At 71.7% G+C, this 57,671-nt stretch carries 45 protein-coding genes, 3 tRNA genes and 1 pseudogene (2 of these 49 only partly in view); 16 read left to right on the top strand and 33 right to left on the bottom strand.

The window, feature by feature from the left end:
* Positions 1–728, top strand: the 3' portion of a protein-coding gene (locus tag EF879_RS28020) for a hypothetical protein (RefSeq protein ID WP_233604297.1). It extends 16 nt beyond the left edge of the window; the window shows 728 of its 744 coding nt (coding positions 17–744); its start codon lies beyond the left edge, outside the window; the stop codon is at positions 726–728.
* A 268-nt stretch (positions 729–996) separates the two neighbouring features.
* Here EF879_RS28020 and EF879_RS07545 read toward each other — a convergent pair whose 3' ends face one another.
* From EF879_RS07545 to EF879_RS07535, 3 genes are read right to left on the bottom strand one after another with little or no spacing between them, the layout of a single operon-like run.
* Positions 997–3,264 carry a cation-translocating P-type ATPase gene (locus EF879_RS07545; protein WP_123556171.1) on the bottom strand — a complete coding sequence of 756 codons (2,268 nt, stop codon included), beginning with the start codon at positions 3,262–3,264 and terminating at the stop codon, positions 997–999.
* 26 nt (positions 3,265–3,290) lie between these two features.
* Complete coding sequence (locus EF879_RS07540) at positions 3,291–4,262, bottom strand: hypothetical protein (protein WP_123556168.1); 972 nt, start codon at positions 4,260–4,262, stop codon at positions 3,291–3,293.
* 28 nt (positions 4,263–4,290) lie between these two features.
* Positions 4,291–4,494, bottom strand: coding sequence for a heavy-metal-associated domain-containing protein (locus EF879_RS07535; RefSeq protein WP_123556164.1), 204 nt, complete (start codon positions 4,492–4,494; stop codon positions 4,291–4,293).
* Between the two features lie 201 nt (positions 4,495–4,695).
* On the opposite strand from EF879_RS07535, the gene EF879_RS07530 reads away from it, so the two are divergent.
* The gene (locus EF879_RS07530; protein ID WP_123556163.1) at positions 4,696–4,998 is read left to right on the top strand and encodes a metal-sensitive transcriptional regulator; all 303 of its coding nucleotides are present in this window, start codon (positions 4,696–4,698) and stop codon (positions 4,996–4,998) included.
* 51 nt (positions 4,999–5,049) lie between these two features.
* Positions 5,050–5,865 carry an enoyl-CoA-hydratase DpgD gene (dpgD, locus tag EF879_RS07525; RefSeq protein ID WP_123556883.1) on the top strand — a complete coding sequence of 272 codons (816 nt, stop codon included), beginning with the start codon at positions 5,050–5,052 and terminating at the stop codon, positions 5,863–5,865.
* 7 nt (positions 5,866–5,872) lie between these two features.
* Here dpgD and EF879_RS07520 read toward each other — a convergent pair whose 3' ends face one another.
* From EF879_RS07520 to panD, 11 genes are read right to left on the bottom strand one after another with little or no spacing between them, the layout of a single operon-like run.
* Positions 5,873–8,983: an amidohydrolase family protein gene (locus tag EF879_RS07520; RefSeq protein ID WP_148086377.1), complete on the bottom strand. Its 3,111-nt coding sequence runs from the start codon at positions 8,981–8,983 to the stop codon at positions 5,873–5,875.
* Between the two features lie 52 nt (positions 8,984–9,035).
* A complete protein-coding gene (locus tag EF879_RS07515; protein WP_233604296.1) occupies positions 9,036–10,313 on the bottom strand; it encodes a PLP-dependent aminotransferase family protein in 1,278 nt (425 codons plus the stop codon).
* Positions 10,313–11,623, bottom strand: coding sequence for a (3,5-dihydroxyphenyl)acetyl-CoA 1,2-dioxygenase DpgC (gene dpgC, locus EF879_RS07510; protein WP_199736205.1), 1,311 nt, complete (start codon positions 11,621–11,623; stop codon positions 10,313–10,315). Before dpgC ends, EF879_RS07515 begins: the two co-directional genes overlap by 1 nt.
* The gene (gene dpgB / locus EF879_RS07505; RefSeq protein ID WP_158624125.1) at positions 11,620–12,288 is read right to left on the bottom strand and encodes an enoyl-CoA-hydratase DpgB; all 669 of its coding nucleotides are present in this window, start codon (positions 12,286–12,288) and stop codon (positions 11,620–11,622) included. Before dpgB ends, dpgC begins: the two co-directional genes overlap by 4 nt.
* A 54-nt stretch (positions 12,289–12,342) precedes the next feature.
* Positions 12,343–13,425 carry a 3,5-dihydroxyphenylacetyl-CoA synthase DpgA gene (gene dpgA / locus EF879_RS07500; RefSeq protein WP_199736203.1) on the bottom strand — a complete coding sequence of 361 codons (1,083 nt, stop codon included), beginning with the start codon at positions 13,423–13,425 and terminating at the stop codon, positions 12,343–12,345.
* Positions 13,426–13,428: 3 nt separating this feature from the next.
* Entirely contained in the window at positions 13,429–14,658 is a 1,230-nt protein-coding gene (locus EF879_RS07495; RefSeq protein WP_123556155.1) for an MFS transporter, read from the bottom strand.
* Positions 14,658–15,680: a methyltransferase gene (locus EF879_RS07490; RefSeq protein ID WP_123556153.1), complete on the bottom strand. Its 1,023-nt coding sequence runs from the start codon at positions 15,678–15,680 to the stop codon at positions 14,658–14,660. Before EF879_RS07490 ends, EF879_RS07495 begins: the two co-directional genes overlap by 1 nt.
* The gene (locus EF879_RS07485) at positions 15,677–16,648 is read right to left on the bottom strand and encodes a RimK family alpha-L-glutamate ligase (RefSeq protein WP_123556151.1); all 972 of its coding nucleotides are present in this window, start codon (positions 16,646–16,648) and stop codon (positions 15,677–15,679) included. Before EF879_RS07485 ends, EF879_RS07490 begins: the two co-directional genes overlap by 4 nt.
* Positions 16,645–17,892, bottom strand: coding sequence for an aminotransferase class I/II-fold pyridoxal phosphate-dependent enzyme (locus EF879_RS07480; RefSeq protein WP_199736201.1), 1,248 nt, complete (start codon positions 17,890–17,892; stop codon positions 16,645–16,647). The genes EF879_RS07485 and EF879_RS07480 overlap by 4 nt, the downstream gene beginning before the upstream one ends.
* Positions 17,889–19,277 (bottom strand): phenylacetate--CoA ligase family protein, encoded by a 1,389-nt coding sequence (locus tag EF879_RS07475; protein ID WP_123556150.1) that lies wholly within the window; start codon positions 19,275–19,277, stop codon positions 17,889–17,891. The genes EF879_RS07480 and EF879_RS07475 overlap by 4 nt, the downstream gene beginning before the upstream one ends.
* Positions 19,274–19,681, bottom strand: a complete 408-nt coding sequence (panD, locus tag EF879_RS07470; RefSeq protein ID WP_123556148.1) for an aspartate 1-decarboxylase — start codon at positions 19,679–19,681, stop codon at positions 19,274–19,276. The genes EF879_RS07475 and panD overlap by 4 nt, the downstream gene beginning before the upstream one ends.
* Positions 19,682–19,851: 170 nt before the next feature.
* Between panD and EF879_RS07465 the strand changes: the two genes are divergently transcribed.
* Positions 19,852–22,593 carry a BTAD domain-containing putative transcriptional regulator gene (locus EF879_RS07465; RefSeq protein WP_233604343.1) on the top strand — a complete coding sequence of 914 codons (2,742 nt, stop codon included), beginning with the start codon at positions 19,852–19,854 and terminating at the stop codon, positions 22,591–22,593.
* Positions 22,594–22,900: 307 nt separating this feature from the next.
* Here EF879_RS07465 and EF879_RS07460 read toward each other — a convergent pair whose 3' ends face one another.
* From EF879_RS07460 to EF879_RS07445, 4 genes are all read right to left on the bottom strand, one after another.
* The gene (locus EF879_RS07460; protein WP_123556144.1) at positions 22,901–23,314 is read right to left on the bottom strand and encodes a DUF6188 family protein; all 414 of its coding nucleotides are present in this window, start codon (positions 23,312–23,314) and stop codon (positions 22,901–22,903) included.
* A gap of 12 nt (positions 23,315–23,326) precedes the next feature.
* The gene (locus tag EF879_RS07455) at positions 23,327–29,638 is read right to left on the bottom strand and encodes an RHS repeat-associated core domain-containing protein (RefSeq protein ID WP_148086376.1); all 6,312 of its coding nucleotides are present in this window, start codon (positions 29,636–29,638) and stop codon (positions 23,327–23,329) included.
* Between the two features lie 83 nt (positions 29,639–29,721).
* Positions 29,722–33,069, bottom strand: coding sequence for a LamG domain-containing protein (locus EF879_RS07450; RefSeq protein ID WP_123556140.1), 3,348 nt, complete (start codon positions 33,067–33,069; stop codon positions 29,722–29,724).
* Positions 33,070–33,484: 415 nt separating this feature from the next.
* Complete coding sequence (locus EF879_RS07445; protein ID WP_233604295.1) at positions 33,485–34,318, bottom strand: MBL fold metallo-hydrolase; 834 nt, start codon at positions 34,316–34,318, stop codon at positions 33,485–33,487.
* Positions 34,319–34,718: 400 nt separating this feature from the next.
* On the opposite strand from EF879_RS07445, the gene EF879_RS07440 reads away from it, so the two are divergent.
* Complete coding sequence (locus tag EF879_RS07440) at positions 34,719–35,699, top strand: helix-turn-helix domain-containing protein (RefSeq protein WP_123556136.1); 981 nt, start codon at positions 34,719–34,721, stop codon at positions 35,697–35,699.
* 138 nt (positions 35,700–35,837) lie between these two features.
* Here the strand turns inward: EF879_RS07440 and EF879_RS07435 are convergent, their stop codons facing one another.
* Positions 35,838–36,320 carry a MarR family winged helix-turn-helix transcriptional regulator gene (locus EF879_RS07435; RefSeq protein ID WP_123556875.1) on the bottom strand — a complete coding sequence of 161 codons (483 nt, stop codon included), beginning with the start codon at positions 36,318–36,320 and terminating at the stop codon, positions 35,838–35,840.
* A 141-nt stretch (positions 36,321–36,461) separates the two neighbouring features.
* On the opposite strand from EF879_RS07435, the gene EF879_RS07430 reads away from it, so the two are divergent.
* On the top strand, positions 36,462–36,818 hold the full coding sequence (locus tag EF879_RS07430) for an antibiotic biosynthesis monooxygenase (RefSeq protein WP_123556134.1): 357 nt from the start codon (positions 36,462–36,464) through the stop codon (positions 36,816–36,818).
* Complete coding sequence (locus EF879_RS07425; RefSeq protein WP_123556132.1) at positions 36,815–37,471, top strand: DsbA family oxidoreductase; 657 nt, start codon at positions 36,815–36,817, stop codon at positions 37,469–37,471. The genes EF879_RS07430 and EF879_RS07425 overlap by 4 nt, the downstream gene beginning before the upstream one ends.
* Positions 37,472–37,473: 2 nt before the next feature.
* On the opposite strand, the gene EF879_RS07420 is transcribed toward EF879_RS07425, so the two are convergent.
* Both EF879_RS07420 and EF879_RS07415 read right to left on the bottom strand, forming a co-directional pair.
* Positions 37,474–38,619: an RNA polymerase sigma factor gene (locus EF879_RS07420; RefSeq protein ID WP_123556130.1), complete on the bottom strand. Its 1,146-nt coding sequence runs from the start codon at positions 38,617–38,619 to the stop codon at positions 37,474–37,476.
* Entirely contained in the window at positions 38,616–39,020 is a 405-nt protein-coding gene (locus EF879_RS07415; RefSeq protein ID WP_123556128.1) for a YciI family protein, read from the bottom strand. The genes EF879_RS07420 and EF879_RS07415 overlap by 4 nt, the downstream gene beginning before the upstream one ends.
* Before the next feature lie 748 nt (positions 39,021–39,768).
* Here EF879_RS07415 and EF879_RS07410 point away from each other — a divergent pair.
* On the top strand, positions 39,769–40,368 hold the full coding sequence (locus EF879_RS07410; protein ID WP_123556126.1) for a hypothetical protein: 600 nt from the start codon (positions 39,769–39,771) through the stop codon (positions 40,366–40,368).
* Between the two features lie 114 nt (positions 40,369–40,482).
* Here EF879_RS07410 and EF879_RS07405 read toward each other — a convergent pair whose 3' ends face one another.
* The 6 genes from EF879_RS07405 to EF879_RS07380 form a co-directional block, all read right to left on the bottom strand.
* The gene (locus EF879_RS07405) at positions 40,483–41,022 is read right to left on the bottom strand and encodes an SUKH-4 family immunity protein (protein ID WP_123556124.1); all 540 of its coding nucleotides are present in this window, start codon (positions 41,020–41,022) and stop codon (positions 40,483–40,485) included.
* A gap of 3 nt (positions 41,023–41,025) precedes the next feature.
* On the bottom strand, positions 41,026–41,538 hold the full coding sequence (locus EF879_RS07400) for a hypothetical protein (protein ID WP_123556123.1): 513 nt from the start codon (positions 41,536–41,538) through the stop codon (positions 41,026–41,028).
* Positions 41,531–41,941 carry an endonuclease gene (locus tag EF879_RS07395; RefSeq protein WP_123556121.1) on the bottom strand — a complete coding sequence of 137 codons (411 nt, stop codon included), beginning with the start codon at positions 41,939–41,941 and terminating at the stop codon, positions 41,531–41,533. Before EF879_RS07395 ends, EF879_RS07400 begins: the two co-directional genes overlap by 8 nt.
* A 177-nt stretch (positions 41,942–42,118) precedes the next feature.
* Positions 42,119–42,820: a WXG100 family type VII secretion target gene (locus EF879_RS07390; RefSeq protein ID WP_123556119.1), complete on the bottom strand. Its 702-nt coding sequence runs from the start codon at positions 42,818–42,820 to the stop codon at positions 42,119–42,121.
* 21 nt (positions 42,821–42,841) lie between these two features.
* Complete coding sequence (locus tag EF879_RS07385) at positions 42,842–43,156, bottom strand: type VII secretion target (RefSeq protein ID WP_123556117.1); 315 nt, start codon at positions 43,154–43,156, stop codon at positions 42,842–42,844.
* Between the two features lie 6 nt (positions 43,157–43,162).
* The gene (locus EF879_RS07380) at positions 43,163–43,576 is read right to left on the bottom strand and encodes a YbaB/EbfC family nucleoid-associated protein (RefSeq protein WP_233604294.1); all 414 of its coding nucleotides are present in this window, start codon (positions 43,574–43,576) and stop codon (positions 43,163–43,165) included.
* A gap of 48 nt (positions 43,577–43,624) precedes the next feature.
* Between EF879_RS07380 and EF879_RS28745 the strand changes: the two are divergent.
* A pseudogene (locus tag EF879_RS28745) lies at positions 43,625–44,521 on the top strand (replication-relaxation family protein).
* Between the two features lie 24 nt (positions 44,522–44,545).
* Here the strand turns inward: EF879_RS28745 and EF879_RS07365 are convergent.
* From EF879_RS07365 to EF879_RS07345, 5 genes are all read right to left on the bottom strand, one after another.
* Positions 44,546–44,620: transfer RNA gene (locus tag EF879_RS07365), tRNA-Val, on the bottom strand.
* Between the two features lie 13 nt (positions 44,621–44,633).
* Positions 44,634–44,704 (bottom strand) — tRNA-Cys (locus EF879_RS07360).
* A 32-nt stretch (positions 44,705–44,736) separates the two neighbouring features.
* A tRNA-Gly gene (locus EF879_RS07355) sits at positions 44,737–44,809 on the bottom strand.
* 308 nt (positions 44,810–45,117) lie between these two features.
* Positions 45,118–46,134 carry a TAXI family TRAP transporter solute-binding subunit gene (locus EF879_RS07350; protein WP_123556111.1) on the bottom strand — a complete coding sequence of 339 codons (1,017 nt, stop codon included), beginning with the start codon at positions 46,132–46,134 and terminating at the stop codon, positions 45,118–45,120.
* A gap of 27 nt (positions 46,135–46,161) precedes the next feature.
* Positions 46,162–48,702 (bottom strand): TRAP transporter fused permease subunit, encoded by a 2,541-nt coding sequence (locus EF879_RS07345; RefSeq protein ID WP_233604293.1) that lies wholly within the window; start codon positions 48,700–48,702, stop codon positions 46,162–46,164.
* 262 nt (positions 48,703–48,964) lie between these two features.
* Between EF879_RS07345 and EF879_RS07340 the strand changes: the two genes are divergently transcribed.
* The 3 genes from EF879_RS07340 (at position 48,965) to EF879_RS07330 (ending at position 51,586) form a co-directional block, all read left to right on the top strand.
* Positions 48,965–49,567, top strand: a complete 603-nt coding sequence (locus EF879_RS07340) for a TetR/AcrR family transcriptional regulator (protein ID WP_123556871.1) — start codon at positions 48,965–48,967, stop codon at positions 49,565–49,567.
* Positions 49,568–49,754: 187 nt separating this feature from the next.
* Positions 49,755–50,717 carry a carbohydrate ABC transporter permease gene (locus EF879_RS07335; protein ID WP_123556109.1) on the top strand — a complete coding sequence of 321 codons (963 nt, stop codon included), beginning with the start codon at positions 49,755–49,757 and terminating at the stop codon, positions 50,715–50,717.
* Entirely contained in the window at positions 50,714–51,586 is an 873-nt protein-coding gene (locus EF879_RS07330; RefSeq protein WP_370375455.1) for a carbohydrate ABC transporter permease, read from the top strand. Before EF879_RS07335 ends, EF879_RS07330 begins: the two co-directional genes overlap by 4 nt.
* Positions 51,587–51,650: 64 nt before the next feature.
* On the opposite strand, the gene EF879_RS07325 is transcribed toward EF879_RS07330, so the two are convergent.
* Positions 51,651–52,577 (bottom strand): PmoA family protein, encoded by a 927-nt coding sequence (locus EF879_RS07325; RefSeq protein ID WP_123556869.1) that lies wholly within the window; start codon positions 52,575–52,577, stop codon positions 51,651–51,653.
* A 386-nt stretch (positions 52,578–52,963) separates the two neighbouring features.
* On the opposite strand from EF879_RS07325, the gene EF879_RS07320 reads away from it, so the two are divergent.
* The 4 genes from EF879_RS07320 to EF879_RS07305 all read left to right on the top strand — a co-directional run.
* The gene (locus tag EF879_RS07320; RefSeq protein WP_233604292.1) at positions 52,964–53,998 is read left to right on the top strand and encodes a LacI family DNA-binding transcriptional regulator; all 1,035 of its coding nucleotides are present in this window, start codon (positions 52,964–52,966) and stop codon (positions 53,996–53,998) included.
* Between the two features lie 78 nt (positions 53,999–54,076).
* On the top strand, positions 54,077–54,430 hold the full coding sequence (locus EF879_RS07315) for an L-rhamnose mutarotase (RefSeq protein ID WP_123556865.1): 354 nt from the start codon (positions 54,077–54,079) through the stop codon (positions 54,428–54,430).
* Between the two features lie 129 nt (positions 54,431–54,559).
* Complete coding sequence (gene rhaI / locus EF879_RS07310) at positions 54,560–55,726, top strand: L-rhamnose isomerase (protein ID WP_123556105.1); 1,167 nt, start codon at positions 54,560–54,562, stop codon at positions 55,724–55,726.
* A 3-nt stretch (positions 55,727–55,729) separates the two neighbouring features.
* Positions 55,730–57,671: the 5' portion of a bifunctional aldolase/short-chain dehydrogenase gene (locus EF879_RS07305; RefSeq protein ID WP_123556103.1), read on the top strand. 119 nt of this gene lie beyond the right edge of the window; the window shows 1,942 of its 2,061 coding nt (coding positions 1–1,942); the start codon lies at positions 55,730–55,732; the stop codon falls past the right edge of the window.

Below are 57,671 nucleotides of genomic sequence, written 5' to 3'. Positions count from 1 at the left end.
GTGCGCGGAAACAACCGACCGGCGGGAGACCGGCATCCGACGCCACCAGTCACCGGTCCGGCCACCGGCTGGTCGCCGCCGCCGCGCTCCTCGCGATCACGTTGGTCGCCGCGATCGTCGTACTCGTCCACGACCCTGAGCGACCGACGCCGCAGGCCCTCGAACCGCCCGCCGCCCCACCCTGGCCCACCGGCAACGCCACCCCACTCCCCTCCGCCACGACGACGTCCAGCCCGACCGCCGCCTCCGGACCCACGGTCACGCCGTCACCGTCGCGCGGGCGCTCCGGCCCACCGACCGGTACGACCGCCCGTCCCGTTGGCACCTCCCGGAACACCACGAGTGGCGGCACCAGCGGCAGCATCCGCAGACCGGCTGCCACCCCGTCGAGAACCACCCGGCCGCCGACCGGGTCGACGTCCACCCCGTCACTGACCGTCAGCGCCTCGCCGAGCTGCTACGGCGGCGGCTACTGGGGCGTCACCCTCCAGGCGCGGGTGCACAACGGCGTCGGCACCTTTGGCCTGGCCTCGATTCCGATCGACCCGGACGTGGGCATGTCAGAGTGGAACCAGGAGATGTGGGGCGAGGGCACGAGCCGGCTGACCCAGACCGTACCGCCGGAGGGCAGCGAATTCCTCAGCCGTCCATCCGCGACCTGGACCGTCGAGGTGGTGGTCGGGAGCCGGCGGCTGACCGAGCGCGGCACCGCCACCAACCCCTGCTGACCGCGCCCCGACCCCACCGCCGTGGCGCCCCGCGGCGGACGCGACCCCTCGGCCTGGCCCCGCAGGTCGGCGCTGCCGGCTACCGGCATCCGCCGTCTGCTCACCATTCGGGACGGTCGGAGGAATGGCGCGGTCAGGGGACGGCGTCTGCCCGCGTCGCGAGGTCGGGTGTCTCGCCCCCGGGTCCGAGCCGACCGACCGGCCGCTGCGTCGGGGTTCGGCGGGTGGACCACGGGTCGCCGCGGGTCCGACGGCCCATCCGATGCTGCTACGGCTGACGTACCGGGGTGAAGCCCCGCAACCGCAGGCTGTTGGCCACGACGAAGACCGACGAGAACGCCATCGCCGCGCCGGCGATCATCGGGTTGAGCATGCCGGCGGCGGCCAGCGGCAGCGCCGCGACGTTGTAGGCGAAGGCCCAGAACAGGTTGCCCTTGATCGTGGCCAGGGTGCGCCGGGAGAGTCGGATCGCGTCGACGGCGGCCATCAGGTCACCCCGGACCAGGGTGAGGTCGGAGGCCTCGATCGCGACGTCGGTGCCGGTGCCCATGGCCAGGCCGAGGTCGGCCTGGGCGAGCGCGGCGGCGTCGTTGACACCGTCGCCGACCATGGCCACGACCTTCCCCTCGGCCTGGAGCCGCCGGACGACGTCGACCTTGTCGGCCGGCAACACCTCCGCGACGACCTCGTCGATGCCGACCTCCGCCGCCACGGCGCGGGCCACGGTGGTGTTGTCGCCGGTGAGCAGGATCGGGGTCAGGCCGAGGCGCCGTAGCGCCGCGACCGCCTGCCGGCTGGTCGGTTTGACCGTGTCGGCGACCACGAGCACCGCCCGTACCTGTCCGGCCCAGCCGGCGAGGACCGCCGTACGTCCCTTCGCCTCGGCGTCGGCGAGCGCCTGGCGTAGCTCCTCGGGCAGGTCCAGCCCGTGTTCACGCATCAGCCGCTCACGTCCGACGACGATCTGCCGGCCGTCGACGGTGCCGGTGACGCCGAGCCCCTCGGCGTTGGCGAATCCGGTCACCCGCGGCAGCGGTCCGACCCGGTCGGTGGCACCGGCGACGATGGCCTGGGCGATCGGGTGCTCGGAACCGGCCTCGACCACGCCGGCCAGCCGAAGCGCCTCGTCGGCGTCCTGTCCGTCGGCCGTGACGACGTCGAGCAGGCCCATCCGGCCGGTGGTGACGGTGCCGGTCTTGTCCAGTACGACGGTGTCGACGGTCCGGGTGGACTCGAGCACCTCGGGGCCCTTGATGAGGATGCCGAGCTGGGCGCCACGGCCGGTGCCGACCAGCAGCGCGGTCGGGGTGGCCAGGCCGAGGGCACAGGGGCAGGCGATGATCAGGACCGCGACCGCGGCGGTGAAGGCCGCCGTGAGGCCGTTGCCGGTGCCGATCCAGTAGCCCAGGGTGGCGACGGCGAGGGCGATGACGACCGGTACGAAGACCCCGGAGATCCGGTCGGCGAGGCGCTGCACGGCGGCCTTGCCGGTCTGCGCCTGCTCCACCAGCTTCGCCATCTGGGCAAGCTGGGTGTCGGCGCCGACCCGGGTCGCCCGTACCACGAGCCGGCCGCCGACGTTGACCGTCGCACCGACGACCGCGTCCCCCTGGGTGACCTCCACCGGGACCGACTCGCCGGTGAGCATGCTGGCGTCGACCGCCGAGACACCGTCCTCGATCACGCCGTCGGTGGCGATCTTCTCCCCGGGGCGGACGACGAACCGGTCCCCGACCGTGAGCTGGTCGACCGGGATCCGGACCTCGGCGCCGTCGCGCAGCACCGCGACGTCCTTGGCGCCCAGCTGCAGCAGGGCGCGCAGCGCCGCGCCAGCCCGACGCTTGGCGCGGGCCTCGAAGTAGCGGCCGGCGAGGATGAACAGGGTGACCCCGGCGGCGGCCTCCAGGTAGATGGTGCCGGCGCCGTCGCTGCCGCCGATGTCGAGGCTGAACGGGTGGGTCATCCCGGGTTCGCCGGCGGTGCCGAAGAACAGCGCCCACAGCGACCAGCCGAACGCGGCGAGGGTGCCGAGCGACACCAGGGTGTCCATGGTCGCGGCGCCGTGGCGCAGGTTGACCCAGGCCGCCCGGTGGAACGGCAGCCCGCCGTAGACGACGACGGGGGCGGCGAGGGTGAGCGAGAGCCACTGCCAGTTGGTGAACTGCCAGGCCGGCACCATGGCCAGGACGATCACCGGAATCGTCAGCACCAGCGACACCCACAGCCGGGTACGCAGGGAGGACAGCTCGTCGACGGGTTCGTCCGGCTCGTCGCGGGCGTCGGCGGCCGGTGGCGGCGTGGGCAGTTCCGCGGTGTACCCGGTCTGCTCCACCGTCGCGATCAGGTCCTGCACGGTGACCGCGGGGTCGTCGACGGTGATGGTGGCCTTCTCGGTGGCGTAGTTGACCGTGGCGGTCACCCCGTCGAGCCGGTTGAGCTTCTTCTCGATCCGAGCCGCGCAGGAGGCGCAGGTCATACCACCGATCGCCAGCTCGATCTGGTTGACGGCCGTGGGCAGTGGTCGGCCGGACGTCATCTGTCTACTCCTCGTGCGGGTCTTGCTCAGCCGTGGGTGTGACCGGTGTCGTGCCCGGCGGACGGGCTGGGTGTCGACCGAGGGGACGTGGGTGGACGGGTGGTGGCCACGTCGCCGGCGTAGGCGGTGAACTCCGCGGTGCGGACGGTCCCGGCGTGCTGGAAGTCCAGGAACAGCCGGTAGGCACCGGCCGAGGGCACCTGCACGTGGAAGGTGATGTCCGGTCCGGCCGGGGTACGCCCGTCGCCCGGGGCTCCCTCGGGATGGACGTGCAGGTAGGCCAGGTCGCCGTCGCGCAGCGCCACCAGGTGCCCGTACGCGGCGAGGTGGGGCTGGAGGTCGGTGACCGGTCGGCCGTCCCTGGACACGGTGAGCGTGAGCGTCGAGCCCGTCCCGGGAACCAGGTCACCGGCGAGGGTGACGGTGTAGCCGTCCACCACCGCGGTACGCGCGGGGGCGGGCAACGGCCGGGGCTCGTACCCGCCGGGCGCGGGCACGTCGACGCCGAGGGTCAGCGCCTCGGCGCGGGCGGCCGGCTGGAAGTCGGCGATGAGCCGGTACTGTCCGGCCGCCTCGACCGCGAGCGGTGTCGTCCAGGTGCCGTCGTCGGCCATCGCCGGGTGCAGGTGCTGGAACCCGGACAGGTCACGGCGCACTGCGATCAGGTGCAGGTTCTTGTCGTGGGTCGGGGTGTAGTCGGTGACCGGACGACCGTCCGGGCCGATCAGCCGGAACGCGAAGGCGGATGTGCCGCCGGGGGTCAGGCTGGTGGTGACCGGCGCGAGCCGGTACCCGTCCTGGGCCACCTGGAGCCCGCCGGGCGTCGTGCCGGCGCCGGCCACCGCGTCGGCCTCCCGGCGGTCACCGGCGTGTCCGGCGTTGTGACCGCCGGGGGCGGGCCGGCTGCCAGAGCCGACCGCCCCACCGACGCCCAGGGCCGCGACGAAGATCGCCGCCAGCCCCGCCACGTAGCCACCCATCTTGATCGACGTTCTCATGCCACCTGCTCTGTTCCGGTCCTCGATGTCAGCTGACGAGTTCGTAGCCCGCCTCTTCCACGGCGGCGCGGACCGCCGCCTCGTCCAGCGGGCCCTCGCTGGTGACGGTGACGGCGCCGCTCGTCAGGTCGACCCGCACGTCCGTCACACCGGACAGCTTGCTTACCTCGGCCTGGACCGAGTTGACGCAGTGGCCGCAGGTCATACCGGACACGGTGTAGGTCGTCTGCATCGATTTCTCCTCTGGTCTCGTCCCACCACGGCGGCACCCGCCGTGGTGGGGGTGGCGGAGCGCCACCCCGACGCCCACCGAGCACCATACCCCTACCCCCAGGGGGTATCAAGGTGATCCCGGACATGGCGGGGGTGGCAGACGAGACGGGATGACACAATACCCCCGGGGGGGTTCCCGGGGTTGGCTATAGTTGCCGGCATGACAGCACCTGCCGCCCATCCGACCCGCGGCTACACCGCCAGCAAGGACCAGCTGCTCGCCCGGCTACGACGCATCGAGGGCCAGGTCCGCGGGATCGAGAAGATGGTCGAGGACGACCGGTACTGCATCGATGTCCTCACCCAGATCTCGGCGATTCAGGCGGCGCTGGACAAGGTCGCCCTCGGGCTGCTCGACGGGCACGCGCGGCACTGCATGCGCGAGGGTGCCGCCGAGGGCCGGGCCGACGAGATGGCCACGGAGATGATGGCCGCGGTCGGCCGCCTCATGAAGCGTGGCTGAGCCCACGACCGCGGGCCCGCCGGAAGCGCCTCCCGAGGGCATACTGTGACCATGGTCGAACCGTGGGACGGAGACGGGCCCGTACGCTACGAGCGACGCGGACACGTCGCCTACGTGACCCTGAACCGCCCGGCGGTGCTCAACGCGCTGGACCTGCGCACTCACGAGCTGCTCGGCAGGGTGTGGGACGAGATCGACGCCGATGACGACATCTGGCTGACCGTGCTGACCGGCGCCGGCGACCGGGCCTTCTCGGTGGGCCAGGATCTGAAGGAGCTCGCCGGCCGGGTACGCGCGGGCACGGCCGGGGCGTCGTCGTTCGGTAGCAACGGGGGCGCCGGTTGGCCGCGCTTCACCGAGCGGTTCGACTGGACGAAGCCGACCATCGCCCGGGTCTGCGGCTACGCGCTCGGCGGCGGCTTCGAACTGGCGCTGGCCTGCGACATCATCGTCGCCGCCGACAACGCGGTGTTCGGCCTGCCGGAGGCGCGGCTGGGACTGATCCCCGGCGCGGGCGGGGTGTTCCGGCTGACCCGGCAGATGCCGTACCGGGTGGCCATGGGTTATCTGCTCACCGGACGACGGATGAACGCGGCCCAGGCCTACCGATACGGCCTGGTCAACGACGTCGTGCCGGTCGACCGCCTGGACGAGGCGGTCGACGAGTGGGTACGCGACATCCTCGAGTGTGCGCCGCTGTCGGTACGGGCGATCAAGGAGGCGGTGGGAAGGTCGGCGCACCTGAGCCTGCCGGAGGCGTTCGCCGGCCACTATCCGTGGGAGGAACGCCGCCGGCACAGCCGGGACGCCCGGGAGGGGCCCACCGCGTTCGCCGAGAAACGGAGACCGCGGTGGACCGGAACCTAGCGGTCGGTCAGCAGCCGCACGGGTCGGCGACGCCGTGCGCGTGCCACCAGTGCTCGTCGTCGCCGGGCGCCGTCAGCGCGGGCAGCGTCGTCACGGAGACCGCCGACGGGGTGGCCGTCAGGAAGGGCCGGAGCAGCTCCTCCCGGGTGTACAGCCGGCCGGCCACCATCACCTGACGGACCGCGGCGGCGGCGGTGATGTCGGTCAACGGGTCGCCCTCGACCAGGGCCAGGTCGGCGCGGCGGCCAGGCCGCAGGGTGCCGAGCTCGGCGCCGCGACCCAGGGCGGTGGCGGCGTTGGCGGTGGCGGCGCGCAGTGCCTCGTACGGCGTGAAGCCGTGCTCCACCATCGCCCGCAGGTTCTGGTGCATGCCCAGGGCGACCGTGTCGATCGGCGAGTCCGTCCCCACCACCACGAGCCCTCCGCGCCGCTGGATCCGCAGCAGCGCGTCGACCGCACCGGCCAGGAACGACCGCAGCATCGTCGCCCGTGGCTCCGCGGTGGAGGTGGCGATCAGCTCCTGCAGGATGTGGTACTCCGAGGCGGGCATCAGCACGCGGGTGCGCTCGTCGGTCAGCAGCGCGGTGTCGTGCGCGTAGCGGACGGCGGCGAACAGCAGTGTCGAGGTGATCCAGCCGCCGCTGGCCGCCAGGAGCGCCACGGTGTCGTCGTACACCCGCCCGATCCGGCTCGCGATCTGGGTGTACCCGAGCCGGTTGCCCCCACCGACGTGTTCCAGACCGTCGAGGCCGTAGCTCGGCGACGGGTACGCGTAGTGCGAGGTGGCCGGTATCCCGGCCCGGTGCGACGCCTCAACCGCCAGCGCCTCGAACTCCGACGGCAGCCGGATGTAGGTCTTGACCAGGTCGTAGCCGAGGGCCCGGGCTCGGCGCAGTTCGCGGGCGATCTGCGCGGGGGCGGTGATGGGCCGCATCGCGGCGTAGTACACCCGGCCGCCGTCGAGTGCCTCGCCGGTGCCGAAGAACCGGGGTGCGGCGCGGGTGCCGGCCTCCTGGGATTCGCGGGTCTCCAGCATGTCGTACGCCGGGTCGGCGACCCCGCGTACCGAGGTCACACCGTAGGAGAGCAGGAGCCGACCCTGCCGGTCGCCCCACTGCCGGCCCCGGTTGTGCCAGTGCACGTGCATGTCGATCAGGCCGGGGATCGCGGTCAGCGTGGACGCGTCGACGATCCGGACGCCGGTCTCGGTGGTCGGGGACACCATCCGGGCGATCCGGCCGTCCCGGACGACGATGTCGGTGCGGGACCGCAGGCTCCGGGCGGAGCCGTCCCAGACCGCGCCGGCCCGGATGATCAGCGGCTCGCTGACGGCGACCCGGAAGGTCAGCGGGCACGCCACGGTGGTCGGTCTGGCCGCACCCGGCCGCAGCAGGCGCAGGCGGCCCTCGGAGAGGTAGAGCACGCTGCCGTCGTCCGCGACCGACAGTTCGTCGGCGCTCTCGTCCGTGAGCCTGCGTGGCTCGCCGGCGCCGTCGACCGGGATCGACCAGGGCACACCGTCGACGACGGCCAGCAGCGCGCTGCCGTCGGGCGTCCACACCGGACCGTCGTTGCCACGGTTGCTGATCGACCGGTGCGGCATCACCTCGGTGTAGCGCAGTTCGCCGGTGGCCAGGGTGACGGTGAGGATCTGGTTGTAGCCGGCCAGGTTTCGCCGGCCGTACGGCCGGACCGCCGCCAGGGCCAGCATCGAGCCGTCGGGCGACCAGGTCGCCCGGCCGGGCCCGAACAGTGCCGGGGTGACCTGGCGGGTGGTGCGGGCGGCGAGGTCCATGACCCAGGTGGCGCCGGCGGCGTCCTGGTACGCGACCCGGGTGCCGTCCGGGGAGAGCCGGGGCCGCAGGTAGCCGCCCTCGCCGTCGGTGAGCTGTGTGGACGTACCGTCGGCGAGCGTGGTGCGCCACAGCTGGGTGCTGCCGGTGCGGTCGCTGGAGTAGATCAGTGCGCGGCCGTCCGGATAGAAGTCCGGGTCGGCGGCGAAGTAGCCGTCGCCGACCACCCGCCGGGGCGTGCCGCCGATCGGCAGGACCCAGATCGCGTTCAGCGCCTGGAAGGCCACGGCGCGGCCGTCGCGGGAGAGGACCGGGCTCGCCAGGCCACGTACGGGCCGGGCGACGGTGGGGTCGAGGTCGCGCGGCGTACGCCGGTAGGCGGGACGGGCCACGGTGAGCGCGGCGGTGAACGGGATCGTGGTCACCGTGCCGTCGGAGATCCTCCGGCGCCGGATCCGCCCGTCCGCGGTGTAGAGCAGTTCGTCGTCGCTCCACCAGACCGGTGCGAAGCCGAAGACGTCCTCGGTGTCGCTGATCACGGTGTCGTCGACCAGCAGCGCGGCGTCGGTACCGGTGGTGCGCACGTACGCCAGTCGGGTGCCGTCGGGAGAGAACGACGGTCCCTGCAGGGTGGCGCCGGCCGGCGCGGTGACGGCACGGGTACGGGCGCCGGTGGCGACGTCGATGATGTCGATCGCGGTGTTGTCGACGACCGTGGCGATCCGGCGACCATCCGGCGACCAGGTCGGCATCGCCTCCAGGCTGGTGGAGGTGGTGAGCCGGCGAACGCTGCCGTCGTCGAGGGAGAGCAGCCACAGGTTGTTTGCGCCGGCCCGGTCGGAGGCGAAGACGACCGTACGGCCGTCCGGGGAGAGCCGCGGCTCCTGGTCGTCGTCCGGGCCGGCGGTCCACTGCCGCAGCTCACTGCCGTCCGTGCGCATGGTCCAGATGCCGTAGGTGCCGGTCCGAAAGGACTGGAAGACCAGCCGGTCGCGGTACGGCCCGAAGTCGGGGCGGGTGGCGTCCTGCACGGTCGAGGTGATCGGCGTCGCCGTACCGCCACCGGCGGGCAGCAGCCACAGCACCGTGCCGAGGTCGATGGCGAGGGTCGTACGGTCGGCCGAGAGACTGACACTGATGTTGGTGCCCTGGTCGACCACGACCGTACCGTCGACCGCCGTCGAGCCCCGGGCCTCGGCCGGTGCGGCGACGGCAGCGTCGGACCAGGTCAGCGGGGCCAGGCCGGCGGCCGGGACGGCCATGGCCTGGCGCAGGACGGTGCGCCGGGTGAGGCCCCGGCCACCCCCGTCGGTTGTCTCAGTCACGTGGCTCCTCACAAGGTTCCGGGTAGGGGTAGGGGCTGGGCGTGGCCGGTGGTCAGACGACGGCGGACAGGAGGGCGGCCAGCCGCCGGACGCCCTCGACGATCTCGGCGGGCTCCAGGTAGCTGCAGGAGAGGCGGATCTCGTGGTCGCCGGAATCGTCCAGGTGGAAGCTCGCCATCGGTGTCCACAGCACGCCGTACTTCGTCGCCGACAGCTCCAGCAACGCGTCGTCGGCCCGTACCGGCAGCCGCAGCCGTACGAAGAAGCCGCCGCCGGGCCGGTTGTAGGACACCCCCGCCAGGCCCGCGACCTGCTGGTCCAGCTCGTCGAGGAGCAGGTGGAGGTTCCGCCGGTAGAGCCGGGCGCGCTCGCGCCCGAGGCCGGTGAGGGAGCCGCCGTGGGCGAGCAGCATGCCGCCCACGAGTGCCTGCCCGAGCGGGGACGTGTTGACGGTAACCATGGTCTTCAGCGCCGCCAGGTGCCGGGCCAGCGGCTCGCTCGTGCCCTCCGGGCCGGTGACCGGCTGGTCGGCGACGACGAACCCGACCCGGGCGCCGGGCAGGCAGAGCTTGGCGAACGTTCCGAGCATGATCACCTGGCCGCTGTCGCCGTCAAGCCGCTTCAGCGGGGGCAGCATCCCCTCGTCACTCGCGGTGAAGCCGTAGGCGATGTCCTCCAGCAGCACGATGTCCTCCTGCCGGGCCAGGGCCAGCAGCTCGTGCCGGGTGGCGAGGCTCATCAGGGTGCCGGACGGGTTGGCGAAGTCGGGCGCCACGTAGAGCGCCCGCAGCCGGCGGCCCTCCGCACGCAGCCGCGCACACTCCCGGCGCAGCGCGGCCAGGTCGGCGCCGGTGCCGCCGTCGCCGATGCCGACGGTCGGGACGTCGAGTACCCGGGCCGCGCCGAGCATGCCGACGAAGGCAGGGGTGACGAGCCCGAGCACATCCTCCGGCCCCGCGCACAGCGCCCGGGCGGCCAGCAGCATCGCCTCCTGACAGCCAGCCGTGATGACGAGGTCGTCGGGTGCGACGCGCAGGCCGTAGTCGGTGTGCAGGGCGGCGGCGACCAGGTCGTTGATGATGCCGCGGCTGGGCCCGTACTCGCGCAGCAGCCGCCCGGCCTGCTCCGGGCGCAGGCCACGCTCCCGCACCAGATAGGCGGTGAAGAGCTCCAGGTGGGCGGCGATGTCGACGTCGTCGACGAAGGACACGTGCGGCGCGCCGGGCGCAAACGAGATCGCGTCCGGGAAGCGGCCCATCACCTCGTTGAGGAAGCCGAGGGCGGCCAGCGTCGGATCGGTCAGGCTGGGGTGCAGGGTGTCGAGTCGCACTAGGCCCCCTTCGCGGCGAATCGGGAGACCTTGGCCAACACGTCCGGGGCGTACATCCGCTGGGCCTGCCGGACGGCGAACTCGGCGAAGTACTGCTGGGTGGCCCAGGGCGGCTCCTCGGCGAGGTTGAGGAGCTCCCGGTTGGCGCGTACGGCGGGCAGGGTCAGTCCGGCGGCGTGCCGCCCGATCTCCTCACCGAGCCGGTCGGGCTCGACGACCTCGTCACAGATCCACGCGGCCAGGGGTTCGTCGGCGCGAATCCGTCGGCCGGAGAGGATGACCTGGCGGGCGGCACGGTTGCCGGCCAGCCGGGGCAGCCGCAGGTTGCCGGCGCCCGGCACGATGCCCTCCGCGGCGGCGGGGAGCGAGAAGTAGGCGTCCCGGGCGGCCAGCACCCGGTCGAAGACGAAGAGCAGCTGCATGCCGCCGCCGATCGCGAACGTGTCCACCGCCGCGATCCACGGCTTGGCGCGCGGCGGTTCCAGCAGGTCGTCGTCGCCGATCCGCAGCCCGCGCCAGATCTTCGCGATCGGGGCGAGCTCGCGGCGCACCAGGAAGTCGACGAAGGAGATCCGACCGTGGTGCAGGTCGACCAGGTCGATCCCCGCGCAGAAGACGCGGCGCCCGACGTACCGCGGATGGGTCATCACCCCGCCGCGCAGCACCCCGACCACGCTCAGGTCGTCGGCCAGCACCAGGTCGACAGCGGTGTCCAGGGCCGCGACCAGGGCGTTGTCCTCGGCGTTGAGCCGCTCCGGTCGGGTGATGGTCAGCTCGGCGACGCCGTCGCGGCGACGCAGGTCGATCCGGCCGAGGTCGACGTGGCCGGTCTCCCGGTAGTGCGGCAGCAGCGCGAGCGCCTCGGGGGTCGGCTGGAGCATGCTCTCGAGCAGGTGGGCGCCGGCCCGCTCCGCGCGCAGCACCCCGGCCAGGAAGATCGCCTGGTCGATCTCGTGGCCGTCCTTCTCGGCCTGCGTCAGGCCGGCCTCGGCGGCAAGCCGCTCGCGGGTGGGCACCAGCCCGGGGAAGCGCTCGGCGGCGGCGAACACCAGCTCGGCCAGCGTCGGTCGGGCCGTACCCCCGTCGGTGAGTTCGTCGTAGACGCGCTGGCCGTGGCGGGCCATCAGGGCCGCGCGGGCACGCCGGGCGGCGCGGACGAGTTCGTCGAGCGCCCGCTGCCGCTCCGGGCCGCGCTCGCGGCGGGCGGGCGCGGCGTCCAGGGCCCGGTCGGCCTCCTCGGCGGCGGCCGTGACCGCCCGCCGGGCGGCGTCGAGGTCCGCGTCGCGGGCGGTCAGGGTCGGGGCGTTCACGCGGCGTCCCGGGTGGCGGCGCGGCCGGCGCGCAGCGTCCGGTCGCAGGCGGCGAGGTGGGTCCCGATCGCCACCTCGTACGACGTCTGCCCCGCGCTGAGCAACAGCGATCGGCGCATCGACACGTCCCTGCGCCCGCCGGTACGCAGCAGCTCGGCCACGCGCGCGTCGAGCCCGTCGGTGATCTCGTCCAGCAGCCCGTGGTCCCGGGCGTCGGTGGCCGTGAAGGTGGCGGGTGCGGTGGCCAGCAGCAGCCGCCGGGCGGCCGACGAACCGAGCCGCTGGGCGAGCCGGTACATGCCCATGCCGGGCCAGGCACCCGCCGCCCCGGTGTCGAGGCGGAGGGTGGCGTCGGTCAGACCGACCCGTACGTCCGCGGCCAGCAGGATCTCCACCGCCGCGGGCCCGCACGCGCCGGCCGCGACCGCGACGGTGAGCACGTCGAGACGCTCCAGCCGGCGGACCGCCCGCTCCCACCTGTTCACGTCGTGTACCCCGACCGGGCCGGGCCACTCGCCGTCGCCGGTCAGCCGCAGCACCAGGAGCGCCGGCCGCTCCTCCTCGACCCGCCGGCAGAGCGGCTGCAGCTCGGCGGTCAGCGCGGCCAGTCCGGCCGCGGTGTCGACCGACGCGTCCAGGACCTCGTCGCGCGGTACGTCCGTCACCGTGATGCTTCCTTTCCGTTCGGGTGTCCACTCGGGGCGCCGGTCGGGCGACCGTTACCAACGGGTCAGCAGCGCCTCGATGCTCGAGCCGGGTCCCATCGCCATCAGCACGCCGTAGTCCCCCGGCACCGCGATCTCCTCGGCCAGCAGGCGTTCGTAGGAGAACAGGAACGAGCCGCTGGAGAGGTTGCCCAGGTCGCGCAGGACGCCGAGGGTGTGCCGCAGGTCGTGCCGGGTCAGGCCCAGGTTGACCTGCACCGCGTCGATGACCTTGCGACCGCCGGAGTGGACGATCCAGTGCGCGACGTCGCCGCGACGCAGCCCGGCCGGGGCCAGCAGTCGGTCGACGGTCTCCTCCACGTGGGCGCCGACGACGTAGGGCACGTCCCGGTCCAGGAAGAAGCTGAACCGGCCCTGTGTCTCGTCCCAGTCGAAGCGCATCGCCCCGATCGCCTCCGGGATGATCGTGCTGGCCGCACCGATGACCCGCGGCAGCGGCGCGGAGGCGGGCGCGGGTGACTCCCCGGGATCGGGGGTCCGGACCACCAGCGCCGCGCTGCCGTCGCCGAAGAGGCTGTTGACCACCGCGGTACGCATGGTGTCGTCGATGACGTACGCGGCGGAGCAGACCTCGATACAGACCAGGAGCGCCACCCGCCCCGGGTGCGCGGCCGCCCACGCCGCCGTGCTCTGCAGCGCGTTCGCCCCGGCGTTGCAGCCCATGCCGACGACGTCCAGTCGGCTGGTCGCGTGCGCGAATCCCATCTGCTTGATCAGCAGAGCGCTGAAGCCGGGGGTGAGGAAGCCGGTGGAGGTCACGCAGCACAGGTGTGCCACGTCGGCCGGTGCCACCCCGGCCCGCTTGAGGGCGATGGTGATCGCCTGCTCGGCCATCTCCAGCCCGACCGTGCGGTGCTTGGTCAGCAGGTCGCCCTGTGACTCCGGCCTCGGCCGGCCCGTGACCGGATCGCGGACCACGGCCAGGTGACGCCGGTCGATGCCGCTGTTGGCGAAGACCGATCGGACCCGCGGGTCGCTGATGCCGTAGAGGTCGAGCACCTCCTCCTGGGTGTAGGAGTCCGGCGAGACCGCGGTGCCCACGGACACCAGGTACGGGGCCTCAGGGGGTACCGACACCGTTCATGCCTCCCTCGGGCGGTTCGTTCCCAGGCGGATCAGGGCCACCCCGGCGGCCAGCAGCAGGACCGTCATGAGGGCGCCGGTGGCCATCCCGGCCGTACCGGGGTCCAGGGCCCGGTCGGCGGGTTGCTGCACGGTCAGGCCGGCGGCCAGGTTGCCGAGGATCTCGCCCACCGCCGTGGCGACGGCGACCAGGGTGAAGACGGCCGCCTGCTGTCCGGGCGGGGCCGCCTCGCCGGCCTCGACCTGGATCTTTGGCATGGCCAGCGACTCGGCGAAGGCGAACAGCACCAGCCCGGTGAAGACCAGCCAGAGCGAGGTGCCGAAGGCCAGCGCCATGCCCGGCCCCAGGGTGAGCCCGGCGAGCAGGTAGAGCGCACGCCGGCCGAACCGGCTGAACAGCGGCACCAGCGCGAGCTGGATGCCGACCAGGGCCAGTGGCTCGAAGCTCAGGAAGAGCGCCCGGTACTCCGCCAGTTCCGGGGTCACGCTGTCGTAGAGCAGGAACATCGTCACCACGAAGCCCATGGAGAAGTAGCAGATGAGCGTGTAGGCGATGGTGACCAGCACGTGGGGGCGCAGCAGCAGGCCCCAGCGGGCCCGCCAGGTCAGCCCGGCGGGTACGGACGCGTCCGTCGCCACGGCACGAGCGGTGGTGGTGTAGACCAGGCCGCTTCCGGCGATCTCCACCACCGTCACCACGGCCAACGTGGCCAGCGCGTGGCCCCGCCCGGCCTCGGCCAGGATCGGGGCCAGCACGAACGCGCCGTTGAGGATCAGAAAGAAGATCTGGAAGACCCGGGCCCGACCCCCGTCCCCGGCGGCGTGGTTGAGCAGCAGCCGGATCGCCGGCCGGGAGACGCCCAGGCCAACGCCGGTGAGCAGGGCGAAGGCGTACAGTGCGGGCGTGGCGGCGCTGAGGATCAGCGTCCCGTAGCCGGCGGCGCGCAGCAGCGAGGAGAGCACCAGTACCTGCCCCGGCCGGGCCCGGGCCAGCAGCAGCGGCGCGGCCATGGAGGCGAGGAGGCCCGCCGCGACGTGCAGTGAGAGCAGGTAGGAGAAGACGGCCGGCTGGACGCGGTCACCGTGCAGCACCGCCACCGGCACCATGGTCAGCACCAGCTGCAGGAGCGTGTTGGAGTAGGCGGTGAAGGCGAAACCGCCGGTGAGCGCCCGCCGGTCGACGACGGACGTGCCCGGGTGGGCCCGGGTCAGCTTGACGGTGCTCATCAGACCGCCTCGGCCAGCGGCACGGCGGTCAGCACCGAGAGCAGCCCGTCGGTGCGCGGCTCACCGACCAACCGCAGGCCGGCCGCGGCGAAGAGGTCCCGGAACTCGGCCAGCGTCCGCTCCCGGCCGCCGAGCAGCACCATCATCAGCACGTCCAGCGACCGGCCCTTGCCCGAGTCGTCCGTCTTGATCAGATCCAGCACCACGATCCGGCCACCGGGCCGCAGCGCGGCCGCGCAGGCGCGGAGGATCTCGATCGCCTTCTCGTCGGGCCAGTCGTGCAGGATCCGCTTCAGGATGAGGACATCACCCGGCGGTACGGCCGTGAAGAACGACCCGTGCTGCACCTGGCACCGCGACTCGGCCAGATACGGCCGCAGTTCCGGCGCGGTCGCGTCGAAGTCCCGCTCCAGCTCGAACAGGATTCCGTGTGCCTGCGGCTGCGCCGCCAGCACCGCGGCCAGGAAGGTGCCGTCTCCCCCGCCCACGTCGATCGCGAGCTCACCCGGTCGCACGTCCACCTCGGCCGCCAGCGGCACGGCCACGTGGTGCGAGCCGTCGCGCATCGCCGCGTCGAAGAGCGCGCTGATCTCCTGCGAGCCGGCCAGCCAGCTGAAGAACGGCTGCCCGTGCACGGTGTCGAAGGCGGTCCGCCCGGTACGGAGCTGGTCGAGCAGGCCGTCCCAGCTGCGCCAGTAGCCGTCCTGCAGCTCGCACAGCACCCAGTTGGCGATGTTGCCGGGCTCGCCCCGGGCCAGGCAGGCCGACATCCTCGTCGCGCGGTACGCGCCGTCCGGGCCGATCTCGAACACCCCCTCGGCCGCGAGGTGGGACATGACGCGGTCGAGCAGGTCGGCACGGGTGCCGGTCAGGCGCGCCAGCTTCTCGACGGTCGCGGGGCCCTGCTGCAGCAGCGCCGGGATGTCCAGGGCCGTGACCGCGTACAGACACTTGCTGGTGCGGTACGCGACGACCCTGTTCACCAGCTCGGCCGCCGGGTCGAGGGGACGGGTCACGTTCATGCGGGCTGGGACCTCTCGCGGTGCAGGACGTCGTCGGCCCAGGCGAAGAACGCCTTGGCCAGGTCGGATCGGGACGGCTCGGGGAACGGCGAGAACTCGGCCATCGCGGTCCCCCACTCCCCGAGGACCGGGCCGTCGGGGGTCAGCAGCCAGTCGACGCAGAGGTACTCGGCCCGGAGGTCGCGAGCGATGCGCAGGCTGTCGTCCAGCACCGGGGCATGGTCCGGGCGGGCCGTGCTGGTGCCGCCCTGCGCGATGTTGGACAGGTAGGCCCCCTCGGACGGCCGGCGCAGCATGCTGGTGACGACCCGGCCCTGCACGATGGCCACCCGCAGGTCACCCTCGTTGGGCAGGTACGGCTGGACGACGAAGCTCTGCCCGCCGGCCGCGATCATGTCGGCGGTGGACCGCAGTTGCTCGTACGTGTCCACCTTGAGCACGCCGTATCCGACCCCGGACTCGCGGGGCTTGACGATGTAGGGGCCGTCGCCGAGCTGGTCGCGGATCGCCGCCAGGCCGGTACGGGCGTACCGGCCGAAGGGTATGACCAGCGTCGGCGGCACCCGGATGCCCAGCGTCGCCGCCCGGGAGAGGATCGCCAGCTTGTCCCGCTCCAGGCACTCCGGCCCGACCAGCGCCCGGTTGAGCAGCACGGAGTCGCTGGCGTCGATGACCCGGTAGATGCCGCGCAGGAACTGGGCGGCCTGTGCGTTGGGGCTGACGTCGTCGACGATGTAGCAGCGCCGGCGCCGCAGCAGGTCCTCGCCGTGGTGCCAGAGCACGGGACGGCCGGCCACACAGCCGGGCACCAGCTGGTTGGCGTGGATGAAGCGGAAGACGAAGCCGGCCTCGGCGGCGGGACCGGCCCACCGCTCGGCCATCTGTGCCTCGATCCTCCCGACGTAGCCGGGGTCGAGGTCGTCGGGGTGGCAGATCCAGGTGATGACCCGCTCGGTGCGCCCGCTCATGCCGTCTCCCCCGGGAGCGTGCCGGCCAACGCGTGGGCGGCCCGCTCGATCTCGGCGGCCGAGTGCAGGGCCGAGACCGCGAAGCGGACCAGGCCGTGGCCACGCTCGACCGTGGGGTAGAAGGCGGGGGTGACCAGCACGTCCCTCGCCTGCAGGCGGCGGGCGGCGGCCAGCGCCTCCTCCTCGGTGGGGAACATCGCCCCCCGGACCGGCGAGGTGACCCCGGCGTTGACCAGGCGGTGGCCGGTGCGCTCGTCGAAGAGCCGGACGTTGGCCCACAGCTGCTCCTGGAGCTTGGCCACCGTGCCGTCCAGGTGCAGCTCTGACGAGGCCCGGTTCGCGCTGATCATCGGCAGCATGAGCGGGCCGCCGAAGATCAGCGGGTTGGCGAAGCGGCGCAGCAGGCGGGTGTCGGCGTCGGTGCGGAGCACACAGAAGCCGCCCTGGCCGCCGAAGCCCTTCGACAGCGAGCCGGCCAGGATCACGTGGTCGGGCAGTGTCCCGCCGAGCGCCTCGTAGGCGTAGCCGGCGCCATACCGCCCGAGCGTGGAGACGCCGTGCGCGTCGTCGACGTAGATGTAGCCGCCGGCCGCCTCGACGGTGGCGCTCAGTGAGACGACGTCGACCAGGCCACCCATCGAGCCGACGCCGTCGACCAGCACGACGGGGGTGCGGCCGCTCCCGTTTTCCCGGAGCAGGCCGGGGAGACTCTCCGGGTCGGTCGAGTCGAAACGGCGTACCGGGCCGAGCTGCTCCAGCACACCGCGCAGCACCTGAATGGAGGCGTGCGCCGTGCGGTCGACGTAGAACGCCACACCGCCGTTGGCAAGGGGGTAGCTGGGCAGGGCGCCAGCGCCGAGGAGCGGCAGCAGGCCGAGGTGGACGTTGCCGACCGAGGTGAACGCGGTGACCGAGGCTCCCCCGTAGATCGTGCGGAGGTTCTCCTCCAGCACGTCCAGGTCGTCGGTACGCATCCGGGTGCGGGCGGCGGCGAAGTGCACGCCGACCCGCTCGATCGCGGTCATCGCCGCGGTCAGCAGCGCCGGGTGGGTCTCCAGCCCCAGATAGGAGCAGGAGACGAACTCGACGGCCTTCCTCCCGCCGGCCAGGGTCACCGTCTTGCCCTCCCGGGCGGTGAAGACGTGCCCGGTGAGTCCCTCGGCGAATGCCTGGTCGAGTGCGTCGCTGCTGTTCTGGACGCGGGTGGCCACCCAGTTGCGCGGGCTCGTCACCGATACGGTCATCGTGCCTCCTGAGGATCGGTCGAGGCTGCGGGCAGCTCGATGAAGAACGGAGTCTTGCCACGGCCGGTGTTGGCGAAGGCGCTCGGCGGCACCCGCTCGACGGTGAACGACCGGTACGTCGGCGACGTGAAGACGCGGCCCAGGTGGTAGCCGCGGCTGAGCTCGGCCCGGGCCTGCGCGGCGGTGACCGTGCACGGCAGGGTGTCGGCGACAAGCAGCCGCAGGTCGAAGCCGTACGCGTCGCGCAGCACCTGGACCTGGACGGTGGCCGGGTCGGTGATGCCGAACGGGGCCAGGTGCGCCATGACCAGGTCGCGCGACACCGTGGTGCTGTCGATGTTCATGGTCTGGTCGGCGCGGCCGATGATGTCGATCCGGGTCGCGGCGCTGCCGCACAAGCAGCGGCCGGGCACCATCCGGACCCGGTCGCCGACCAGGTAGCGCAGCAGGGGCATGCCGGTGTCGGAGAGGACCGTGACGGCGAGGTCTCCCTCGGTCCCCGCGGGAACGGGTTCGCCGGTCTCCGCGTCGACCACCTCGACGATGATCACGTCGTCGTGCACGTGGTGGACGTTGTCGTGCTGCCGCGTGCACTGGTAGCCGATCGGGCCGGTCTCGCTGGTCGAGTAGGCCAGGGAGGAGATCCGCAGGCCGGCCAGCCTGGCGCCGAGCAGCGCACGCCGCTCGGTGCCGACGTTCTCGCCGATGTACCAGAGCCGCTCCAGGTGGCCGAGCCGCGCGACGGCGTCGTCGGCGCTGAGGAGCCGGGTGGCGAAGCCGGGTGAGGCGATCAGGGTGTCGACCCGGTGCTCGGCCATCACCTCCAGCAGTTCGTCGCGGTCCATGCCGCTGCCCACCGGGTACGCCTGCGCGCCCAGCCCGGCGACGATGTCCATGGCGAAGCCGAACGCGCCGTTGAGTTCGGCCGGGGCCAGGCAGACCGCGACCCGGCGCGGCAGGTGCCGGCCCGCCCCGGCCCGGGCTCCCCGGGTGCCGAGCGCGGCCACCCGGTCGTTGAAGGCCCACGAGTGGTAGAGCACCTTACGCCGGCCGGTGGTGCCGCTGGAGCGCAGCACCATGCCCGACTCCGCACTGTCCAGGACCAGGTCGGACGAGCCGGGCGGACAGTGCCGGGCCAGGTCGTCGGCGCGGAACAGCGGCAGGTCACGCAGATGGGCCGGCTCCCGATCACCGAACCAGTGCCGTCGGGCGGCCGGGTGGGCGGCGATCGCGGCGAACGTGGTGGCCAGGTTCCCGGCCTGCAGATCGGTCAGGCTACGTCGGTCGAGCGTGTCGAGGTCGGCCGCGAGGCGGATGGTGTGCTCACCGTGCCGGGGCGCCGGGACGCCGGCCGAGGTGACGGGCGCGTCGACCGCCGGGGTCATCGGCCACCGGCCAGGACGGGCAGGTCGGGAGCACCCGAGGAGGGGTCGGTGCCCGTACCGGTGATGTGGTTGCCCTGATCGACGAAGACCACTCGGGGACGCAGCGCTGCGGCCTCCGAATCGTCCACCATCGCATACGCAATGATGATGATAAGGTCACCAGTGGTGACGAGACGGGCGGCGGCGCCATTGATGCCGACGACTCCGGAGCCGGCCGCACCCTCGATGACGTAGGTGCTCAGCCGCGCACCGTTGTTGATGTCGACCACGTCGACGCGCTCACCAGGAAGGAGGCCGGCCGCGTCCATCAGATCCCGGTCCAGGGTGAGCGAGCCGACATAGTGCAGATCGGCGTGGGTGACCGTGGCGCGATGGACCTTCGACTTCAGCATATGCCGATACACGCTTGATCCTTACTGTGCCGCAGGTGATTGCCGGCGGGGCCTTCCCGGACCGCGCCACGGACAACCTGCCAAAGCCCGGTGGCATCTCGGTGGCATCTGCGTGGCAGTCCCTGCCGTGACAGCAACGGGGGGGAAGTCCTGTGCGTTTCGCGATCATGGGACCGTTGACCGTGCACGACGGAGACGAGGTCGTACCGGTCGCGTCGGGAAAGCTACGGGTGCTGCTCGCGGCGCTGCTGTGCCACGCCAACCGCGTGGTCTCGTACGAGCAGCTCGCCGACCTGCTGTGGGACGGCCGCCCGTCGGAGGCGGCGAACACCACCATCCGCTCCTACGTCAAACGGCTGCGGCGTGCGCTCCGCGCCGCCGGGGGCCGGATCGAGTCCCACAGCCCCGGCTACCTGATCCGGGTGGAGCCGGGCGAACTGGACACACAGGAGTTCGCCGACCTCTGCCGCGCCGCCGAGCAGGATGCCCGCCGTGAGGAGTGGGCCCGGTGCGTCCACCGGGTGGAGCAGGCGCTGGCGCTGTGGCGGCAGAGCCCGCTGGTCGACGTACCGTCGCCACGGCTGCAGGCGGAGGAGTCCCGCTGGCTCACCGAGCTGCGGATCGAAGCGCTGGAGCGGCAGATGCAGGCGGCGGTGCAGCTCCGGCGCTACGAGTGGGCCGTCGCCCAGCTGGAGCAGCTGGTCAGGGAGTACCCGCTCCGCGAGCGTCTGCACCACCACCTGATCGTCGCCCTCGACGGCCTCGGTCGGCGCGCCGACGCGCTCCTGGCCTACCAGCGGGTTCGGCAGATCCTCGACGACGAGCTGGGCATCGACCCCGGCCCCGAGCTCCAGGCGCTGCACCAGCGGATCCTCGCCGCCCAGACCGCGCCGGCGGGCTCCCAGGCGGCCGCGCCACCCGCCGGGACCGGTCGCGCCGAGGTGCCCCGGCAGCTGCCCAGCACGATCCGGCACTTCGTCGGCCGGCAGGCCGAACTGGACGAGCTCACCGAGCTGCTCGACACCGCCACCCGGACCGGTACCCCGGCACCGGTGCTGGCGGTCAGCGGCGCGCCCGGCGTCGGCAAGACCGCGTTGGCCGTGCACTGGGGGCACCAGGTCGCCCACCGCTTCCCCGACGGGCAGCTCTACCTGGACCTCTGCGGCTTCCATCCCTCGCGCACCGCGCTGACCCCCGACGACGCGATCCGCGACCTGCTCAGCAGCTTCCTTCCCAACGACGCCCGGCTGCCGGTCAGCCCGTCGGCGCGGGCGGCGCTCTACCGCAGCATCGTGGCGGACAAGACGCTGCTGATCGTGCTCGACAACGCGTACGACGCCGAGCAGGTCCGGCCGCTGCTGCCCGGCGGGCTGCGCTGCCTGACGATCGTGACCAGCCGCAATCGGCTCAACGGGCTGGTCGCGAGGGAGGGGGCGCACCCGGTGCTGCTCGGCGTGCTGCCCGAGGCCGACGCGTACGGCCTGCTGGTGCGGCGACTCGGCCGGAGCCGGCTGGAGCGCGAGCCCGCCGCCGCCCGGCAGATCGTGGACCTGTGTCACCGGCTGCCGCTGGCGCTGAGCGTGGTGGCGGCCCGCGGCGCGACCAGCCCGCAGCTGTCCCTGACCGAGCTGGCCGACGAGATGGCCGGAACCGACAGCACGCTCGACCGGTTCCGCACCGACCCGGGGTCACCGGACGTACGATCGATCTTCTCCTGGTCGTACCGGCAGCTGACCGACTCGGCGGCGCGGATGTTCCGGTTCCTCGGGCTCTACCCCGCCACCAGCATCAGTACGACCGTCGCCGCCAGCCTGGCCGGGCAGCCGCTGGACACGGCTCGGGCGGCCCTGCGCGAGCTGGCCTCCGCCCACCTGCTGGCCGAGCAGGGCCGTGATCGGTTCACCTGCCACGACCTGATGCGCAGCTACGCGGGTGAGCAGGCCGCGCAGGAGAGCCCGGAGGCCACCGAGGCCGCGCTGCGCCGGCTGCTCGACCACTACCTGTACACCGCACACCGGGCCGCCGAGCTGCTGGAGCCGATCCGCCAGCCGCTGCCCCTCGGCCCGCCCGAGCCCGGCACCCACCTGACCCCGCTCACCGACCACCGTCAGGCGCGGGCGTGGTTCCGGGCCGAGATATCGCTGCTGCTGACCCTCGTCCGAATGGCCGACGAGAAGCGGTACGACCGGCACTGCTGGCGGCTGGCCTGGACGCTCGTCGACTACCTGCACAGCGAGGGTCGGCACGAGGATCTGCTGGAGACCCAGCGCATCGCGCTGGCGGCCGCCCGGCGCAGCGACGACCTGGACGGCGAGGCCCGGGTGCATCGCGAGGTCAGTCGGGCCAACCAGCTCTTCGAGCGGCTCGAGGGCGACTGCCCGCACCTGATCCGCGCCCTGCACCTCTACCAGCAGATCAACGACACCCAGGGGCAGGGCCGCACCTACCTCAGCCTCGCGTACCTCTGCGCCCGGCAGGGCCGCTACCCCGACGCCCGGGACTACTCGCGGCGGGCGCTGGAGTTCGCCCAGCAGTCCGGAGACCAGGGCGGGTACGCCGCCGCGCTGAACTCGCTGGGCTGGTGCCAGGCCGAGCTGGGCAACCTGGACGAGGCGTTGCGGCACTGTCAGGAGTCGCTGGACCTGCACCGGCGGCTCGGGATGCGGGCGGGTGAGGCGTACAGCTACGACAGCCTCGGCTACATCCACAGCGCCTTGGGCGACCTGGACAGCGCGGTCGTCTGCTACCGGCTGTCGGTGGAGCTGTGGCGGGCGCTCGGTAACCGTCTGGAGGAGGCGATGGGGCTGCGCCGGCTCGCCGAGGCGCTCACCCGATACGGGTACACCGGCCCCGGGCGTGTCGTCGACCGCCTGGCCGAGAGAATCCTGCTGGACATGGGGCAGATCGGCCACCACCTGCCGTGATCCGGTCCGCCCGGGTCGCGCACCGCCGTCGGCGCGCCCCGGCACCGCACCCGTGGAGTGGACACGGCCAGCGCGGTCGGCGGGCGACCAGACGGCACCGGACCAGCGCGACGATGGTGCCTCGGCACGATCGACAACGGTGGGGCCATGGCCGCGACCGCGACCCTGGCCCCTGAGGACGTTTCTGGCTCTCGTTCGGTATCCGGTCAGTCTGCCCGGTCCCACCGCCGGTCACCGGGCATCCCGGTGAGTCGGTCTCCGTCGGTCGGGTGCGGAGGCACGCCGTCCGGATCGGCGAACCTCCTCGCTATCCGTCGACGCGCGACCAGGTGGTGGTGCCGCCGCCGGGCAGCGAGACGATCCGACCGCCGGCCGAGTCGGTGAGTTCCCATGCCTCGAACTCCTCGGAAACGGGAACGGTCAGATCGACACCTCCGGAGAACCCGATGTCGAGACGTCCGTCCTTGAAGGCGTCCAGTCTCGTCAGCCGGCGACGTACCAGCCACAACACCGGAGCCAGATCCGAGGGCTCGCCCTCGGGATCCACCTGCCGTGGCGCACCCTCCAGGCCGGCGAGCACGAACGGCGACTCGACCCGCACGCTCAGCTGAGGCTCCACGGGACCGACGGTCAGGGTCACCGCCCAGTCGAAACAGACCCGTGTCACCTCCGCGTCGTCGCCGGCCAGGGACCACCGGTCGCCACGGTCAACCATCTCCATCGCGATCCCGCCCTAACTCGGCCACCAGTTCCACGGGTCCGATCCACCCAATGGTATGTGGGTCGCCGCCTTCGACCCCGGCTTCCCATTCACGTCGACCGGCTGGCCGTGCGAGTTGTGGATCCGGACGTAGCCCTGCGGGTACATCGGCGTCGGGTCCATGACCCGGATCATGTCGGCGTTGCCCTGCGCACCGGAGCGCTGGAAGACCACACCCTTTCCGTTGTTGGCGACCCTGGGCATCCATCCCGACGGGACCTGCCTACCCCACAGTTTCGCCGCGGCCGCGCCGAAGTCCGTGACCTCTCCGGCGGAGTTCACCGCGAACCGCGCGCCGCGGCCGGCGGCACCGCCGGGCACCATGGCCATCGCGGCCCCGGCGTAGTCGCCGGTGCGGACGCTGTTGGCGGCCTCGATGGCGCTGATCGCCATCGTGGCGTAGGCGGCGATGGCACAGATGGTGCAGCTGAACATCGCGACCACGGCCAACGCGACCTTGGTGACGGTCCACACCTTGCCCCAGTCGACGTGTTTGTCGACCCACTTGGCGGCCTTGGTCACCGCTCTCCCGGCCTTCTTGGCGGCTCTGGTCGCCGCCTTGGCGGCGCGTTTGGCGACGTTCTTGAAGGCACGGACGTGCTTCTTCACCTGTTTCTTCGCCGCGTGGTACGCCTTGCGGGCGGCGTGCTTCGCCTTGCGGACCACCTTGCGGGCGAGCTGCTTGGCCTTCTTGGCGGCCCGCTTCGCCGCCTCGGCCTTCTGCTTGGCCCAGCGGCGGGCGGCCTCGACCCGGGCCTTCCACGCCTTCCAGGCCATCCATGCCTTCCACCGGGCGTACGCGGCCGCGGCGGCCCGCTTGGCGGCGGACCAGGCCCGCTTGCACCAGCCGCAGAACGACCACTTGCCGTCCGGGTCGGAGAACGTCTCCGGGCTGTTGTTCGCGTACGCGTAACCGTGCATCTGCTGCGGGTCCTCGACGTCGATGATCGGGTCGAGGCTGATGAACCGGCCGATGAGCGGGTCGTACTCGCGGGCGCCGAGGTGGATCAGCCCGGTGGACGGGTCGTGCGTGCCGCCGACGAACGCCCGGTCACCGGTCCAGTCCGCCGGTTGCGGCCCGCGTGGCGCACCGAACGGGTCGAAGCGCCGCTGCGTCACCGCCATGGTGGTCGCGTCGATGCTCAGCTCGTCGGTGCCGTGGTGGTCGCTGAACAGGAACCGGACCCCGGCGGGGGTCCGCACCGCGACCACGTCACCGCCGTGGCTGTAGTACCGAAGACCGCTGACCTGGCCGTTCTTCAGCGTCAGCTCGGTCCCGCCCAGGTAGAGCGTGGTGCTGTCCGGGGCACGACGGATGAGGCGCTCACCGTCCGCGTCGTAGACGTAGCTGGTCACCTTGGTGCCCTCGGTGACCTTGGCGAGGTGACCCTCGACCGTCCACTCCAGCTCCTGCGTCACCCCGTTGACCACCCGCTTGATGGTGTTGCCGGAGGCGTCGTAGGCGTAGGTGTCGGTCCGGGTGCCGTCCGGGCCGCTGGTGCTCACCGAGGTGAGGGTGTGCGGCTGGGCGGTACCGGCGGCCGGGGTGGTGTAGGTGCGGGTGGTGTCCCCGCCCAGGGCGTGCCGGACCTCCTTCGTCCGGTTGCCGACCTTGTCGTAGCTGTAGGAGTACCAGTACGGGGCCGGTCCGCCGAGCGCCGCCACCGACCGGGTGGCCGCGCAGTTGCCGTCCCGCGGGGTCCACGCCTCGGTCATCCGCCGAAGATGGTCGTACTGGAAGCACTGCGTGTCGGCGGCCTGCTCCGGTGGGGCGTCGCTGATCCGCAGGATGTTGCCGGCCGGGTCGTAGTCGTAGCTGACGTCGGAGACCCGCTGCGGCGTACCGTCACGTTCGGTGATGACCCGCTTGAGCCGGCGGGTGCCGTCCTCGTACTCGTAGGTGCGTACCACCGACTTGCCGCCGGTGGAGTACACGTGCCGGATCTCCTCGCCGAGCTTCGAGTAGAGGCTCTCGGTGACGTAGGAGGTGAGGCCGGTCAGGGTGGTGGGCATCCCGAGCGCGTCGTAGCCGTACCGGACCGTCTCGGCGGGCAGACCACCGACGGCCGGATGGGTGCTGGTCGCGACCGACCCGTCCAGGTGGTACGTCGTCCGGAACTCGTACGTCCCGGCGAGCGCACCCTCCGACGCCGGGATCGTGTACCGGATGCCGGTCGGATGGTCGGCCTCGTCGTACCCGGTGACCGTGACCGTGTACGCGTTCCCGTCCACGTACCGGGTCTTGCTGGTGAGTTCACCCTTGACGAGGGTGTCGTAGGTGTACTCGGTCAGCTTGGTGGTGCCCTCGTAGGTGGCGGTGATCCGGTCCAGGGCGTCGTAGGTGTAGCTCAGGGTGCGCCCACGGGCGTCGGTGCTGGAGACGAGCCGGTCCTCGTCGTCGTACCGGTAGGTGATCCTTCCGGCGTCCGGGTCGTCCACCGCGACCAGTCGGCCGCGGAGGTCGTAGTGGTGGCGGCGGACGTTGTTCATCGAGTCGGTGACCGTGGCCAGCTCACCGTCCTTGGTGTGGCTGTACCTGGTCACGTCGTACGGGCCGGTGGGGCTGTCGCCGTGGTACTGCCACAGTTCCACCGTGGCGCCGGCGGCATCCAGGATCGTGGTGGTCGCGGTCTCCCCCTGCGGCGGGTCCACGGTCACCCGGTCACCGCCGTACGTGGTGGTGGTGCGCCACTTCTCCACACCCCGGACCTTGAAGATCTCCGCGGTCTCCCGTCCGGCACCGTCGTAGAGGAAGGCGACCTGGGCAGGGATCTGCGCGTCCGGCACGACCACCAGGTCACCGCTGGGCGGTTGCGCGTCGTAGTAGTACGGCTGGTTCTGCTTCACCACCATGCCGCGCGTGTCGTGGTACACGTCGGTCAGCACCCGTCCCCCGCCCGGGGCCGGGGTCTGGGTCTGCCGGGGGCGCAGCAGCGCGTCGAAGATCTCGTAGCTGGTGCTGTAGCTGCTCCCGTCGTTGCCGAGCTGCCGGGTCACGACCACCGACGGCTTGTCCTTGGTGATCTCGTAGCTGTACTCCTCGCTCGGCGTCTGGTTACGCGACCGGCCCGGCAGCCAGACCTTGCTCAGCCGGCCGAGCGGGTCGTACGCGAACTCGGTGCGCTTGCCGCCCTCGTCGACCGTGACCAGCTCCTCACCCCACGCCGGGTCGTACTCGGTGGTCTCGACGTGCCCGAGCGGGTTGGTCACCGTCTTCTTCGTCAACGGCCCGCCGGTGGCCGGCGTGTACACGGTGGTGGTCTTGTTGTTCAGCGTGTCGTACGACTCCACCACCCGGCCGTAGATGTCGTACACGTTCCGGGCCGTGGTCCGGAAGCCGCCCGTGGCGGTCATCTCCTCGGTCAGGGTCGGCAGCCCCTTCGTCGGGGGCGCGCCCGCGGCCTGGCCGTCGTAGCTGGTCTGCTCGTCGGAGATGATGTCCTCGGCCGCGAGGGTACGGAGCGGGGTCGTACACGGCGCGGCCACCGTCGTCACCCGGCTCGGGTAGGACAGCATCCACTCCGACTCGGCGCGGGCGTAGCTGTGCCGGGTGCACTTCTCGTCGCCGGTCACCGCGGTGTCCCCGGCGTCGTCGACCTCGGCCGGCAGCCCCTCGGCGGTGTAGGTCGTCGCCGTCTCGGTACGCCGGTATCCGCCCGAGGCCAGCGGCACCCGGGTCCGGACCCGAGCCACGTTCACCGTGTACGCCCGGGTCACCCCCCACGGCCGCTCCCGGACCGCGGTGGGACCCGCGACCCACGGGTCGTTGATCTTGCTAGAGATCTCCGCGCCGCCCGGACCGGACCGCTCGATCTCCTCGAGCAGGAAGCCCTGCAGATGTGGATCGTCGGGGACCGGCGGTCCCTCGGACGGGGTGACGCTGACCTGTCGCGGCGTACCGGAGGACTGCTTGTCGCCGTTCATGCCGCGCAGGTACAGGTACTCCGTCTCCGACGGCAACTCCGTCGCCGTACCCTGCCGAACCCGTACCCGCTCGTAGCCGCGCCACTGCGACCAGGTCTTCTCCTTCTCCTTCACCAGGCCGTCGTCGTCGGCGAAGTGCCACGCAGCGCCGCCGACGTACTCGTAGCTGGTGACCTCGTTGGCCTCGCCCGCGATCCGGCTGTCCTCCACCACCTGGGTGGTGACGTACTTGTGGAACCAGTCCTCCTTCGGCTTGGTCTCGCCCTCCGCCTGCCAGATGGTCGGGAAACACCGTCGGGTGTTGCTGTCCGGCACCGGCAACGCGCCCACCGCGCAGTCGAGGTCCGAGTAGGTGACGGTGATCGTGCCTCCGGACTCGGTGACGATCGTCCGCACCCGGCGCTTCACCATCGGCGGGATGTTCTCCTGGCCGTCCACCCGGTTCGGCATCTGCACCGACTGGAACTCGATCTCCGGCTGGGCCAGGGTGCCACCGACCCGGCCCTCGTGCGTGATCCCGGCCAGCCACAGCGCCGGGGTGCCGGAATCCGACGCCGGGAACGTGTGCCGCAGCGTCCACACGTCCACGTCCGAGTACGCGCTACCGCGCAGCACCTGGGTGGTCACCGAGGTCAGCCGCTTGCGGGTCCAGAACGACGGGGCGATGTTCGTGCTGCACGACTGCCCCGACTTGCAGTTCTGGTCGACCGGGGTGTCCGGCCAGTACCGGGCGTTCGCCGTGGTGAACTGCGCGTCCGAACAGGTGATCGTGCCGCTGGGCAGACACCGCTCCGACACCCCGAAGACCACCCTCACCGGCGCGGTCGCGTACGGCGTCTCCTTCCGCAGGCCGTACCGGATCTCCGTGAGGTAGCCGCCCCGGACGTACTGGGTGGCGGTGCTCCGGTTCCGGGCGTAGTAGTTGGTCTCCTTGGCGTAGAAGTAGGCCATCGCGTTGCCCCGCGGGTCCACGACGTAGTCGAGGTTCCACCGCCACGCCTGCTGGCACCACGCGTCGGCGAAGCTCGCCTTGTAGCACGGCTCGCCCGAGTTGTTGCCGTAGACCGGCACCGTCCAGGTCGAGTTCGTCTCCGGGTCGCCGCTCTTCCAGGTCGGCAGCCGGTTGAGCCCGAAGTAGTACTGGGTGCCGTCGATCGTGGTGACCCGCCAGTACTCGCCCTCCTCCTTGTCGCCGTTGACCGCGCCGGTCAGCCGCTCGATCCGGGTGCCGTCGTCGTTCTTCGGTTGCCAGGTCTTGGTCTCGTCGTCGTAGAGCAGCTCGGTCGCCGCCCCGTTCAGCGACATCGTCGCGTTGTCGTACGCGAAACACAGGTCGCCGCGCTTCGGGGAGCCGGCCGAGCCGTCGTCGGCGCAGGGCTTGTAGCGCCGCTCGATGAACCCGCCCGGGGCGAGGTCGAACCCCTCACCCACCCACGACGTCTGGTTGTTGGTGGAGGCGATCCGGCCGTCCACCGAGCCCGAGGAGTAGCCGATCGCCACCTGCGGCTCCGGGCCGTTCAGCCCCGGCGGCGTGTCCAGCTCGTACTGCCAGGTGAAGTCGCCGGTCTGCGGGCTCACCTGCCAGGTCGACGACGGCGCCAACGACGTCGCGCTGTAGTCACCGCCGCTGCCGGACACCCCCGCGAAGAGCGCGTACAGCCCGGTGGCGGTGTCCAGCTCGGCGGTGACCCGCTTCGTGGTGGTGTCGTTGCGGGTCAGCACCGGGTCCCCCGGCCAGCACTCCGGCCGATCCGGCGTCGACAGCGCGCACTCCGGCACCGGGACGAACCGCAGCCGGGTCGTCCAGTCACCGCCGAACGCACCCGCGAACGCCCCGTAGTCGACCGACACCGCCGCCCGACTCGTCACCGCCCGCACGTCCGCCTTGGCCGCCGCCTTCTCGGTGGCCGTGTCCGACTCGGCGGCCAGCCGGATCAGCACGCCCGGCACGCCGGCCCGCTCGGTCGCCGCGCGGTCCAACACCTCCACCCGTACCCGGGCCGGGCCGGCCGCCCTGCCGGCCGCGACCTGGGCGGTCGGTGCCACCCAGACCGGCAGCTTCCCGGCCCGCGCCGCGGCAACGCCCCTGGCTCCGGCGCCCACCGTGGCCAGGTCGACCGACGCCGACCCCGCCGCCGGCCAGGTCGGCTCCGCCAGCGCCCGCACCGTGGCGGCCGAGTCCGTAGGCAACGGCTCCATCCGGGCGGGAGCACCCGTCACCGTTTCGTCCTTGGGCAGCGCGGCCCAGCGCGGGCCCGGGTCCGCGTCGGCCCGGCTGGGCACGCTCGCCAGCGACACGGCCATCACCGCCGCGGTCGAGTAGCCGGTCCATCGTCGCCATCGTCTGTCGAGATTGCGCATCGGTACCCTCCCCAGGGGTCACGTTCCTCGCGGTCGCGGGGGGCCTGTGAGTCACGGGTCGGTGCGGTGGCGGACGCCGTGAGCTAGGAAAACGCTAGGTTGTCGATCTCGGCCTGGCTCAGCACGCCCTGGTAGACGCGTACCTCGTCGATGGAGCCGGGCCAGTAGTTGTTGTATGCGCCGGCGTAGCGGGACCGACCGACCTGCACCGGCCCGTCGGCCTGCCACGCCGTGGTGTACGGCGCAGACGAGGCGAACTCGCCGTCGACGTAGAGCCGGATCTGCTGGGCGGCCGCGTCGTAGACCCCGACGAGATGGGTCCACCGCCCGACCACCGCCTCGGAGCGGGCGAACGCCCGGCTGGCGCCCTCGCCGCTGCCGTCCTTGCTGGAGACGGAGAGGACGAACTTCCGGGTCGCCGCCGAGTACTGCAGGTAGAGACCCGAGTGGTAGGTGCCGTCCTGGGCGAGGATGGTCGCGTAGGTGCTCGGCGCCGAGGCCAACTTCACCCACGCGCTGACGCTGTAGCTGCGGTCGGTGGTGGCCACGCTGGTCGACGTGGTGAGTCGGCCGGTCGTACCGTCCGTCTCCACGGCCGCCCCGGGCACGTCGAACCGGTCTGCGGCCCAGGTGACACCGCCGGCGGCGGTGAGCGGGTGGTCCCGTCCGGAGGCGTCGGCCACGGTGACGCCGCTGCCCTCGTCCATCGCCCAGTGCCCGACCAGGACGGCGGGCCGGTTGGCGAACTCCGCGATCTCGGCCGGATAGACGACCCGGTCGTACACCCGGACATCGTCGATCTCGCCCGGCCAGTACTCGCGGAACGTCCCCTCATACTTCAGCCGGCCGATCTGCAACGCACCGGAGGCATGCCAGGGCGGGTCCGGGAACGAGGCCGTGCCGGCGAGCGCCCCGTTGACGTAGAGCCGGAGCTGCCGCGCGGAGAGGTCGTACACGCCGGCAAGGTGGGTCCACCGGTTGAGCTGTGGCGGGTCCGGTGCCGTCGCCCGGACGATCGCGGTGCCGTCGGCATCCGTGACGTGCCGGTTGAAGACCCAGCCGAACGAGGTGGAGTAGTAGAGCTGGAAGCCGCCGTTCACCGCGCCCGCCTGGGTCAGCGCGGTCGCGTTCGCCGTGCCGGACCGCAGGCGCACCCAGGCGGCGACGGTGAAGCTGCTGTCGGTACGGATGACCGGGCCGGCGGTGGCCGCATACTGCCCGCTCCCACTGAGCGTGAGTGCCTTGTCGTCCAGTGGCGTACCGTCCGCGGTCGCCCCGGCGCCCAACCGACCCTCGGCCCACCCGCCACCGGTCAGCGTGGCGGTACGCCCGTTCCCGCTGTCGTCGGCGGCCACCGTGCCGCTCCCCTCGTCCAGGCGGTACACCGCGGCGGGGCCGGCGGTCGGCGCGAGGTAGAAGTCGTACGCCCGGACCGCGCTCTGGTTGCCCGCCGAGTCGACGCTGCGCACGTACAGCGTCCGCAGCGGGCTCGGCGACGGGCCGGGGGTGATGGAGACCGTGGCGCTGCGGTCGGTGCCGGTGGCGGCCACCCGCTGTGCCGGTTCCGGATTGTCGATGTCGTACTGGTACGCGGCGACGTCGGCGATACCGTTCGGGGTGAACCGGAACGTGCCCGGCTTGCCGACCCCGCCCGCCCGCACCGGATCGACCGGGTCGGCCTCCGGGTAGTCCGTCGAGCTGACCCCGGGCACCAGACTCGGTGCCGTGCTGTCCACCGTGAAGTAACACCAGTCCGTCCAGTCGCTCGCCGCGATGCCGTCGTCCGCCTGGACCCGGAAGGCGTACGTCTGTCCGTCGGTGAGCGGCGGAACGGACGCGGAGAAGCTGGACGCCTGCTTGAACTCGGTCTCGTGGCTCCAGATCGGCACGCCGCCCTCGGCTAGCTCGAACCGGGCCCGGACGCTCTGCACCGCGCTGTCCGGATCGGCCAGGGTGGCGATCAACCGGGGCGCGAGACTGGAGACCGCCGGCGCGCTCGCCGGGTCGGGCGTGCACACGTACGCCGGCGAGACCCGCAGCGCCGTCGGCACCTGCGGCACCGAGTTGTACTCGACGGTGAGGGTGGGGTTGTTCCGGAACTTCTTCCAGCCGTGGGTGTCGGACTCGTTCGTCGCCCGCAACCCGAGCGTCGTGGACGACCAGTTGTTCGCCGCCGCCTCCACCACCGCGCTGGTCGCGTCGAACTCCAGCGGGCCGGCGGGACAGTTCGGGCCCCATCCCTTGGCGGCCGTGACCGCGTCGAGCCGACGTACCCACGTCGGCTGCTTCGCCCAGGTGGTGCTGCTGCTGATGCCGCTGGTCAGCCACAGCTCCACGGCCCGCGCCTGGCACGAGTACGAGTAGATCTCGTACGGGGAGAACGTGGCGCGGAAGATCTGCTTGCCGTTCAGCGGCGCGGTCTCCATCCGGAAGAACGCCCGGTACGTGTCGGAGGTCGGTGAGGCGTACCGGTCGTTGTAGTAGCCGACCTTCGCCTCACTCTTCGAGTTGTAGTACGACGTCGTGGAGAAGTGCTTGCTGACGTGCGCCCAGGCGGCCGTCGTCGCCGGGTGGTACAGGTACGGCTCGACGACGACGGGATACCTCGTCGCCGGATTGGTGAGCAGCGACAGGTCCGGCACGATGGTGAGCGCGCCGCCGCTCGCCGACACCCGTGCCCGGGCCTGCCGCGCCTCGCCCGGGCTGGAGTCCCACATGCGCGGCGCGGGACCGTGCAGCACGGTGGCGCCCCGACGGTCGAGCACGCTCAGGTTGCCGGCCTCGTCGACCCGCACCGAGGCGCCGTGGGTGACCAGGCCGAGGCGGAGGTCGCGCACTGCCGGGTTGCGCGCCGCCTCCCGGTCCCGGATCACCAGCTCCTGCTGGTAGCCGGTCACGTCGGCGGTCAGTCGCAGGTCGACGCCGGGCAGCACCTCGGGGTAGGTGGCGGTGGCCCCGCCCAACACCGGCGCCGGAAGCCGGCCGGGCCAGGTGAGCGTGAGCGAACTGTCGGCGTACGAGACGCGGAGCAGGGGACCGGTGCCGCCGCCGGAGAGGACGAGCCCCACCTGGGTCGCACCTGGGGTCACGCTGCCGTCCGCGTTCCGGTGCAACGTCGGGTCGGCGGGCCGCCACCCGGTGCCGTCCCGGACCCGTACGGGTCGCGCGTGCTCCTGCAACGTCAGCGTCCCGGACGGGTTCGCGAAGACGGACCTGGTCTCGGTCCGCAGACCGGCCACCTCGACACTTCGCCCGGAACGCCGCGCCGCCGCCAGCGCCGTCGCCTCGTCCCGGGCCTCCCCTACCCCCACGGCAGCCGGCGCGGCCGGCGTCCGCCGGTCGGCCCGCGCCGGGGCCGGTCCACTCACGCCGATGGCCAGCCCAAGGCAGCCCGCCAGTACGACCGCGACCGCTCGTCCGACGCCGTCCATCCGGCACCTCCCACCAGCCAACCCCGACTGCCGGCCCCATTACCGCCGCTCGATATCGATGATCGGGAGCGACCGCATACGGATCGCACATTCGGTACCGACCAACCGCCGTGCGGTCGCCGGCGGCACGGCCAGCGCTCCGCGCCGGCCGACGGGCGCGTGCCGGGGCGGGGCGGTCCGGCACCGGTTGGTCCGCGAGCCTCCGCAGCCCCGCCCGGCCGTCGAGGTGCGTCTGTCGCTGGCGTCGTTGTCCGGATACGCCCGGCGGCACGAGCCGGCGGCATCCTGCCAGCCCAGGGCCGTCCCAGGGTGCCGCCGGCGGTGGCGGGCCGCACCGTGCCGCGGTACGCCGGCGGCCCCGTGGGCGCGACCCGCCCCGTGCCGGGTCGCGCCGCGCGCGGGCTTCGCCGACGCCCTACGGGCGGGGTAGCGAGCCGCCGAGTTCCACCCAGGGCCGGGTCAGGTGGGCGGTGGCCAGCACGGTCCGCCGACTCTTGGCCTCGGCGAGAAGCCGGCGGCGGGTCTGGCGGGCGAGCTCGGCATCGGCCTCGAACCGGTAGCTCACCTCGGGGTCGACCAACTGGACCGCGTGCACCAGGACGTCGCCGGTGACGATGACCTGCCGGGCGCGGTTCTCGACGACGACCGACTGGTGACCCGGGGTGTGTCCGGGCGTGGGGACGACCCGGATCACACCGCCGGATCGTCCCGGGGCGGTGGCGAGACGGGTGATGCCGTCGACCTCGTGCAGCAGCCCGGCCGCACGCAGCGGGTCGACGATGTAGCCGAGGGCCGAGTCACCCTCCTCGAGCGCCGCGATCTCCCGCCGCTGGACGACGTAGCGGGCGTTGGGGAACATCGGCGTACCGTCTGGACGAACCGACCAGCCGTAATGATCCTCGTGCAGGTGGGTCAACACCACGGTGTCGACGTCCGCCGGGTCGATGCCGGCCTGGTCGAGTTCGGCCGGGAGGCGACCCGGGGTCGGCGCCCAGGCCGCGGCGGGGCTGCCCTCCGGCCCCACGCCGGTGTCGACCAGCATCAGTCGGTCGCGCGGCCCGCGCACCACGAAGCACCGGAAGTCGAGTTGCCAGGTCTGACCGGGCCCGAACGCGCCCGGGTCGACGCGGCGGGCGCGGGCCCAGTCGGCCTCGGTCGCCTCGGGGAAGGCCACCTGACGGTCGGCGAAGAACGGCCCCGCGGCGTCGAGCAACGGCGTGACCACGAACCCGCCGACGGAGCGCGACACTGCCGTCTGCCGCCGCCCGCGAGACGGAGTGGCGCCGGCCCGTGACTCGACCCCCACGGCACCAACAACCCCCACCACCCCGGCAGCGAGCAGAAAGGTTCGTCGTCCGAATGTGTTGGATATGTCACCCACTGTGACTACCTTCCGTCGTATCGTGCACCGGCCTGGCTGACCGGCCGGTGTCCGGGCTGAGCCCGGCCTCACGGTAGGGCCGGACGCGCGCCGCGGTGCCGCCGTCGGGGAGCGGTTGACCTGATCATGCCGAGATGTGTCCGAACCGCATCGCCGCTCCGACGGTCGGGGCTCCCTACCATGGGTTCCGCGCAGTCGTTCCCGATGCTCGGCCCCGGGCCGGGGCCGCTCGTCGTTGCCGGACACGCCCGGGTGCAGGAGGTGGGACATGCCGCTCGACGGGCCCAGGGTGGCCATGCTGGCCTATTCCGGCGCGGGCAGCTTCGACTTCGTGACCGTGTACGAGATCTTCGGCGTGGACTACTCCCCACGATTCGGCACCTGGTACCGGACCAGGACCTGCGCGGTCACCCCGGGGCAGGTCGAGCTCGGTGGTGGGGTCACCGTGCACGCGGCGTACGGGCTCGACGAGGCGGAGACCGCGGACCTGGTGGTCGTCCCCGGTTGGACGCGGGAGCAGGAGGTCCCGCCCCGGGCGCTGCTGACCGCGCTGCGGCGCGCCCGCCACCGAGGGGCGCGGATCATGTCGATCTGCACGGGCGCCTTCATCCTCGGCCACGCCGGCCTCCTCGACCACCGCCGCGCGACGACGCACTGGTCGACGGCTCCGCTGCTCGCCTCGCTCTTCCCGACCGCCACGGTGGACCCGCGTGCCCTGTTCGTCGATGACCGTGGCGTCCTCACCTCGGCGGGCATGTCGGCCGGCATCGACCTGGCGCTGCACATCGTGCGGACGGACTTCGGCGCCGATGCCGCCGCCGCGATCGCCCGCCGGCTGGTACTCGCCGGCTACCGGAGCGGCGGACAGGCCCAGTTCGTCGACGTCCCCCTCAGCCCCGATCCGGACGACCCCCTGCCGGAGCTGCTCGACTGGATGCGGCAGCACCTGGACCAGCGGTGGTCGCTGAGCGCGCTCGGGGCGCGCGTGCACATGAGCCCCCGTACCCTGGCCCGCCACTTCCACCGACTCACCGGCATGAGTCCACACCGATGGCTCACCCGGGAACGGGTGCTCGCCGCGCAGCGGCTCCTGGAGGTCAGCGACGAACCGATCGACAGGGTCGCCCAGCGTACCGGCATCGGCTCCGCCGCCAACCTCCGACAGACCTTCCGCCGGGAACTGGGCATCTCGCCCCAGGCCTACCGGGCCAGGTACCGCTCGCGCGCAGCCGCGCGGCGCAGCAGGTGAGCCCTCCCGCACGGCGGGCCGGGCGGATCCACCGGTCAGGGGCGGTTGACGACGCCGCGCGCGCCTCGACGCTCGACCGGTGCCGCGGCGATGCTCCCCCGTCCGGGCCGTACGCGCCTGGTATCGGGCTCCGTCTCGCTACAGGCCACACTCGACGTCGGGCTTGCCGGGGTTGGCCTCGATGAGGCGGTTGAGCGCCTGAACGACGCCACGCAGCTCGCCAGGGCTCAGGTGGTCGGCGAAGAAAGTCGAGACGACCGTGTCGACGACCGGACGGGCACGGGTGAGGGCCTCCCGACCGGCCGGGGTGAGCTCGGCCCAGGTGGCCCGCCGGTCGGTCGGGGAGGCGGTACGGGCGACCCAGCCGTCCTTAATCTCCATCTTGGTGACGAGTCGGGTGGCACCGCTTCGGGAGATCATCAGTTCCTCCGCGAGCGGCGCCATCCGGAGCCGCCCGCCGACGCGGTCCAGCACGGAGAGGACCTCGTGCTCGAAGTAGGTCATCCCGGCGTTCGCCCGAAGCAGGTTGTTGAGGTGGGCGAAGAGGAGCGAGTCGGCCCGCCACAGCGTGCGCCACGCGGCCAGCTGATCCTCCGTTGCCCTGGGCCGCCCTGTCGTCACGGCCCGAGCGTACACAGCACCTGTTGACCGGTGAACGACCGCGCGATACGGTTCACGAGTGAATAGTTCTCATCTCAATCGTCTGTCGGTTCCCGTTCCGCGCCGTGCGGGGCTGTCCCGCCGACCCAGCCCGGAGCTCCCGTGACGACCGAGACCGGCTTCTACTCGATCATCGACTACCCGGCCGGTGATCCGACGACGCAAGAGAAGATCGTGGCGACGTTCGCGGAGATCCAGGAGCGGTGGGTCCGCCACCACCCGGGCTACCGCTCCGCCCGGTTCCTGGCGAGTACCGACGGCGAGCGCGTGTGCGCCATCGTGCACTGGGCACGCGAAGCGGACCTGCGCGCCTTCGAGGAATCGCCCGACATCGACAGGCTCTACGCCGACATCGACAGGGCGCTGCGCGCGCTGCCCGGGGTCGGCACACCGCGGATGACCCGATACCGGCTGTTGCGCGAGGTCCGTCCCGAGCCGACGGAGAGGTCCGGGTCATGAGGATCGACAGCTACCTCGACGTGCTGTGCCCGTGGTGCTTCATCGGCCAACGACGTCTCATGACGGCGCTCGCCGGGCTGCCCGGCTCCGCGCAGGTGGAGCTGCGTTGGCGCAGCTTTGAACTCGACCCGCAGCGGAGCCGGATTCCCGGCCGGTCCGCCGCGGCGGAGATGGCGGATCCCGACTGGTGGGGCAGCGACGCGCCGGCCCGGATCGCCCGCATCCGGGCCCTCGGCGCCGCGGAGGGTCTGGAGCTGAACCTGCACCTCGCCCGCCCGGTGAACACCTTCGACGCCCATCGGCTGATCCAGCTGGCGACGGCCCGTGGACACGCCAACGAGCTGGTGGCGAGCCTGCTCCACGCCTACCACACCGAGGGGCGTGACGTGGCCGACCCGCAGGTACTGGAGTCGATCGGTACGGCAGCCGGACTGCCTCGCGCCGAGGTGCGGGCGGTCCTGGCCGGCGACGCGTACGGCGACGCGGTGCGCGCCGACGAACGCCACGCCGCCGAACGGGGCGTCACCGGGGTCCCGACCCTGGTCATCGACGGCGGGCCGCCGATCCCGGGCATCCAGCCAGCCACCACCCTCCTGGCGCTGCTACGGGACGCGCTGGACCATACCGCGGGGTCACCGACGACCCGCCCGTGAACTCACCGCCGCAGCAGGTGCCGCACCCGCGCGGCCTCCCGGGTGAGGTGATCGCGTTCCGGCACGCTGGTGGCGGCGCGGGCAGCCTCGGCATACCGCTCGGCGGCGAGCTCGAGATTGCCGGCGCGTTCGTGCAGGTACGCCGCCACCGCGGCGTACCGGGGCAGGTCGGGGCTGACCTCGGCCAACGCCGCCAGGCCGGCCTGCGGTCCGTCGGCCTCGCCGACGGCCACCGCGCGGTTGAGCCGCACCACCGGGCTGCCCGTGAGGCGCAGCAGCTCGTCGTACCACTCCACGATCTGGACCCAGTCTGTCTCGGCGGCGCAGCGCGCGTCCGCGTGCAGGGCGGCGATCGCGGCCTGCGCCTGGTATTCGCCCAGTCGGTCGCGGGTTAGCGCGGCCTGCAGGATCTCGACTCCCTCGGCGATCAGACGCGTGTCCCACAGGCCGCGGTCCTGTGCGGCGAGCGGCACCAGACGGCCTCCCGGGCCGGTGCGTGACGCACGTCGGGCATGGTGCAGCAGCATCAGCGCCAGCAGCCCCGCGGCCTCGGGTTCGTCGATCAGGGCGACGAGCTGGCGGGTCAGGCGGATCGCCTCGGTCGCCAGGTCGACATCCCCGCCGTACCCCTCGTTGAAGATGAGATACAGCACCCGCATCACCGTGCCGAGATCACCCGGCTGGTCAAGCGAAAGCCCCGCTATCCGTCGCTTGGCTCGGCTGATCCGCTGCGCCATCGTTGCCTCCGGTACCAGGTAGGCCTCGGCGATCTGGCGGGTCGTCAGCCCACCAACCGCACGCAGCGTCAACGCGACGGCCGCCGCCTGTGGCAGCGCCGGGTGCGCGCACAGAAAGAACAGCCGCAGGGTGTCGTCCGTGGTCGGCACCGGACCGGGGGACGGCTGGACCGCCGCCTCGAGTTCCCGCCCCCGCCGCGACGCCTCGGCGCGGGCGGCGTCGAGAAACTTCCGCCACGACACCGCGACCAGCCACGCCTTCGGGTCCCGCGGTGGATCGTCCCGCCAGGTCTCCAACGCCCGGATCAGGGCTTCCTGCACGGCGTCCTCGGCCGACGCGAAGTCGGCTCCGCGCCGGACGAGGACACCGATCACCGCGGGCACGAGCGCCCGCAGCAGCGACTCGTTCACTCGGTGACGGTGGTTGACGCGCGGAGGAACGGCCGCACCTCGATCCACTCATGGATCGGCTCGCCGCCCGCACCGGGGGCGGCGGACAGCTCTCCGGCCAGCTCGACCGCGCGATCCCAGGACTCCACGTCGATCACCATCCACCCGGCGATGAGGTCCTTGGTCTCGGCGAACGGGCCGTCGGTCACCGGTGGGCGCCCCTCGCCGTCATACCGCACGAACGCGCCCTCGGGCGCCAACGCCTGACCGTCGACGAATTCACCCGTCTCCTCCAGACGGGCCGCGAAGTCGCGCATGTACTGCATGTGCGCGTCGACCTCGTCCGGCGTCCACTGGTCCATCGGCACGTCGTTGACCGGAGCCGGGGCGCCGCGGTAGTGCTTCAGCAGCAGGTACTTCATGGTGCTTGTCCTTTGTTCGGCCTGTCTCGTGCCCCCTGGGACGGAGCCGACGCCGCGTTCTCGACACCATCGGATGTGATGGCCGCCACATCACTGCGGCGCGACCGGGTTCTCGGCGTGGTGGGTGCAGCTGATGCCCTGCCGGAGCATCGTCCCGCGGTAGGTCCACGCGATCCAAGGACCGAACCGGATCCCGGCTGATCTCAGCCGCCCTGGTCGTCCGGCTTCGGCACGTCTCGCGCCGGTTCCTCAGACGTCCGGTCGAACGTCCGGTCACCGGCCGGCAGGAAGGACGGCCCCACCTGGCATGGTGGACGTGCACCTCGCGCCAGACGTCATCGACCACGTACGGCTCCACGCGCAACCAGGGCATCCAGATCCTCACGGGAGTCGGCGGCCATGACCAGCATCGAACCGATCATGTCGCCGTCATCATTCAGGATGGCCGCGCCAAAGACGGCGGTGACCGTGTTCGTCGACGCCGCCTGGGCCAGGTGCCGCTCCCTGGCGTTGGCCCGACGGCGACGCCCCTCTTCACCCGGGTGGTCATATGCGATGACCAGGTAGTGCGTCCCACTCCTCCGCCGCGGTCCGACGTCCGCCCGCGTCGCCGCCGGCGATTGACGGTGTGGTCATCCGACGGCAGACATTGTCCACACTGCCGATCCGCCCGCCGCAGGACGGCCTTTCCTCCAGCCCGCGCCTGCGGTTAACTGGCACGATGGAATGGATTCTCGGTCGGCCCGACATGCCTGACCTGAGGTACGCCATCGATCTCGTCAACGCCCGGCATCCACAGTGGGATCTGTGGGTGCCGGCGATCGAGCTGGTGCGATGCGGGCAGGTGGTGAAGCCGGCCGTCTTCCTCAAGGTCGGCCAGTACGAGTACCACACCTGGTCCGAGCGGGTGGAGCTGGAAGCGGTTCGGTGGGAATGGCACCCGCCGAACCCATGCGTGGTGTTTCGTATGTCGATGTTCTTCCGTGACCCCCAGGGCGGCCGGCTGGGGGTCGGCGCGCGGGGTCAGATCACGAACACCACGGTCGAGCTCGACCGGTACAGCCACCAGTTGGTGTGTGCCGCCCTGTTCGACCCGACGCTGCCGGACCACATCGACCGGGTCACCGCGCTGGCACAGGCGCCCGGTCCGCTGGTGGTGTTCTTCGTCGAGGAGCGCGGCGCGGGTATGAACTACATCTACTGCGACGGCGTCACCGACGGCGCCCTGCGTCAGTTCCAGGCCGCGTCGGACGAGGCGGCGAAGCTGCCACCGCCCGATCGGGCGACCTTCGCCCAGGCGTGCGCCGCGGCAGAGGCCGCGCAGCCGACCAGGAACTGGTGGCGTTGAGACGGCGTGGAGTCGACCCGCCCGAACCGGGGAAGATACCGCACGTCGTGATCACGCGGCTGGCGGCGACATTCCCACTTGTCTCAACATCAGACGCGTCGGCTGATCAGCCGGTCATCCGCTGACGGACAGCTGCCTGATGGCCGTGTTCCACCACGACTCGGGATCCTCGAACGCCTGAGAATCTACCTCGTAGAGGTCCCGTCGTAGCGCAAGCGCGAGGTCGGCGCGTGCCGCTTTGCCAGGATCAGACTGGATAAACTCATCGAAGCGGTAGAGAAACTCAACGAACGCCGCGAACGTGGTATTGACCAGTTCGTACCCGGGCCCATCAGGATTCAGGTCGAGAAGCATGATGGCCCCGGTCTCAGGATTCAAACAGAACAGCATGTCCGGCTCGGCCGGAACGCATCCGACGACGATGAGAAGAGTTGAATTCGCCTCGCCGAGTTGCAGCCTCAACAGGCTGAACAGCTGTACGTCAGGGGCGTCGACAGCCACAGTGAACAGGATCGGCACCTCGACGGGGATCGCTCCCTCCGGGGGGAACGCCCCCGGACCCACCTGAATACGGTCCAGGAAACGGTCGAGAGGGAAGTAGATCAACCGATGCGGACCCCAGTGGGCGAGCAATTGGTCATGAGTGACGACCACCGGTCACTCCTCCGGACTTCTACGATCGGCCCAGCCGAGTTCGATGAGCAGCCGGGCCCAATCATCGTCTCCTGCGACGCAAATGTCCAGGTAACCAGCGCCGAGCAGGTAGTCCAAGCAGAACTTCTCGACGTTGTCGGTGAGCTTGCGGAACTCCTCGCTTTCGAACCATTGCACGCCGGTGTCGGGGAACCACCACACCTCACCGGTGTGCCGGTGTACCAGCAGAGGCTCGTAGTTCAGGGCACCGAAACGTAGCCACATGCCGGCTTCCTCGTCGGGGATCGCGGTAATGCCGTCAAGCGGCAAGTGCTGTTGTGCCAGTTCGGCGTGAGAGTACATGACGATGTCCCCGCCGCGCGGCCCGTCGGTGACCACCAACACGTCCGCCAGCCCTGGCGGAAGGCCGTTCCCAGGTACCACCCGCCCGGAAGGGAAGTCGCCGAGCATGATGCCGTCAGGGCGTTGCGCGAGCACCGCGCGGATCCGCTCGACACGGCGGGCCAGCTCATTCATCGATCACCTCTATGCGGATGGGCGTACCGTCGGGAAGTCTAGCGATTTGTGGCCGTATCTGACGAATCCCGATGTCCTCGTTCGTGCGACTGTCCAGAAATCTCAAATTGCTCTTGTCGTCCGGTCCGCCGAGCTGCAGTTCCCACACATGGTCGGGTTGCATTCTCTTAGTGACTCGTTCAATTAGTTTGTCAGCAAACTCGGGATTGCGTTCATGAAACTGCTTCCATATGCGGTCGATGACCTCTTGACGATACTCCTTGGTCACAGAGCTGTCACGCTGGACCGGGTTGGTGGCCTTGTACAGCTTCTCTTCATCGCTAAGTTGCTTCAGCGCGTTCGCCTTGCGGCGGAACTCCGCCCTGGGCATGAAGCTTTTCCGCTCGATCGTGACGGTCTTCACCGGGAGACTCCGGTCAGGGCCGGTGACCCGAGCGCGCCCGGCATCTACCGCGTCACGAACCGCAGACTCACACTCTCGCACGCTGCCCTTGCCACCGGATCCCCCGGGAGATCTCCGACGGCCGCCGCGGTCACCGCCGCCGGAGCCGCGTGGTTTCCCTGTCATCGACGCATGTCCTTACCCGTCCAGCAGTTGGCGGAGATTCCTGAGGCTCTCGATCAGCGCAGTGGTGTAGCCGGCAATGCGGCCAGCCCACTTGGTGACAGCGGACGCAATCTGCGCCGCGACGACCGGAATGGTCACGATCGCCAAGGCTTCCAACGCCCAGACGATCACACGGGCGACCAGATCCGCGATCAGGTCCCGAACGATGTCGCGAGTGAACGTCACCAGGTTGCCGGCGGCCTGCGTCGCAGAGGACATCGTGGACGCCAGTACGCCCAAGCCACCGAGCGCGTCGACGTTGTGGACCATCAGGGCCTGGTACGCCTGTGCCGCCTCCCCTCGCCAGTCCGGTAGATCGGTGGCCAGACCGTCCTTGAGTTCCGCGGCCAGCGATTGCAGCGCACCTGCGATGTTGTTCCAGGTCTCGGCGTGTGCGGCCACCCGTTCAGGGATGCCGGCCAACTGGTCGAGAATCTCGCGCAAGGGCTCGAAGTATTCCATTGCCCACCCAAGCCCGTTGGCGAGCAAGGCACTGAACGGGTCCAGGACCGTGGCCGCCACCTCGACCGCGAAGAGGCCACCGGCCAGCATCTGGTCGACCCACGTGCCACCGCTTACGGCCTGGTAGACGCCCTGGAAGCTGTCAGCAAGCGACGCCCCCGTCCATGCGCTCCGCGTGGACGACGGCGTGGCGATCAGCGGGTTGTCAGACACTGTAGGAACCTGGGAACCGGTCTAGGATTGCGAGCTGACGTGTTGGAGCCGCTGCGCTGCCGTCAGGTCGGCTGTCTCGTATGCCTGGCTCGCGGTCATCAGCGCGTTCGCCGCTAGCTCCAGGTTTTCCTCCACAAGGGCGAAAAGGTCGTCCTGCCGGGCATGCCGTTCTTCCAGAACCCCGGCAATCCACCCGCAGAGCATGCCGTAGGCTGCGTCGTCCTGTGAGATGCTCGCACTGGCGTGCTTGATCGACGCGAACCCGTCACGTATCGCTTCCAGCCGCTTCGCGTGACGCCGCAGCTGCTCCGGATCAACCGCGAATTCCTCAGCCATGGGTCACTACCGTCCGATGTCCCGTATACGCTCGTCACCCTCGGGCCCTTGCAGACGCTGCTCGATCTTTTCTGCGATAGCTCGGGCCGCTACCGACTCGGGGCCCATCTCGTCAATGACGATCTCCCGAGACTTCCTGGCAACCTCGAGCCTGGCCTGCTGCACCGCGTAGAGGATCGCCCGAGCCACGGCATTCGGCGAGACCCGATGAATCCGCTGGGTCAGGTGCAGGTCAACCAGGACACCGGTGGAGTCGACCGTGACCTCAGCCAATCCGTCGGTGTCGGTCGCCGAGGCTCTCAACTGATCGAGACGGTCAGCCATGGCACGCGTTCTGGCCGCCGTCTGATCAATGCGATCCTTCCATTGACGCAAGTACTCGATGGCACCGTCCGGATCCAGCAGCTCACCACCCTCCACGGGTCTTGACACCGCACACTCCACTTCGCACGGAGACAGAGAGATTCGATGCTAGCAGGAGCGTTCGTCTTTCGATGTCGCCAAATCCACACACCGCCCCACAGGAGGGTGATTCGGCCTGTTTACACGGAGTTTCCGGTCGTGTCCACTCCGCGTCCGTCCTCGCCGTCCTCTGCGCCTTCTCCGTCGCCAGCCCGTCGATCGCTGTCCACAGGTGTCCAGGGGCTGGAGCGGCTACGTCGTCTCGCTGTCCGAGCCCGACGGCTGCTCGGTCGGCCGGCCGAGCGTAACGCCCGGTCGGCGGACCAGATCGCCCAGACGCTGTTCCCGTCCTCCCGGGCGGCGCGGCCACGCCTCGCCCCCTTGCACAGGTTGGAGGCCGTCAACCGGTTCGTCGACGTAACCACCGGTGGGCGGCCGTACCTATACCCCCTCGGACCCCTCGGTGCCGTGGGTGCACCCGACGGTGTTCAACGATCCTGACCGGCCCGATGCCCGGCCCCCGCGTACCGGCATCGAGCGCACGCAACGCGTCGTCGGCAGCCGCAGACTGCGGCATCTGGGGCACCAACCAGCTCGTCATCGGCCTGATCACGTGCTCGCACCGACGCCGATGCCCGCCTGGCTCGCTGGTGGTCCGAACAGCACGCCACCGCGGTGTTCGCCCGCAGCGGCATCCGGTCTGACGGCCACGGCGTCTGGCACGCCGGTGGCTGCACGGTGGGGTTCTTCGTCGAGCACGGCATCGACACCGAACCTCTCGGCGCTGCGCTACGGAATCCGACCCTCGTCGGTGCTGGCCTGCCAGCGCCACGTGCAGCCGTTCCGGCTCGCGACATGGTATGGGTGCGGCTGTCAGATGTCCGGGATCATGCTCTTGTGTTCCCAGTTTGCTCCCAATGTAAGGGACAACATGAGAAAAGCCTGTTACCGGATCTTCGGTAACAGGCCGCTGATCTGCGCGAATGCTGGTGGGCGATACTGGGTTCGAACCAGTGACCTCTTCCGTGTCAAGGAAGCGCGCTCCCGCTGCGCCAATCGCCCTTGTTTGTCGCCGAGGTGGAGACGGGATTTGAACCCGTGTACACGGCTTTGCAGGCCGTTGCCTCGCCTCTCGGCCACTCCACCGAGGTTGCCCCCGACATGTGGCGGCATCTCAGAGCGGACGACGGGACTCGAACCCGCGACCCTCACCTTGGCAAGGTGATGCGCTACCAACTGCGCTACGTCCGCTTGTCCTCCGGCGTTTCCCGGTGACGGATGAGAACTTTAGCCGAGGCCACGAACGTCTGCCAAATCGGGGGCATGATCGGCGGGTCACAAACGGGACGACCAGGCGAAACCCGGGGGCGGCGCCCGTCACGCCCCCTAGATCGTCCTAGGAACCTGGACCAGACTCTCCGGCCGGCACGGTCGCCGGACCGTGCCGGCCCGGCGACCGGGTCACCCGGACAGGAACGACGGCCGACAGGCACGGAGCCGGAGGGCCGCGGCACGCCCGCCGGCGGGTTCGCCGGGGGCGTCCGGAGGTCGCCGGCGGACTACCTCCCGTTCAGGTCGCCCAGGGCCTTCGCGGCACCCCGGTGCAGCACCACCGGGTCGGTCCGCCAGGCGAACTCCAGGCTGATCTCCTTCGCCGCCGCGTTCGCCTGCTCCAGCTGGGGCTTCCGCTCGAAGAGCGCCTTGGTCAGCACGCAGACCAGGTTGGCGTCGAGATCATCTTTCACGAGCAGGAGGTTCGGCACCACGATCGTCTTCACGTCCGCCGGCATGCCGTAGGTGGCGGCCGGGATCGACCCCTCCTCGTACACCGGGTTGATCTTCTTCATCTCGGCGAGCAACGGCGTGACGTCCAGGAACTCGACCTGGTCCCGGGCGGTGGTGAGCAGGTCGGTGATCCCGGGGGTGGGCAGGCCGCCCGACCAGAAGAGCGCGTCGATCGAGCCGTCCTTCATTCCGTCGACCGTCTTGGTCAGGTCCAGCCGCTGCGCCCGGATGTCCTTCTCCGGATCGAGCCCGGCCGCCTGGAGGAGCCGATGGGCGATCACCTCGGTACCGGACTTCGGCGAACCGGTGGAGACCCGCTTGCCCCGCATGTCCGCGACCGAGGTGATCCCGGCGCTCTTCCGGACGATCACCTGGGTGTAGTTGGTGTGGATCCGGGCCAGGGCCTGGATCGGCTGCTTCTGTCCGGCGAAGCTCCCGGTGCCCTGCACGGCGTCGGCGGCGGTGTCGGCGAGCGAGAACGCCACCGCGTACGTGCCGGCGACCAGTTGCTGGATGTTCTGCACCGAGGCCCCGGTCTCGGCCGCGGTCACCCGGACCTTGCTGCCCGGGGCGTTGGAGACCTGCTCGGCGTACGCGTTGCCGAGCGCGAAGTAGACGCCCGTGGCGTTACCGGTGGCGATGCTGATCCGGGTCTCGGTCGTCACCTCACAGGTGATCTCGCCCCCGGTGTCGGTGCTGGCGGTGTCCTGCCGGCCGCCGCAGCCGGCGACGGCGGTCAACCCGAGCCCGACCGCGGTGACCGCTGCCACCATTCCCGATACACGCTTCATATCGCTCCCTCTCCCACGCTCGATCTCTCATGACGGCGTGCCAGCCCGGTCCGGCGCTCCGGGCGCCGCCCGGTCGTCTGGCGCGCACCCGGGCGTCGCCCGGTCGTCCGCGGGCGTCGCCGGGCCGTCGCCGGACGCCCCCGCGTCCTCCCCGGACGTCGCCCCTGCACCGTCCGCAGGTGTCGCCGTGCCATCCGCAGCTGTCGCCCCTCCGTCCGCCGTCCGGGAGGCGGCGGGTGCAGCGGTTCCGGCGGCCTCGTCCTCGGGGAGCGCCTCGGCCGGCACCACCCGCGGTCCGGATCCGACGGCGTCACGGCACGAAGCCGCTCCGGACGGTGTCACGCCGGACACCGTGGGTTCACCGGCCGGATCGGCGGAATCGGTGCCCGGAACGGCAGAGTCCGCGGCCGGATCGGCGGAACCGGTGGCGGGACGGGCGGAACCGGTGGCCGGGGCGGGCCCGGCCCGGAACCGTCGGGCCAGTGCGATCAGGACGGCGACCACCGTCAGCCCGATCCCGACCGCGACGGAGACCGGGTGCAGGTAGAGCAGGAGAAGCCCGGCCAACGCGCACAGGACCCGCTCGACCGCTCCGGCCGGGCCCACCCCGAGCACCCAGCCGCCGGTTGCCACCGCCAACGCCGCGACGCCGAGACACGCGACCGCCCCGGTCCCGAGGATCTCCAGTGCCGAGCCGCGGCCGAGGAGGTGCTCCCCCGGCGCGGTCAGCACGAAGGCGGCCGGGGCGAGAAACGCCGGCAGGGCGTACTTCAGGGCCTGCCACATGGTGGGGATCGTCCGTCCGCCGGTGATCGCGGCCGCGCCCACCGCGGCGAGCGCGGTCGGCGGCGTGACCTCGGAGAGCACCGAGTAGTAGAAGACGAACATGGCGGCGGCCGGAGCCGGGACGTCCAGCGCGAGCAGCGCGGGCCCGATGATCACCCAGCCGATGATGAACGAGGCGGTCACCGGTACGGCGAGGCCGAGCAGCGCCAGCGCGACGGCGGCGAGGAGCACGGTCAGGGCCAGGACGACGGCCGGGTTGTCGCTGACCGCCTGGGCACCCCGGACCAGCAACGAGGCGAACTGCGCCCCCAGCCCGGTCTTGGTGGTGGTGGCGGTGACGATGCCGGCGGCGGCGCAGACGGCGGTGACCGGGAGGACGCCGCGAACCCCGGAGGCGAGCGCGGTGACGAGGCGGCGGGGGGTCAGCCGGTTGCGCCGGTCGAGGAACGAGAGGAGCACCGCCAGGGCGGTGGCGTAGACGACCGCGCGGATCGCGCTCACCCCGACCGCGAGCAGGACGACGATCACGACCAGCGACGAGAAGTGGTAGCCGAACCGGGCCAGCAGCCGCCACGGCGACGTGGCGGCCACCGCCACGGGACGGACCTGGAACCGGCGGGCGTCGATCTCGACCGCGAGCAGGATGCCGAGGTAGTAGAGCAGGGTCGGGATCACCGCCCAACCGAGCACCGTCAGGTAGGAGACCTCCAGGTACTCGGCCACGATGAACGCCGCCGCGCCGAGGGTGGGCGGGGAGAGGATCGCGCCGACCCCGGCGGCGGCGAGCATACCGCCGGCGTGCGTGGCCGGGTACCCGGCACGGCGCAGGATCGGCCAGGTGACGGCGCCGATGCTGACCGCGGTCGCGGTGCCGGACCCGGAGACGGTGCCGAGGAGAAACCCGGAGGCGACCGCGGTCCGGCCGGCGGCACTGCGGGATCGGCGGAACGCCGCCACCGAGAGGTCGACGAAGAACCGGCCGGCTCCGGAGAGGTCGAGCACCGCGCCGTAGATGGTGAAGAGCACGATGTACGTCGCCGCGACGTCCAGTGGGGTGCCGTAGAACCCGCTCCCGGAGTTGTAGAGCGCGTCCACGATCTGGCTGAAGTCCAGTCCGGCGTGGGCGATCGGCCAGGTCTGCGGCAGCAGGCCGCCGTAGTAGCCGTAGGCGAGGAAGAGCAGGCAGACCACCGGCAGGATCCACCCGGTGGTACGACGGCAGGCCTCGACGAGCAGCACCAGCAGCAGCGCCCCCATCACCACGTCGACCGGGGCGAGCAGGCCCTGGCGGTCGAGGAAGGCGTCGTACCCGCCGCCGGCGTCTCCGACGGCCAGCGGCAGCACCGGGTAGAGACAGACCAGCAGCGCCAGGCCGGCCAGCAGCCAGTCGACCACGGTCGGCTGGTCCCGGCGCCGCGGTTCCGATCCCTCCGTCCGGGGTACGCCCCGGGCCAGCCACGCCGGCAGCCGCAGCCCCGATCGGTAGGCGAGGAAGACCAGCGGGAGCACGCCGGCCAGGAAGATGATCAGATAGAACTGGCTACCCTGCGGCAGCGGCCGGAAGACCTGCCAGAGCACCAACAGCGCGACGGAGAAGGCGACCACCCCGACGCCGACCCCGACGGCTCCGGTGAGCTGGCGGGCGGGTCGCTCCTCGTCGTCGTACACCACCCCGCCGGAGGACTCGGGCGGGGCCTGCGGCGCCACAGGGTCCGGAGTGGATCGACGCGGATCCGGCCCGGGGTGCACGTCTGCAGAGATCTCGGCCACACCGTCGGACATGATCGGACAGTACTACGAAGCAACGACGGAAGCCGATCTTCCTAGGCTGGGACGGTCGTCCATCCGGGCAGGCCGGGGTGCGTCGGCCCCCGCGTCGAGCCGTCGGTCGAGGCGCGCGGGCCGGGCCGGAGGAGTGGCGCGCCGCCGGGCCGGGGGCGGGTCGTCGTCCGACCGGGGACCCCCACGAGCCGTCGACCGCGTTGGTACGGATCGGACGTGTTGGTGGCTCATTGTGCCGGCCTGGATGGGCTACCGTAACGGCGTGACTCGACGTGCGGCCGAGGTCCGCCTGGATGCGCTGCTGCGCACCGCCTGCGACGTGATCGCGACCCGCGGTCTGGCCAACACCCGTACGGCCGACGTCGCCCAGGCCGCCGGGGTCAGTCAGGCGCTGGTCTTCTACCACTTCGCGACGAAGGAGCGGCTGGTGGCGCAGGCGTTCGCGTACGCCGCCGAGCAGGATCTCGCCCGCCTCGACGCGGTGCTCCGGTGCGGCGCCACCCCGCTCGGCAAGCTCAAGAAGCTGGTTCGGCTCTACACGCTGCCGGCCCGGTCCCGCGCCTGGGCGATGTGGATCGACGGATGGTCGGAGTCGCTGCGCACACCGGAGCTGGAGAAGGTCTCCCGCCGGCTCGACCTGCGGCGGCGCGAGGGGCTCGGCGAGGTCATCGCCGCCGGAGTGGCGGACGGCGTCTTCGCCTGCGACGACCCGGCCGGCGCGGCCTGGCGGATCAACGCCCTGATCGACGGGCTCGCGGTGCAGCTGGCGGTCCACGAACGCGTGATCCCTCGCCGACAGCTCACCGAGTGGGTCCGGTTGGCGGTCGCCCGCGAGTTGGGCCTCTCCCCCGCCCAGCTGACCTGAGCGTCTCCGCGCGGCTACCGCGCGCCCCGACAAGGGGGCTGACCGGCTCCGGCCCGGCGCGATCCGTTGACAGTGGGAACACCGCGACGGTACGTTCGGGCGACTTGTTGAATGGTTTCATTTGCCTCGCCCCCGAGGTCGGGCGCCCTGCCCGACCTCGGGCGGCCGAGCCGATCGGACAACGACGATGACGACTGGAACCCTGCACCGTCCGCCCCCGTCCACCGCCGCGGCGGGAGGCACCGGGTCCCGTCGGGCTCGCTACCGGCGTGACCGGCCCGGTATCGCGTACCTCTTCCTCTCCCCCTGGGTGATCGGGGCGCTGCTGCTCACCGTCGGCCCGATGATCGCCTCCCTCTACCTCTCCTTCACCGACTACGACCTCTTCAGCACCCCCGAGTGGGTGGGGCTGGAGAACTACCGGCGGCTCTTCACCGACGACGCCCGCTTCCTCGCCTCGGTCAGGGTGACCGTCCTGTACGTGCTGGTCTCCGTACCGCTGAAGCTGGCCGCCGCCCTCGCGGTCGCGCTGCTGCTCAACCGCAACCGGCGCGGGCAGGGCTTCTACCGGTCGGCCTTCTACGCGCCCTCGCTGCTCGGCACCGGGGTGGCGATCGCGCTGGTCTGGCGGGCCATGTTCACCGACAGCGGTGTGGTGGACCAGATCACCGGGTGGGCCGGCTGGGACACCGGGGGTTGGATCAACGAGCCCGACTACGCGCTCTGGGTGCTGGTCATCCTCGCCGTCTGGCAGTTCGGCGCCCCGATGGTGATCTTCCTGGCCGGGCTCAAGCAGATCCCGACCGAGCTGTACGACGCGGCGGCGGTGGACGGCGCTAGCCGCTGGCGGACCTTCCGCTCGGTGACCCTGCCGATGCTCTCGCCGATCATCCTGTTCAACCTCGTGCTGGAGACGATCCACGCCTTCCAGGCGTTCACCCCGGCGTTCATCGTCAGCGGCGGTCGGGGCGGCCCGAGCAACGCGACGCTGTTCTACACGCTCTACCTCTACGAGCGTGGCTTCGCCCAGTTCCGCATGGGGTACGCCTCGGCGATGGCCTGGCTGCTGCTGCTCGTCGTCGCCCTCATCACGGCCCTGTTCTTCGGCACGTCCCGCCGCTGGGTCTTCTACTCCGGGGAGGACCGGTGACCACCCTGACCACTGCGCGCCCGGCGGAGCGGCCGGGCCGGCGGCTGCGCAGCATCGGCTGGCACCTGCTGATCATCGCCGTCCTGGCGGTCCTGCTGTATCCGGTGGCGTGGCTCGTCGCCACCTCGGTCAAGCCGACCGACGAGATCCTCTCCAGCCTCAGCCTGCTCCCCACCCGGCTGGCGCCGGAGAACTACTCGGCGGCGCTGGACGGCATCGCCGGAATCGGGGTCTGGCGCTTCTTCGCCAACTCGGTGCTGGTGGCGGTCGGCGCGGTGATCGGCAACCTGGTCTCCTGCTCGCTGGCGGCGTACGCCTTCGCCCGGCTGCGCTTCCGGCTGCGGGGGCCGCTGTTCGCGTTCACCCTGCTCACCATCATGCTGCCGTACCACGTGGTGCTGATTCCGCAGTACACGATCTTCAACAAGCTGGAGCTGGTCGGCACCTTCGTCCCGCTGATCCTGCCGAAGCTGCTCGCCACCGACGCGTTCTTCGTCTTCCTCATGGTGCAGTTCATCCGGGGTCTCCCCCGGGAACTGGACGACGCCGCCGCGATCGACGGCTGCGGTCCGATCCTCACCTTCCGGTACGTGATCCTGCCGCTGCTGAAGCCGGCGATGGTGACCACCGCCATCTTCACCTTCATCTGGACCTGGAACGACTTCTTCAGCCAGCTGGTCTACCTCAACGACCCGGAGTCGTACACGGTCCCGCTGGCGCTGCGGCTCTTCATCGACCAGACGAGCGAGTCGGCGTTCGGCCCGATGTTCGCGATGTCCGTGCTGAGCCTGGTGCCGGTGGTCCTCTTCTTCCTGGCGTTCCAGCGCTACCTGGTGGAGGGGATCGCCACCTCCGGGCTGAAGGGCTGACCCGCGGCGCGGACCGCCGGCGGGGCGTCACCGGGCCCCGGCGCGGGACGGCGGGCGAATCGCCTCAGGCCGGGAGCAGGGTGGCGACCTCGTCCCGGGTCAGCGCGCCGTCCGCCACGACGATCCGGTGCCGGCGCCGCAGCACGGAGCCGGCCCGGATCGGCCGGGTCCGCTCGTAGGCGAGCGCGACGCAGACCCCGGGGTAGATCCCGGTCCGCACGAACCAGTGGTCCCCGTCGCCGAGACCGGTGAAGACCAGGGTGTACGCCGCGCCGTCCACCGCGCGCCCCACCAGCGCCACCCAGGGCTCGGTGCTGCCGTTGACCGTCTCCTCGCCGTCGGTTCCCGCGGTGAAGGTCCGCGCCTCGCCCGGGGCGGCCCGCCAGAAGAAGCCGCCGTAGCCGGCGCCGCCGGGCCGGCCGTTGGTGGCCGGGCTCCCGAGTACCACGTCCCGGTCGGCCGGGGCGGTGAGGGTGTACCCGAAGTCGAGCAGCCAGGCGTCGGTCCGGCCGGGGACCTCGACGGCCCGGACCCGCCGCTCCTCGACCAGCAGGGTCGCGCCGGTCCGGTCCGACCAGCGCAGCCGCTCGGCGAAGCCGGTGGTGGCGGTCGCGTCGTCCCCGGCGCCCTCGCAGTCCGGGCGGTCGGGGGTGTCGCGGCCGTCCCCGGGGGCGTTCCCGTCGTCGGCCGGGAGCCAGGCGTCGTGGACGATACGGCCGTGGTCGTCCCGCCAGGCGTACCCGACGCCCCGGACGTACGTCCGACCGCCCCAGAGGTTCGTGCCGGAGACGTCCTGGAGCGCGACCGAGACCCCGAGGTGCCACGGGTGGTCCGCGGGCAGCGTGTCGGTGACCGGCACCCCGGCCAGGGTTCGCACCGGGTGCAGGTACGGCCGGGGACCCCAGCGCGGGTCGATCTCCGGGTCGACGACGTACTCCGCCACGATCTCGTCGCGTACCCGTAGCCGTACCGGGGTCGGCTCCTCGGCCATGCTCCGCTCCTGTCGCCGCTCCACGCCCCGCCGCCTCCGCCAGGGCTCCGGCCGGCGCGGGGTGCCGCCGGTACGCGGAGGAAAGCGCATACCCGGCCGAGAGGATAGCGGGCCGGGCCGACGGGACGGGGACCGCGCGGCGCCCCGACGCGCTGCCGCACGGCGTACCGTGTCGGGCGCGGCGGCGCCGGCGTACCCCGCGGCACGCGGGGTCCACGCAGGCAGGGTCCGGGCACGCAGGGTCCGGGGGCGACGCGCCCGGACGACGCCGCGACCGGCCCGGTGGTGCGGAAACCGCCGGGGCGGGTGGCGCGACCGGTTCCCCGGCCGCCGGATACTCTTGACACGTTTCAGGCCGGCGCCGCCGGACGACGGAGGGAGACGTGGTGGCGGGACCAGCGGTGAGCATCCGCGACGTGGCCGCCCAGGCGGGCGTGTCGGTGGGGACGGTCTCCAACGTCCTCAACCGACCCGACATCGTCGCCGCGTCGACGCGGAACCGGGTGCTGGCCGTGATCAACGAGCTGGGCTTCGTGCCGAACGACGCCGCCCGGCAGCTGCGCCGGGGCCGGGGCCGCACCCTGGGCCTGGTGGTGCTGGACGTCGCGAACCCCTTCTTCACCGACGTGGCGCGAGGGGTCGAGGACGCCACCGGCGAGGCCGGCATGGCGGTGATCTTCTGCAACAGCGACGGCGACCAGGCCCGGGAGAGCCGGTACCTCGACCTGCTGGAGGAGCAGCGGGTCCAGGGGGTGTTGATCACCCCGGTCGACGACGCCAACGAGCGGCTGGTCCGGCTCCGCGACCGGGGGGTGCTGGTCGTGCTCCTGGACCGGCGCTCGACCCGGGCCGACGTCTGTTCGGTCTCGGTCGACGACCGGCTCGGCGGGGAGCTGGCGATGCGGCACCTGATCGAGGCCGGGCACCGGCGGATCGCCTTCGTCGGCGGCCCGTGGGGTCTGGAGCAGGTCCGCGACCGCTACGAGGGCGCCCGGCACGCGTTGCGCGAGGCGGGGCTGGCCGAGGAGCACCTGCGCCGCTTCGAGACGGCCAGCCCGACCGTCGCGGCCGGCCGCGACGCGGCCTCCCGGATCCTCGGCCTGCCCCGGTCGGCCCGGGCCACCGCGGTGTTCTGCGCCAACGACCTGCTCGCCCTCGGTGTCCTGCAGGAGCTCACCCGACAGCAGGTTCGGGTGCCGGAGGACATCGCCCTGGTCGGGTACGACGACATCGACTTCGCCGCCGCGGCCGCCGTGCCGCTCTCCTCGGTGCGCCAGCCCCGGCAGCGACTCGGCCGGACCGCCGCGCAGTTGCTGCTGGAGGAGGCGAACGAGCCGGAACGGCACCGGCACCAGCAGGTGGTCTTCGAGCCGGAGCTGGTGGTCCGGGAGTCCAGCCGGTACGCCCGCCCCGCCGACTGACCGTTTCTTGACAGTGCAACGACACCGATCGTATGTTTGGGGCGCCTGGTTGAAACGGTTCATTGACGGGAGGTGGTCATGCGGCGCGTCTGCTTCATCCTCCGGGTCCGGCCCGACCGGCTGGCCGAGTACCGTGCGCGGCACGCGGCCGTCTGGCCAGAGATGCTCGCCGCGCTCCGGGAGGCCGGCTGGCACGACTACTCCCTCTTCCTGCACGACGACGGGCTGCTGGTCGGATACTTCCGCACCAACGACCTGGCCGCCTCGCTCGCCGCGATGGAACGCACCGAGGTCAACGCCCGCTGGCAGGCCGAGATGGCACCGTTCTTCGTCGGGTTGGACGGGCGACGTCCCGACGAGGGATTCATCGTCCTCGACGAGATCTTCAACCTGGACGCGCAACTCGCCGCGCTCGGCGACACGGAGGCCTGACATGACCGAGCGGCGCGAGGGCACCACCCACCACCGCCGCGGACGTCACCGCGGAGAGCGGCGAGCCGGACTCGTCGTCCGAGCCGGCCGGCGCGCCCACCACAGCGACGAGCGGAACGAGGGAACGGCATGACCACGCACAACGACGTCCGGGCCGCGCTGCGCGCGCAGCGGATCGAGGTGCCCTCGTGGGCGTACGGGAACTCGGGGACCCGGTTCAAGGTCTTCGCCCAGCCCGGCGTGCCCCGTACCCCGGAGGAGAAGATCGCCGACGCGGCCCAGGTGCACGCGTTCACCGGCGTCGCCCCCGTCGTCTCGCTCCACATCCCGTGGGACCGGGTCGACGACTACGCCGCGTTGGCGTCGTACGCCGCCGATCAGGGAATCCAGATCGGAACGATCAACGCCAACGTCTTCCAGGACGACGACTACAAGCTCGGCAGCGTCACCAACCCGGACCCGCGAATCCGTCGCAAGGCGCTGGACCACCTGTTCGAGTGCATCGACGTCATGGACGCCACCGGGTCGCGCGACCTGAAGCTCTGGTTCTCCGACGGCACCAACTACCCGGGGCAGGACGACATCCGCGCCCGGCAGGATCGGCTCGCCGAGGCGCTGTCGGCCACCTACGAGCGGCTCGGCCCCCACCAGCGGCTCCTGTTGGAGTACAAGCTCTTCGAGCCGGCCTTCTACACCACCGACGTCCCCGACTGGGGCACCGCGTACGCGCACTGCCTCCGGCTCGGCGAACGGGCCCAGGTGGTGATCGACACCGGCCACCACGCCCCTGGCACCAACATCGAGTTCATCGTGGCGTTCCTGCTGCGCGAGGGGAAGCTCGGCGCCTTCGACTTCAACTCCCGGTTCTACGCCGACGACGACCTGATGGTCGGCGCGGCCGACCCCTTCCAGCTCTTCCGGATCATGCACGAGATCGTCCGGGCCGACGCGCTGCGGCCGGAGTCGGGAATCAACTTCATGCTCGACCAGTGCCACAACATCGAGCCGAAGATCCCGGCCCAGATCCGCTCGGTGATGAACGTCCAGGAGGCGACCGCGAAGGCGCTCCTGGTCGACGCCGAGGCGCTGGCCGCCGCGCAGGCCGCCGGGGACGTCCTCGGCGCCAACGGGGTGCTGATGGACGCCTTCCACACCGACGTACGGCCGCTGCTGCGCGAGGTACGCGAGGAGATGGGGCTCGACCCGGATCCGCTGGCCGCGTACGCCCGCTCCGGCTACGCCGAGCGGATCGTCGCCGAGCGGGTCGGCGGCCAGCAGGCCGGTTGGGGGGCCTGAGCCGTGGGTTCCGGCACACACCCCGAGGTCGCCGCGCTGCTCGACCGATCCCACCGGCTCGGCGCGGACAAGCGCACCACCAACTACGGCGGCGGCAACACCTCGGCCAAGGTCCGGGCCGACGACCCGGTCACCGGCGAACCGGTCGAGCTGCTGTGGGTAAAGGGCTCCGGCGGCGACCTCGGCACCCTCACCGAGGCCGGGCTCGCCGTCCTCCGGCTGGACCGGCTCCGTGCGCTGGTCGACGTCTATCCGGGCGTCGAGCGGGAGGACGAGATGGTCGCCGCCTTCGACTACTGCCTGCACGGCAGGGGCGGTGCCGCACCGTCGATCGACACCGCGATGCACGCCCTGGTCGAGGCCGCGCACGTCGACCACCTCCACCCGGACGCCGGCATCGCGCTGGCCACCGCCGCCGACGGGCCGGAGCTGACCCGGCGCTGCTTCGGCGACCGGGTGATCTGGGTGCCGTGGCGCCGCCCCGGCTTCCAACTCGGCCTGGACATCGCCGCCATCGCCCGGGACAACCCCCAGGCCATCGGCTGCATCCTCGGCGGTCACGGCATCACCGCCTGGGGCGCCACCAGCGACGAGTGCGAGGCGAACTCACGGGAGATCATCGAGACCGCGACCCGGTTCCTGGCCGAGCACGGCAGACCGGAACCGTTCGGCCCGGTGCTGCCCGGATACGAGCCCCTGCCGGCCGAGCGCCGGCGCGAACGGGCCGCCGCGCTCGCCCCGGTCCTGCGCGGCCTGGCCAGCACCGACAGCCGGCAGGCGGGACGCAACCTGGTCGGGCACTTCACCGACGACCCGGCGGTGCTCGACTTCCTCTCCCGCGCCGAGCACCCGCGGCTGGCCGCGCTCGGCACCTCCTGTCCCGACCACTTCCTGCGGACCAAGGTCCGGCCGCTGCTGCTCGACCTGCCCGCCGACGCTCCGCTGCCGGACGTCCTGGCCCGGCTGCGGGAGCTGCACGAGGCGTACCGGAAGGACTACCGCGCCTACTACGAGCGGTACGCCCGGCCGGACTCGCCGCCGATGCGCGGCGCCGACCCGGCGATCGTGCTGGTGCCGGGGGTCGGGATGTTCAGCTTCGGCCGTGACAAGCAGACCGCCCGGGTCGCCGCCGAGTACTACCTGAACGCGATCAACGTGACTCGCGGTGCCGAGGCGGTCTCGACGTACGCCCCGATCGACGAGGCGGAGAAGTTCCGGATCGAGTACTGGGCGCTGGAGGAGGCGAAGCTCCAACGGATGCCGAAGCCGAGGGCGCTCGCCGGCCGGGTCGCGCTGGTCACCGGCGCCGGCTCCGGGATCGGGGCGGCGATCGCCCGCCGGCTCGCCGCCGAGGGCGCCTGCGTGGTGGTCGCCGACCGCAACGCCGAGGGCGCCGCGGCGGTGGCCGGCGAGATCGGCGACACCGACCGGGCGGTCGCGGTGCCGGTGGACGTCACCGACGCCGCCGGGGTCGAGGCGGCCTTCGCCGCCGCCGCGCTCGCGTTCGGCGGGGTCGACCTGGTAGTCAACAACGCCGGACTCTCCATCTCGAAGCCGCTGCTGGAGACCACCGAGGCGGACTGGGACCTCCAGCACGACGTGATGGCGAAGGGGTCGTTCCTGGTCTCCAAGGCGGCCGCCCGGATGATGCTCGACCAGGGGCTGGGCGGAGACATCGTCTACATCTGCAGCAAGAACTCCGTCGTAGCCGGACCGAGCAACATCGCGTACAGCGCGGCCAAGGCCGACCAGGCCCACCAGGTACGGCTGCTCGCCGCGGAACTCGGCGGACACGGCATCCGGGTCAACGGGGTCAACCCCGACGGGGTGGTCCGGGGCTCCGGGATCTTCGCCGGCGGCTGGGGCGCCCAGCGGGCCGCCGTGTACGGCGTGCCCGAATCCGAGCTGGGGGCGTACTACGCCCAGCGGACGCTGCTCAAGCGGG

Origin of the sequence: Micromonospora sp. HM5-17 (genome assembly GCF_003762835.1) — a bacterium.
Taxonomy (GTDB): Bacteria; Actinomycetota; Actinomycetes; order Mycobacteriales; family Micromonosporaceae; genus Plantactinospora.
Note: the sequence above shows the minus strand (reverse complement) of the source record. Positions and strands in the feature narration are given on the sequence as shown.

What these genes read in the sequence shown, in the direction of transcription:
- EF879_RS07540 (WP_123556168.1), bottom strand. Translation starts at nt 4,262, where the DNA reads ATGAGAACGTCGATCAAGATGGGTGGCTACGTGGCGGGGCTGGCGGCG.
- EF879_RS07410 (WP_123556126.1), top strand. Translation starts at nt 39,769, where the DNA reads ATGCCTGACCTGAGGTACGCCATCGATCTCGTCAACGCCCGGCATCCA.
- EF879_RS07450 (WP_123556140.1), bottom strand. Translation starts at nt 33,069, where the DNA reads ATGGACGGCGTCGGACGAGCGGTCGCGGTCGTACTGGCGGGCTGCCTT.
- EF879_RS07495 (WP_123556155.1), bottom strand. Translation starts at nt 14,658, where the DNA reads ATGAGCACCGTCAAGCTGACCCGGGCCCACCCGGGCACGTCCGTCGTC.
- EF879_RS07490 (WP_123556153.1), bottom strand. Translation starts at nt 15,680, where the DNA reads ATGAACGTGACCCGTCCCCTCGACCCGGCGGCCGAGCTGGTGAACAGG.
- EF879_RS07425 (WP_123556132.1), top strand. Translation starts at nt 36,815, where the DNA reads ATGAGGATCGACAGCTACCTCGACGTGCTGTGCCCGTGGTGCTTCATC.
- EF879_RS07350 (WP_123556111.1), bottom strand. Translation starts at nt 46,134, where the DNA reads ATGAAGCGTGTATCGGGAATGGTGGCAGCGGTCACCGCGGTCGGGCTC.
- EF879_RS07460 (WP_123556144.1), bottom strand. Translation starts at nt 23,314, where the DNA reads ATGGAGATGGTTGACCGTGGCGACCGGTGGTCCCTGGCCGGCGACGAC.
- EF879_RS07485 (WP_123556151.1), bottom strand. Translation starts at nt 16,648, where the DNA reads ATGAGCGGGCGCACCGAGCGGGTCATCACCTGGATCTGCCACCCCGAC.
- EF879_RS07535 (WP_123556164.1), bottom strand. Translation starts at nt 4,494, where the DNA reads ATGCAGACGACCTACACCGTGTCCGGTATGACCTGCGGCCACTGCGTC.
- dpgD (WP_123556883.1), top strand. Translation starts at nt 5,050, where the DNA reads ATGGTCGAACCGTGGGACGGAGACGGGCCCGTACGCTACGAGCGACGC.
- EF879_RS07475 (WP_123556150.1), bottom strand. Translation starts at nt 19,277, where the DNA reads ATGACCCCGGCGGTCGACGCGCCCGTCACCTCGGCCGGCGTCCCGGCG.
- EF879_RS07400 (WP_123556123.1), bottom strand. Translation starts at nt 41,538, where the DNA reads ATGAATGAGCTGGCCCGCCGTGTCGAGCGGATCCGCGCGGTGCTCGCG.
- EF879_RS07345 (WP_233604293.1), bottom strand. Translation starts at nt 48,702, where the DNA reads ATGTCCGACGGTGTGGCCGAGATCTCTGCAGACGTGCACCCCGGGCCG.
- EF879_RS07385 (WP_123556117.1), bottom strand. Translation starts at nt 43,156, where the DNA reads ATGGCTGAGGAATTCGCGGTTGATCCGGAGCAGCTGCGGCGTCACGCG.
- EF879_RS07335 (WP_123556109.1), top strand. Translation starts at nt 49,755, where the DNA reads ATGACGACTGGAACCCTGCACCGTCCGCCCCCGTCCACCGCCGCGGCG.
- rhaI (WP_123556105.1), top strand. Translation starts at nt 54,560, where the DNA reads ATGACCACGCACAACGACGTCCGGGCCGCGCTGCGCGCGCAGCGGATC.
- EF879_RS07315 (WP_123556865.1), top strand. Translation starts at nt 54,077, where the DNA reads ATGCGGCGCGTCTGCTTCATCCTCCGGGTCCGGCCCGACCGGCTGGCC.
- EF879_RS07455 (WP_148086376.1), bottom strand. Translation starts at nt 29,638, where the DNA reads ATGCGCAATCTCGACAGACGATGGCGACGATGGACCGGCTACTCGACC.
- EF879_RS07545 (WP_123556171.1), bottom strand. Translation starts at nt 3,264, where the DNA reads ATGACGTCCGGCCGACCACTGCCCACGGCCGTCAACCAGATCGAGCTG.
- EF879_RS07325 (WP_123556869.1), bottom strand. Translation starts at nt 52,577, where the DNA reads ATGGCCGAGGAGCCGACCCCGGTACGGCTACGGGTACGCGACGAGATC.
- EF879_RS07440 (WP_123556136.1), top strand. Translation starts at nt 34,719, where the DNA reads ATGCCGCTCGACGGGCCCAGGGTGGCCATGCTGGCCTATTCCGGCGCG.
- EF879_RS07530 (WP_123556163.1), top strand. Translation starts at nt 4,696, where the DNA reads ATGACAGCACCTGCCGCCCATCCGACCCGCGGCTACACCGCCAGCAAG.
- EF879_RS07480 (WP_199736201.1), bottom strand. Translation starts at nt 17,892, where the DNA reads ATGACCGTATCGGTGACGAGCCCGCGCAACTGGGTGGCCACCCGCGTC.
- EF879_RS07415 (WP_123556128.1), bottom strand. Translation starts at nt 39,020, where the DNA reads ATGAAGTACCTGCTGCTGAAGCACTACCGCGGCGCCCCGGCTCCGGTC.